This window comes from Streptosporangium sp. NPDC004631 (assembly GCF_053601935.1).
Genome location: NZ_JBSGCR010000010.1, coordinates 1 through 55,074, shown reverse-complemented (window position 1 = coordinate 55,074; position 55,074 = coordinate 1). Strand labels below are relative to the sequence as shown.

The window sequence follows — 55,074 nt, the reverse complement described above, 5'->3', positions numbered from 1 at the left end:
CGGCGACGATGCCGATCACCAGGGCGCCCTCGACGTTCACGTAGGCACACGACGGCGTGATGGCCACCAGACCGGCGACGGCTCCGGTGGCCGAACCCAGCTTGCTGAACCTGCGGGCCCGGAGCCACTCCAGGAACATCCAGGCCAGCATGCCCGCGCAGCTCGCGATCATGGTGCTCAGGAACGCCGTGACCGCGGTCGGGCCGTCGTTCAGCGCGGATCCGCCGTTGAAGCCGAACCAGCCGAACCAGAGCAGGGCCAGCCCGAGCATGACCAGCGGGATGTTGCTGGGCTGGGGTGGATCACCCCGCCGGTACCTGACGCCGGGGCCCAGCGCCACGGCCAGCGCGAGGCCGGCCATTCCCGAGTTGAGCTCGACCACCAGGCCGCCGGCGAAGTCGAGGGTGCCCATCCTGTGGATCCAGCCGCCGGTGTCGAAGACCCAGTGCGCGATCGGGAAGTAGACGAGGGTGGCCCAGACCACCGAGAAGATCATCCATGGCCCGACCCGGGTGCGTCCGGCCACCGAGCCGCTGATCAGGGCGACGGTGATGATGGCGAAGGTGAGCTGGAAGAGCGCGTAGGCGTAGGTCGGGACCGCGCCCGTCAGGTCGGTGGCCTTGACGTTGGCGAAGCGGAAGTCGCCGAAGCCGATCAGGCCGAGCCCGCCCGCGTCCGGTCCGAAGACCAGCCCGTAGCCGTAGGCGAACCAGAGAACCGTCACCAGGCTGATCGAGATGAAGCTCATGAAGAGCATGCTGAAAACGTTCTTCGAACGGACCATGCCGCCGTAGAAGAAGGCGAGTCCCGGTGTCATCAGCAGCACCATCGCGGTGCTCACCAGCACCCAGGCGGAATCGCCGGTATTCAATCCGGTAGGCATCGTCGAACCTCACTTAGCGGTGCTTCCGATCTGTCGGTTAATGATCGGAAGTGGGGGGAGTGAAACATCACATTCATGGATTTGGCGGTAATAAAACGGTGCGGGTAAAAGTAGGTGAGAAAACAGGTATTGATCCCATTAAAAGAGTGGTTCTCGGGTAGTTCGCCGCCCGGTGCCGGGAATGAGAGGTCCGGACGGCTCAACGCGGCCCCAGATAAATGAGGAAAACTCGGAGAGGCCGACGTGACATCGACGACTCCGGCGGCAGCCACCCCGCCCACGCGGTGGCTGAGGCCACTCCCCCTGCTCATCTCGGTGGTCCGCGGAGTCGGGCAGGTCGACTTCATGGCCGGCACCTGGACCGGTCTCATCTTCATCGTCGCCCTGTTCGCCGGGGGCTGGCGCTACGGCGTCTACGGTCTGCTGGGGTCGGCGGTGGCCACGCTCACCGCCTACGCCTTCGGTGCCGCGCGCGACCGGATCGAGCTGGGGCTTGAGGGCTTCAGCGGCACCCTCATCGGCGTCGCGTTCGTCCTCTACTTCGGGGTGGGCTGGATGACCACGCTCCTGACCGTGCTGGGGTGCGTCGCCGGCAGCGTGGTCACCTCCGCGCTGGTCACCCTGCTCAAGCCGTTCAACCTGCCGACCTTCACCGCGCCGTTCTGCATCGTCACCAGCGCGATGCTGCTCGCCGCCCCCGCCTTCGAACGCGTCAGGCAGGGCAAGATCGGCCCCGCGCTTCCGTCGGCGGCGACCGGCCGTACGGCGCTCACCTGGAACGACACCTGGCAGGGCATGTTCAACGGGATCGGCCAGATCTTCTTCCAGAACAAGTGGTACGTCGGCCTCATCTTCCTGATCGGCCTGGTGGTGGGCAACTGGATCGCCGCCGTCGCCGCGGTGGTCTCCAGCCTGATCGGGATGGCGACCGCCTGGGTGCTGGGCGCCCCCGCCGCCGACATCGCCGCCGGGCTGTACGGCTACAACTCCGTCCTGGTGGGGATGGCGCTCGCCGGGATCTTCGTCGTGCTGACCCCGGCCGGCGGCGTCTACGCCGCCATCGGGGCGATCACGGCCACCGGCCTGACCGCGGCCCTGACCACCTTCTTCGCCCCGTTCGGCGGCCACACCCTGACGTGGCCGTTCGTCGTGGTGGCCTGGACCTTCCTCGCCGCCGTCCCGGCGCTCTCCTGGCTCAGGCGTGCCGGGTGACCGTGCCGGACGGCTCTGCCGGACGACCCTGTCGGACAGACCAAACGAATCTTCTGAAAAGGGGGACCTTCCATGAATCTCACACCCAGGGAACTGGACAAGCTGCTGATCTACGTTGTGGCGGACCTGGCGGCCAAGCGCAGGTCACGCGGCCTGAAGCTCAACTACAGCGAGACGGTGGCGCTCGTCAGCGCGGCCGTCCTGGAGGCGGCCCGCGAGGGCAAGACGGTCGCCGACTGCATGGAGCTCGGAAAGAAGGTCGTCGGACCGGCCGACGTCATGGACGGCGTCCGGGAGATGCTCCCCCTCATGCAGGTCGAGGCGACCTTCCCGGACGGCTCCAAGCTCGTCTCCTGCCACGACCCCGTCGGCGTCTGAAAGTGCCGGCGCTCGGGTGGGCGGGGGCGCCGACGGTGGGCCGGGAGCCGGTGACGGCGCCGCGGTCGCCGGCGGCAGGTGGGACGGTGCTGGTCGGCGGGCACGAAAGCCGGTACGGCCGCGCGCTCGGCGACCTTCCCGGCGCCACGGTCACGGCCGTCGGCCGGGACCTGTACGCCCTCACCCGGCACCCGGCGGTCGTCGTCCCGATGACGCTCGGGCGGGACACGGGGCTGGCGGCCCAGATCGCGCAGATCCTCCGCTGGAACGGCCGGGGCCGCCGGCCGGGGGAGTTGCTGCTCGCCCCGCCGCTCGGCACGTCGGCCCATCTCGTCGGCTGGCTGCGGGCCGCGGCCGGTCGCGTCGCGGTACCGGCGTCCTCACCGGACGGGCCGTGGGCGGTGCTGGTGACCGCGCCCTCGGCGTCGCCGGAGGAGGACGCCGAACTGTTCCGGGTGGCGCACCTGGTGCGCCGGCACAGCGGGCTCCGCTGGGTCGAGGTCGCGCTGATGGGCGGTGATCCGGACGTCGCCGAGGGCGTGTCCCGATGCCGTCTGCTCGGCGCTCGGCAGGTCGCCGTCGTCCCGGCGTCGTTCGCCGAACCCGACCTGCCCGAGGGCGTGACCTGGGCGGGCCCGTTACTCACCCCGGCCTCGCTGGAGGAACTGGTCAGACGGCGGGTCGCGACGGCCGGGGAGCGCTGGAGAAGGCACGCGGACGACGGTCTCGCCGCCGTGTCCGGCGACCATCACCACCATCACACTCATTGATCGAGGGAGAAGTCATGGTACGCAAGTCCGTGAAGCACGAGACCCTGCCGCGTCATGAACGCTACATATACGGCGAAGGGGATATCGAGCTCAATAAGGGACGGAGAAAGACCAGTCTGACCATTCGCAACACCGGTGACAGGGCCGTCCAGATCTGTTCTCACTACCACTTCTTCGAGGTCAACCGGGCGATCTCCTTCGACCGGGACGCGGCCTTCGGAATGCACCTCGACCTCCCGGCGGGCAACGCCATCCGGATCGAGCCGGGAGACACCCACCAGGTCAACCTCGTCGAGTACGGCGGCGGCCTGCGCGTCTACGGCTTCAGCGGCCTGGTCGACGGCAGCGTCCGCGCCGGCAAGACCCACCGGGTCGCGATGGAGCGGGTGAACGACTTCGGCTTCCTCGACGTGCCCGTGGAGAAGGCCAAGAGCCCCAATGGGGCGGCCAAGAACGGCGCGGCCAAGAAGGCGCCCGCGAGGAAGGCCGCGACGGCCTCCAGGAAGAAAGGCTGACGTCCGATGGTGACCATGAGCCGTAAACAGTACGCCGACATGTTCGGCCCCACCGTCGGAGACCGGGTCAGGCTCGCCGACACCAACCTGGTGATCGAGGTGGAGAAGGACTACAACGCCGGTTTCTACGGGGACGAGTCCGTCTACGGCGGCGGCAAGACCGTCCGTGACGGTATGGGCTCGGCGCCCGGAGCCACCAACTTCAGCGGCGCCCTGGACATGGTGATCACCAACGTCGTGGTCGTCGACCCGATTCTCGGCATCGTCAAGGGGGACATCGGCATCAGGGACGGCATGATCGCCGGCATCGGCAAGTCGGGCAACCCGCACACCGAGAACGGCGTGGACCCGAGGCTGGTCATCGGCCCCGGCACCGAGGTGCTCTCCGGCGAGCACATGATCGCCACCCCGGGCGCCATCGACAGCCACGTCCACCTCATCTCCCCGCAGCAGGTGGAGGCCGCGCTGAGCAACGGGATCACCACGCTGATCGGTGGTGGCGTCGGCCCCTCCGACGGCACCCGGGGCACCACCTGCACGCCTGGGCCGTGGGGGATCGGCCGCATGCTCCAGTCGTTCGAGGGCCTGCCGATCAACATCGGCCTGATGGGCAAGGGCAACGGCAGCCGGCCGGAACCGCTGAGCGAGCAACTCCTGGCCGGGGCGTGCGCGCTGAAGGTCCACGAGGACTGGGGCTCCACCCCCGCCGTGATCGACAACTCGCTGTCGATCGCCGACGAGTACGACATCCAGATCGCCATCCACACCGACACCATGAACGAGAGCGGCTTCCTGGAGGACACGATCAGCGCCATCAACGGGCGCGCGATCCACACCTTCCACACCGAGGGCGCCGGCGGCGGTCACGCCCCCGACCTGCTCAGGGTCGCCGGTGAGCCGAACGTGATGCCCTCCTCCACCAACCCCACGCTGCCCTACACCATCAACTCCATGGACGAACTCCTGGACATGGTGATGGTCTGCCACCACCTCAGCCACGACAACCCCGAGGACGTCGCCTTCGCCGACAGCCGGGTCCGGGCCGAGACCATCTCCGCCGAGAGCGTCATGCACGACATGGGCGTGATCAGCATGATCTCCTCCGACTCGCAGGCGATGGGCCGGGTGGGAGAGTCCTTCACCCGGGCCTTCCAGATCGCCCACCACTGCAAGGACCTGCGGGGCAGGCTGCCGGAGGACTCCGACCGCAACGACAACTTCCGGGTCCTGCGCTATCTGGCCAAGCTGACGATCAACCCGGCCCGCACCACGGGTATCTCCGACGTGGTCGGCTCCCTGGAGGCGGGCAAGCTCGCCGACATCGTGCTCTGGCAGATGCACGGCTTCGGGGCCAAGCCGTACGTGGTGGTCAAGGGCGGCCAGATCAACTGGGTGCAGATGGGCGACCCGAACGCCTCGCTGCCGACACCCCAGCCGGTCTACTACCGGCCCATGTTCGGGGCGTTCGGCAAGGCGCTGCCCGCGACGAACATCACCTTCATGTCGCAGGCCGGCATCGCGGCCGGGGTGCCGGGCAAACTCGGCCTGGAACGGCTGGTCCACCCCGTGCGGGGCTGCCGCACCATCGGCAAGCACGACATGATCCGCAACGACGCGCTTCCGAGGATCACCGTGGATCCGGAGACCTACAAGGTCTCGCTCGACGGCGAGCACGCCTTCATCAAGCCGGCCGCCAAACTGCCACTGACCCAGCTCTACTTCATCGCGTGAACCTCAGTCCGCTGCTCGTCCAGCTCCAGCTGACCGACTCGGCCTTTCCGAGCGGTCTGTACACCCTGTCACACGGCCTGGAGGGCTACGTCCAGTCCGGCACGGTGGGACCGGACGACCTCCCGGTCCTGCTGGCCGACCTGCTCCGCCACTCCGTGGGGCCCGGCGACGCCACCGCCCTGGTGCTCGCGCACCGGGCGGTGACCGAGGGTGACTGGAACCGGCTGGCGGAGGCCGACCGGCGGCTGCACGCGATCAAGCTCAACCGCGAGCTGCGGGCGGCCGCCACCCGGACCGGCCGCCAGCTCCTGGACACCGCGGGCCGGGTCTTCGGCGGGCCGGTGGCCGGGAAACTGGCGGCGCTGGTCCGGGAGGGGGACATGCCGGGTAACCACGCGGTCGTGGCCGGGGCGCTGCACGCCGGTCTCGGGGTGTCGGAGAGGCACGCGGTGGCCGGGGACCTGTTCGCCTTCTGCGCCGGCTGGACCGCCGCCGCCGTACGCCTGGGCAGGGTGGACTTCCGCCGGGCCCAGGCCATGCTGTACGGCGCGCACCCGGAGATCGTGCGTGCCGCGGCGACCGCCCTGGCGGCCCGGGGCCCGTACGACATCCACGGCTCGGTGCCCCTGGCCGACACCTTCTCCGCCGCGCACGAGCGGGCACCGGCCCGACTGTTCACCACCTGACCCCGTCACCGTCACCGGAAACCGCATCGAGAGGATCCCCATGGAGATGGAGAACGTACTGAAGGTAGGCATCGGCGGCCCGGTGGGCTCCGGCAAGACGGCGCTGATCGAGGCCATGGTGCCGCTGCTGATCCAGCGCGGGCACAGCCCGGGCGTCATCACCAACGACATCTACACCCAGGAGGACGCCCAGCACGCCCGCCGCTCGCTGGCCGGCGTCCTCGACCCGCGGCGGATCGTCGGCGTCGAGACCGGGGCCTGCCCGCACACCGCGGTCCGCGACGACCCCACGATGAACCTCGCCGCCGGGGCCGAGATGCTCGAACGCTTCCCCGACATCGACATCCTGCTGTTCGAGAGCGGCGGGGACAACCTGACCCTCACCTTCAGCCCGGCCCTGGCCGACCTGTACATCTTCGTCCTGGACACCGCCGAGGGCGAGAAGATGCCGCGCAAGCGCGGCCCGGGGATCACCGACTCGGACCTGCTCGTGATCAACAAGATCGACATCGCCCCGTACGTCCGCACGGACCTGTCGGTGATGGAGCGCGACGCCCACCACGTGCGCGGAGACAGGCCGGTCATCCTCACCGACTGCCTGACCGGTGTGGGGGTGGCCGAGGTCGTCGACTTCATCGAGGCGCGTGAGGCGGTGGCGTGCTCCTCGGCGCGGTAGGGAGGCCGGAGGCGATGCGCAAGCCGGTGCCCAAGCCGACGCGTGAGCCGGTGCGTGAGCCTGTTCACGAGGCCCCCGTGAACAGGCTGGCCCCCGAGCACTACACGATCGCCGATATCCCGCAGGTCGTCTTCCGCTACGCGGGGGTCCCCGACACGCTGCCGGTGGGCAGCCCCGGCAAGGTGGGGGTGATGGAGCTGGAGTTCGCCAGGACCGACCGGCGGACCGAGTTGACCGGCCACTACCAGAAGACGCCGCTGCAGATCATGAGGCCGCTCTACTTCGACGAGCGGCGGCCGGAGATGGCCTACGTCATGCTGATGTCCGCGGGCGGCGGGATCCTCCAGGGAGACCGCTACCGCATGGACTTCACCTGTGGTGCCGGGACCGAGGTGAACCTGACCACGCAGGCCGCCACGAAGATCTACAAGATGGAGCAGGACTACGCCACCCAGATCGTCAACATCACGGCGGGGCCGGACAGCCACGTGGAGTATCTCCCGCACGCGTCGATCCCGTTCGCCCGCTCGCGCTTCTACCAGCGTCTCAGGCTGGTGGCCGACCCGTCGGCCACGGTGGTACTGGGCGAGAGCATGCTCGTCGGCCGCCTCGCCCGCGGCGAACGCAACGACTACGACGTGTTCTACAGCGACATGGAGGTGTGCCGCCCGGACGGGGAACTCGTCTTCGCCGACACCGTACGGCTGGCGCCGTCCGAGGACGGTGTGACGGGTCCCGCGGTCCTCGGCGACTTCGGGGTGATGGCCTCGCTGTTCGTGATGACCGGCAAGGCGCCCGCCTCCGTGGTGGCCGACACCCTGCACGAGGCGCTGGCCCCCCTGATCTCGGCGGGCCTGCGCGCCGGGGTCAGCGTGCTCCCGCGGGACTGCGGCGCCTGGGTCCGCGTCCTGGGAGAGGAGTCGCCGGAGGTGGAGGCCGCGCTCCGCGGCGCATGGGAGGCCGCCCGCCTCCTCCTCATCGGCATCCCCGTCCCCACCCGCCGCCGCCCCTGAGGTCAGGCCGCGTTCAGGTGCTCGCGGATCTGCCGGATGTGCTCGGGGGTGGTACGGCAGCAGCCGCCGACGAAGGCGGCACCCGCCTCCCGCCACCCGGCCGCGGCCGCGCCGAACTCGACCGGGTCCGCCAGACCGAGCCAGCGGCGATTCTGGGCGTCCCAGGTCTCTCCGGAGTTGGGATAGACCATCACGGGCTTGCTCCGGAGCCGGCCGATGAGGCTGGGGATGTGGCGGGGAGCGGTGCAGTTGACGCCGACCGCGATCACCTGCGGATCGTCGGCGAACAGTTCTGCGGCCTCGGTGAGCGGGGTGCCGTCGTTGATGTGCTCGCCGTCCCGGCAGGAGAAGCTCACCCAGGCCCGCATGCCGGGTGTCTCGGCCAGCAGCCGCTTCAGCGCCCTGGCCTCGGGGTAGGACGGGATGGTCTCGCAGGCCAGCAGGTCGGCCCCGCTGCCGGCCAGGATGTGCCAGCGGTCCCGGTGCCAGTCGGTCAGGCCGTCCTCGTCCAGGTCGTAGTCGCCGGTGTACTCGGCGCCGTTGGCCAGGTAGGCCCCGTAGGGGCCGATGCCGGCGGCCACCGTGCCCGTGCCGTACGACTCCCTGGCCTCGGTGGCCAGGCGCACCGACAGCAGGATCAGTTTCTCGGCCTCGCCGGCGGTCAGCCCCCGGCGCACGAAGGCCGGGACGCTCGCCTGGTAACTGGCCGTGGTCGCCACCTCGGCCCCCGCGGTGAAATAGTCGAGATGAGCCTGACGGATCACCGAGGGGTTCTCCATCAGGAGTTTCGCCGACCACAGCTCGTCGCGCAGGTCCGCGCCAAGCGCCTCCAGATGTGTGGCCAGCCCGCCGTCCAAAATCACCATTCAGCCACTTTATGTGGACATCGAGGGATTTGTATCCGGCTCTCCCGGTAGGAAGGCGCCCCGGCCCCCGGGGCGGACCGCCCGCGAGACTCGGTGGCGCGGACCGGGCACGGGGACCGGGAGAACGGGAAGGGGCGATGGGGAGACCCCGGGGACCGGCGAACCGGAGACCCCGGAGGGCTGGAGAACCGGAAGGACCGAGGGGCCGGGTCGGGGGCCGGAGAGCCGGGATCGGGCCGGGGTCAGGCGATTCGGCGTAGGGCCTCGGCCAGACCGGCCAGGCCGACCGGGCCGATCTCCAGGGCGGAGGTGTGCCAGCGGCGCAGGTCGAAGTCCGCGCCCAGGCGCTGCCTGGCCTCCTTTCTGGCGGCCAGCCAGGCGCGCTCGCCGAGCTTGTAGGAGATCGCCTGGGCGGGCCAGCCGAAGTAGCGGACCACCTCGGAGTGGATCCGGTGCGGCTCGCACCGGCCCCGGTCGCGCAGCACCTCGCACGCCTTCTCGAAGGTCCACCGCGAACCGTCGGGGAGCGGCAGGTCCAGATGGACGCCGATGTCGACGACCACCCTGGTGGCCCGCAGCGCCGATCCACCGAGCATGCCCAGCCGGGTGCCCGGCTCGGTGAACCAGCCCAGCTCGTCGGCCAGCCGTTCGGCGTACAGTGCCCAGCCCTCGCCGTGCCCGCTCACCCAGGAGTTCTTGCCGAATCGCGACAGGCCGTTCCCGGCCAGCCGGGTCGCGCCGAACTGGAGGTGGTGGCCGGGGACACCCTCGTGGAAGACCGTGGTCAGCTCGGGCCAGGTCTCGAACCGGTCCCGCCCGCCGCCCACCGGCCACCAGGTACGGCCCGGCCGGGACATGTCCTCGCTCGGCGAGGTGTAGTAGGCCGAGCCCGAGGTCGAGCCGAGGGCCAGGGTGACGTCCACCCGGCGCAGCGGCTCGGGGATGTCGAAGTGGGTGCCGTGGAGCTGCTCGACCGCCCAGTCGTGGCGCTCCTGCAGCCAGTGCCGGTAGGCGTCCAGCCCCTCGACGTAGCAGGTCTCGTTGAGGATCGCCGTCGCCTCGTCCACCGAGGCGCCCGGCCGCACCCGATCCGCCTCGGCGGCCAGTTCCGCCTCGATGCGGCCCAGTTCGGCCCAGCCCCACTCGTAGGCGTCCAGCAGATCGATGTCGTCGCCCAGACTCAGCCGGGCGGCCACCGCGTAGCGTTCGGCGCCCACCGCGTCGCGCTCGGCCGCCCGGGGGGCGTAGTCCTCGCGCAGGTAACGGGCGACCTCGGCGTAGGCGGCGTGCGCCGCCGCCGCGCCCCCGGCCAGCTCGCCCAGGACCGGGCCGTCGCCGTAGCCCGTCACCAGGGCCTCGTGTGTGCCGCCGCCGGCCAGGAGGTCGGCCTGGACCGCCGACTCCAGCGCCTGGCGGCGGGCCGCCCGCGTCCCCTGGGCCAGGCCGGTCTCCAGGCTGCTCCGCCAGCCGTCCAGCATCAGCGGGATGGCGGCGAGCCGGGCCGCCACATCGCGCCACTGGTCGTCGGTGCCGCGCGGCAGCAGGTCCACGCTGTCGCGCAGATCGGTGATCAGACCGAACGGCGCCTGCACCGCGCAGAGCGGTTCGCCGATCTCGTGTGAGGCCGACTCGGCCTCCAGGCGCTCGCGCAGGTGCGCCGCGGCCTGCACGTCCGCCTCGCACCGGGGTTGGAGGGAGACGAGCCGTCTCAGCGTCTCGCCGATCAGGGCGGCACGGGCGGCGTGGCCCTCCGGGCTGTAGTCGCTGGCGGCGGCGAACTCGACGGCGATGCCGGCCGCTCCGGCGGCGACCGGGTCGAGCGCCGCCGAGCGGGAGACGTATTCATCACAAAGAGCAAAAATCGGGCTGGTCACGCCGGAACTTTAACCCACTCGACCTGACATTCACTCCCTATATGACTTTTCCTTGACATCTATCGTCAGAATCTATCGTTTCCAGAACGGGCGCCGCTTACCGGCCCGGCTCAGGGACTCCAGCACCTCGACGGCCCTGCGCCACAGGGCGTCCACATCCCCGCCCACCCGCAGCTCCGCGGCCAGGAGCGCCAGCTCCGGATGGCCGCCGAGGTGGACGGCCAGCGCCGCGAGCCTGCTGCCCAGATCGTCGAGATAGCGCAGCCGGTCGGCGGCGGACAGGGACTCGGCGGCGCGCAGCCGCCGCAGCTCCTCGCCGATCTCGGCCGAGGGCACCGCTCGGGGCACCCCCGGTGCCACCGGCTCGCCACCGGGCGCCATCGGCGCGGGACGGGGCGCCATCGGGCCGCGCGGGGCGAAGGAACCGCCGCCCGCCCCCCTCGGCGCGCCACCCAGCGCGCCGCCCAGCGCGGTGGCCGCGAAGGGCGGCCCCGAGGGGGGAGGCCCTCCGGGAGCGCCCCTCGGCGCCGCCTGCGGCGAGGCCATCGAGGCGAACATCATCGGCGCCGCCGTGACGGCCGGGCTCTCCCAGCCGCTGGGTATCTCCACCGGCTGGATCACCCGGTGCCCGGGGCCGCCCTCCGCGGCCACCGCGCTGTCGACCGCGACGAACGCGGTGAACCGGCAGAGCACGCCGTACCCGAGCGAGACCCCGATGATCTCCGCCTCCAGCGAGTGGTCGCCCGCGGTGTAGCGGTCCTCCAGGGCACGCAACCGGGCGCGCGCCCAGATCGCCCGCACCGCCGGGTTGTCCACCCGCGCTCCGGTGACCCGCCGCCCCCACGGCCCCCCGGCGGAGTCCAGCCCGTGTACGGCCAGCACCCCCTGACCGGCTCCCCGATATCTCCCCTGGACGGTGAGCGGGACGCCCGGATAGATCGAGCCGAGCGGGCCGACCGTCCCGGGGATCACGTCGAGCCCGTCCCCCTTGACGGACAGGCCGGTCACCAGGGGGGCGCCGATCCTGCGGTGGATGTGCTCCATCGCCTCGTCCAGCCGGTCCTCGGACTCCACCAGCTCGCACCGGCCCGCGCCGAAGGCGGCCAGCCTGCCCAGGAACCCGGCGTTGACCGCCCGGTCGATGCCGACCGTGTGCACCCGCACCCCGGCCAGCCGGGCGCCGAGCCGGTCCAGGATCTGGTCCTCGTTGCCGACCTGCCCGTCGGTGACGAGCACCAGGACGCGGTCCCTGACGGAGCCGCCGGAGCCACCGGAGCCTCTGCCGCCGTCGGGGCCGCCGAGCAGCGTGGCAGCCCTCTCCAGCGGGTTCAGCATCTCGGTGCCGCCCCGCGCGTCCAGCCGGGCCAGGTGCTCCACCGCCCGGTAACGGTTGCGGTCGGACGCCTCCGACAGGCCCTCGCCGAGCCCCTCGGGATATTCCACCACGCCGTCGAAGGAGAGCACGGCGAACCGGTCGCCGCCGGTCAGCGTGTCCACGATGCGGGCCGCCGCGCGCCGGGCGGCGACCATCTTCCAGCCGCTCATGCTGCCCGAGCGGTCCAGTACGAGCACCACGTCCTTGGGGTGGGCCGTGGGGGCCGCCGCGTCGGGGACGACGGTGAGCGTGAACGTGCCCTCGTCCCCGTCGGGGGCCAGCGCCAGCGAGGTGGAGGCGTCGAAGGAGAGCCACAGGATGAAGTCGCGGTCCAGGCGCTCACCCGGCCGGAGGCGGACCGTGTCACCCTCCTCCCGAACCACGTGCAGGCTGGAGCGGACCTCGCGCAGCTCCAGGCCCGCGGGGTCGACCGAGACGGCCAGCGACAGCCGCACCGGGTTGGGGAAGCCGGGCAGCAGCACCGGGGGCGTGATCCTGGAGGCGTCCGGCACCGCGTCGGTGTCCAGGGCCCAGCCGGCGCCGACCTGGCCGCCGTCGAGCGGGGTGCCGGGGATGTAGCGGGGGGCGACGACCAGCGGGAAGCGGAAGGTCGCCGCGCCGTCCTCGTAGGGGAGCGGCTGGTTGAGCGAGAGGTGTACGGTGACCCGCTCGCCCGGCACGATGTTGCCGACCCTGATGGTGAAGACGTCCGGCCGCTCCTCCTCGGCGATCGCGGCCCGTCTGCCCTCGGCGATCGCCCGGTCGTAGTCGGCCCTGGCCTGGCCCCGCTCCTTGAGGATCCCCTCGATGACCCGCCCGTCCGCCTCCATCCTGAAGGCGGTCACCGCCGCCCGGTCGGGCAGCGGGAAGACGTAGGTCGCCTCAAGCGCCACGTCGTGCGGGTTGCGGAAGCCCTGGACCACCTCGACCCCGGCGATCAGCCCGGACACGGCGGCGGTCACGTCCACGCTCTCCAGCGGCAGGTTGCCCCGCTCGGTGACGAGTGTCCCCAGCCCGGCGCCCGGGACCGGCTCGCACTCCTCCGGGCGTAGCGTTGTGATCTCGGTGATCATGATCGATTCCCTTCCTGGGGGGCGAGGTCGTGTTCGCGGAGGACCGACAGGAGCGCCTCGGACGCGGCGCCGATCTCGGCGAGCTGGGCGGACGAGGGGAGACGGCCGCCGTCGAGCAGCAGCGTCACGCCGGCCGCCAGCCGTACACCGTGAACGACCACCGCGCCGGATCCGCCCCGGCCGCCGGGGGCGGCCGGTTGTGACGCCACCGCTCCGGGGAGGGCGGGGGTGGTGGTGAGGCCGGTCTCCGCCACGGTGAGCGGGTCGGCCCAGAAGCGAGGGCGTGCGGCCCGGGGCGCGGCTCTTCTCGGTCCTCCGCCTCCCTCTGCCGCGGTGCTCCTTTCGGGCACCCCGGCCCCCTTGGGCGGGAGCTCCTGGAGATCGGCGATCGACTCCAGGAGCCGATCGGTCGCTCCGGCCAGCTCGGCCTGGATCTCGGCGATGGTCCGGCCCTCGGCCTGGCGGCGTTTGACGGCGATCAGCTGGAGCAGGTGGCGCCTGCCGTACACGGCGACGCGGCCCCGGCGGGCCGACGGCGGGTCGAGCAGGCCGATCGTGGCATACCACCGGATGAGGCGCTCGTTGGGCGCGTCCCTGACCCGCCCGTTGAGCTGGGCGGTGGGGCTCAACGCCGCGGAGGCCCGCTCCGCCAGTTCACCGATGGTCCATTCCATGCCTCGATAGTGACACTGTCATTATGACACTGTCAACATAAGATGAGTGGAGCTGGGTAGGGAGATTTCACGACAAATAGGAAACTAGACCTTAAATAGGGGGAGGACGCCTTATGTCCGCGATCACCAGTCCGCTCAAGCCCGAGGACAAGAAGGTCGTCGTCGCGGTGCTCCAGGCCACGCTCGTCGACCTCATCGACCTTTCGCTGCTGGGCAAGCAGGCCCACTGGAACGTGATCGGCCAGAACTTCCGCTCACTCCACCTGCAGCTCGACAAGATCGTCGCGAAGGTCAGGGAACACGCCGACACCGTCGCCGAGCGCGCGGTGGCCCTCGGCGGCAATCCCGACGGCCGGGCGTCCACGATCGCCAACGCGAGTGAAGTGCCGCAGTTGGAGCCGGGTTACATCAACGACGGGAAGGTCGTCGCCGCGATGACGGACATCCTCGGATCCATCATCCGCCGGATGCGCGAGCGCGTCGCCGCCACCGAGAAGCCCGACCCGGTGACCCAGGACATCCTCATCCAGATCACCCAGGACCTGGAGAAGCACCACTGGATGATCGAAGCCCAGCGCTAGACCGTCCCGCCACACACCTCAGGCGCCCCGGCCCACCAGACCCGGGGCGCCTTCCCTGTTTTTGACGATTTTGTGTGCTCCGGCCGGTTACGCCTCCTCCTCTCCGAGCCAGACAAGGTCGGAGTGGAGCCGTGACGCGGCGCTGTAGGGGCTCCTCCACCGGCCGAAGCCGTGGCCGATCAGGCCCACGGTCGCCGCGGTGCCGTCCGGCAGCGCCAGCCCGTAGGCCACCACCTCCGTAACGACCTCCTCGCCTCCCTCGCCCGTCTCGTCGTCCTCGTCGAACTCCTGAACCAGCGCGAACACCCGCGGTGATCCGCCGGTCAATGCCCTCCCGCCCCTGTGCGCGCATTTCGGATCCGTGTTCTGGGGGCAATGCCCGTTGTAGATCGGATCACGGGGGATGGGGGGCTGGCCGGGGCCGATGTGGTGCTGCATGTCGAGTGCTCCCTTCCGGTGCCGAACCCTGAGCGGAGATCTGCTGGACGGCCCTGCCCTGCCCTGATTTCGCTGTGTTTTCGGGAGGATGCCGAGCGTGACCGTCGATGCTTTGGTAGCGTGACATTGAATTTACTGGTGCGCAAGCTTGCTGAATAAGCTCATTGCATTTGTCCCGATTTTTCCAATATTGAATCGGCGAAGCAGGCGGCGCGAGCCCGAAGGAGACGGCGATGGGCGCGAGGCGAGGACCGACGCTGCGGGCGCAGTGGCTCGGCAAACACCTGAAGGAGTTCCGTGAGTCGGCCAAGCTGACGCTCAAGCAGGCGGGCGACTACCTGCAGCGCGACGCCGCCACCATCAGCAGACTGGAGTCCGGCGTCATCCCGGCGAGAGTGTCCGACGTGCTGGCACTGCTCAACCTGTACGACGTCGGTGACCAGAAGGTCCGCGACGGGCTGGAGCAGCTCAGCCGCGACATCTGGCGGAAGGGCTGGTGGGACGGCTATGCCGCCGAGTCTCTTGGCGGGATGTTCGACCACGCCTGGCTCGAAACCCGCACGGAGGGGATCCGCTGCTATGCGGCGATGGTCATCCCCGGGCTCCTCCAGACCCGGGACTACGCTTTGGCGGTCATCACGGCGGGCGGCATGGACGCTCCCAGCGAGCAGATCGAGCGCTGGGTGGAGTTCCGGATGGACCGGCAGCGCGTGCTCAACGCAGAATCGGCTCCCAGCCTGGAGGTCGTCCTCGACGAGGCCGTGCTGCACCGTGTGATCGGCGGCCCGAAGGTGATGCGCGCCCAGTTGGAGCACCTGTCCGAGGTCATGATGAGAGCGAACGTGACTGTCCGGGTTCTGCCGTTCGCCGCCGGGGCGCACGCCAGTCTGGAGGGTTCTTTCACGATCTTCGACATGCCGGAGCCTTACTCCGACGCGACCTATGTGGAGACCAGGGGAGGCGCCGTCTATACCGAGGCGGAGGGCGCCGAAATCTTCGCGCGAGCGTACGCTTCCATCCGAAGCGCCGCACTTATTCCGGATGAGTCTGCGGCCGTCATCCGAGCCGCGGTCGGTCGTATCAAACGAGCGAGAGGGAGGAGCGCGTGATGGTCACCCCCGAAGAGCCGGTGGGCGTTGCCTGGCACATCAGCACCAGGAGCGCGGACAGTAATGGGCAGTGTGTCGAGGCGGGGCCGTTGGCCGATGGCAGTGGGCGGGTCGCCGTACGGCACAGCCGTCGGCCCGACGCGGAGGTGATCGTCTACACCCGGGCCGAGTGGGAGGCGTTCGTCGGCGGCGTCAAGGACGGCGAGTTCGACTTCCCCGCCAAGTGACCACCCCCATCTTTGATCGTCTGTGTCCGGTGGGGTCTTTCTCACGCGAGGTCCATGGTCCTGTTCTGTGGAGTTTCGTGGGTTGAGGGCGGTGTGGGGGTGGCCCCGGTCCGGAGCAAGTCGCCACATCTTGTTGAACCTGGCCACTGGCCGATCGGGCCGGTGTCCGTCAACCGGTTTGAGTGCTGGAACGTGGTGCGTGGTCGGCGTGGAGGGAAGTGCGAGGGGCGTAGTCCTTCGCACTCGGAGGTCGAAGGGGGACAGTAGTCCCCTGGGAAATGCCGCCCGAGCATGAACCGCGCGCAGCGCGCCGACCGCGAGGACTGTGACTTACGGCCAGACGCCCCCACTTCGGCGCGGTCCAAGAGACAGCCTTTAGAGGCCGAGTTCCTCCCTGTTCTTTGGTCCGTCGCGGTTCTATGGTGTTCTAGAGCAGGTGTGAAGCCAAAGTCTGATCTAGAGTGTACTAGAACGGAGGTTGCGTGATGGCTGAGGGCGCGCGGGCGATGGCTCCGTACAAGCGGATCGCTGCGCAGATCAAGGACAGGATCGATCGTGGAGAGATCCGGCCGGGCGATCGCGTCCCGTCCGTACGAGAGATCATGCGCGACGAGGGAGTGTCCACCGCGACCGCCACCCGAGTCGCGGCGGTGCTGAGGGCGGAAGGGTATGCGGAGTCGGTCCCGGGGATCGGAACGCTCGCCATGCTCCCGAAGAAACTCACGACGGGTCCTGATCGCCTTCAAATGCTTCGAGCAACCGGGAGCGGCTACCGTCCAGGCGAGCGGACCGAGATCGTGAGCGCCGAACTCGTTTCGGCCTCCGAGGAAGTCGCGGATGCGCTGGGGATCGAAGAGGGCGCCTCCGTTGTCCGGCGTCGCCGCACGTACTACGACGACAGGGGCGTCGTCGCGCTGTCCACGTCGTGGCTTCCTGGTGAACTGGCCGAGGCTGCGCCCGAATTGCTGATCGTGGAGCCGCTTCCCATGATGACTTTCGGTCTGGTCGAAGACAGGACCGGCCGGCGAGCCGTACGGCGACGTGACACCGTCGCCATCAGGCCGGTTCCCGAGGACGTTTCCTCAGTGCTCGGCGTGGAGAGCGGACTGCCGGTGCTCACCATGACCAACCACTATTGGGACCAGCACGGTGAGGTGACCGAGTACGCGGTGGACTTTCTCGGTTCCGGTCGTGAACTCTCGGCCGACTACGCCCTGGAGTAGATCCCCCGCCGCGACTGCGCCCGGAGTTTTCCGCTGGGCCCTCGCGGCGGGCTGCCGAGGGCTCTGCGTGAGCGGTTACTTCCATCTGAAACGCCGTGTTCACCCCCGATGAGTCCGCGGACGTCATTCGGGCCGCGATCGGTCGTATCAAACGAGCAAGAGGGAGGAGCGCGTGATGGTCACCCCCGAAGAGCTGGTGGGCGTTGCCTGGCACATCAGCATCAGGAGTGCCAATGGTGGTGGGCAGTGTGTCGAGGCGGGGCCGTTGGCCGATGGCAGTGGGCGGGTCGCCGTACGGCACAGCCGTCGGCCCGACGCGGAGGTGATCGTCTATACCCGGGCCGAGTGGGAGGCGTTCGTCGGCGGCGTCAAGGACGGCGAGTTCGACTTCCCCGCCACGTGACCACCCCCGTCGGCAAGCCGGTTCTGAGGACGTCGCCTCAGTGCTCGGTGTAGAAAGTGGGCTACCGGCACTCACTGTGATCGGCCACTATCGGGGTGTCAGTACGGCGAGGTGACCGGTTGTGCCGTGGACCGCTTCGGAGAGGCGCCGGCGAATTCCGAAAGGGGCGTGCGACATGTCGAACGATCTGCCCATGCGGCCTTGGGGCTTGGGGCGGATGAGTGAACGTCTTCCTGAGGGGCCACCGCTGTATGAGACGACTCAACTCGATCCCGTGACTCAGATCACTCACTTCTACGATACGCGCGGCACGGTTGTGGACATGGGTAAGGAGGGCAGCAGCAAGGCCTTCGTTACCGTCACCATGTCGAGGGGCGGCGGCGGAGATGGTTCAGCCGGAAGCACGCAGGTGGCAGACGACTTCGAAAACGACAACACCTCGGACTAGCGGATGCAGCTATCAGGGGTCCCCGTAGCAAACGGCGAAAATCCAACGGATATGGAGCTGACCTGCGGCTAGTGGGTTCGGCGGGGTGGGGCAAGGATGCCGGTGATCTCGGCGACGGCTTCCCCACCGGGCCGGGTGCGCATCGACCTGACCGGCGCCGTCCTCATCGCCCCTGACTTCAACCACTGCCACCCCGCCACCGCCCGGTTCGACGGGGCGTCCTTCTTCGCCAGGGGCGCCCGGTTCGACGGGGTGGTGGTCGCGGTGCCCGGCGCCCCTCACGTCTGGCCCGAGGGCTGGCGGGTGGCCGTGCAACCGGACGGCACGGCCCGCCTGGAGCGGGAGGCCAGCGTGGGAGCCGACAGTGCGCGGGCGCTGGACTTCCCTCCGATCCGTGTGAAGCTGGGGCAAACCGCCGGGTGAACTTGTGGGAATAACGAGCCAAGGCGCGCGTCATGTCCGCTGCGGCGAAGAACCCGAACAGCCCGAGGGCCCGGGACCAACTCAACCGGGAAGCGCAGTCACGAGCCGACAAGAACGAGCACCAGCGGCGCCGGAACGGTGCCTGAGCCAAGTTGCCGAATTGTTCTTATAGGGGTCGAGCTTGACACCGCCAAATGCCCAACCGCACGCCTCTGTAACAAGCTTTAGGCCTCTCGGGACAGACGCCGAGTCGACCTAGGATCCTGGCGGCGCCCAGCTCGCGGTGTCGGTGATCTGGACCAGTTCGGCGATGCGGCCTTCGCGCAGCGTGAGCGTGTGGGTGAAAGCTGCGTCGAAGGCCTGCCCTCCGGCGCGGGCCGTACCGCGGTAATGGCCGAGCACGACGCAGCGCCCGGCATCCGCCCAGAGGTACTCCTCGGGTACCGGCCTGGTGTCGTAGGCGGTGAAGATGATGCCCCAGCAGTCGCGAAAGGCCGCCTGCGGGCCGTGGTGCACGCCGCCGACCCCGAGGGGCATGCCCTCGCTGACCCGCAACACGAAGTCGGGGTGGAGGGCCGAGAGCATCAGCTCAACGTCGGCCTTCTCGAATCCCTCGTAGAACTTTTCCACCAGTTTTAGAGACATGTCGCTAAAACTACGGCAAGGGCGGCGGTTTCCGCCATCTCCGCGGCCGAATCCGGGATGGGCTTCCTTGCCTGCAGGTGCCGCCGCACCGCGGCGAGCGGCACGTCGACCAGTGCGAACACCATGCGCTCCAGGTCGCAGTCGCTGCGCCTGGCGAGCTCGGCCATCGCCCTCGTCGTCGCGTCGTTGAGCCTGGACAGCTCCTCACCGAGCTCGTCCGGCCAGCGTGCGCTCAGGTCGCGTACGTGTTGCGTAAGCAGCAGCCTCGCCTCGTCGGGGTAGGCCGCCGACCATCGCACGGTGTGCGCGGTTGCCAGCCGTACGGCCTGCTCCAGGTCTTGGGTCGCAATCGCTTGGAGGAAGCCCTCCTGGAAACGGCGCACGGTCCTGACCCACAGGTGGGCCAGCAGCAGGTCGCGCGAGCCGTACCGGTGGTAGATCGAGCCGCTGGGCGCGCCGAGGCGGGCCGCGATCGCGGTGATCGTCACCGCCTCGTGCCCGCTCTCGGCGGCGACGGCCGCCGCGACGTCGAGGATCTGGTCGGGGTCGAACTTCGCAGGGCGTGCCACCCCAGCACGGTAACGACTCGCTTCGCCCCCTGTGCGGCCCGACACGTCCGAGCGGGAACATCGCGCGGCTCAGGCTTCCCGCTACAGCGGCCCCGGGGATCAATGGAACCGTGGTTGGCGCTGAGATTGATCATGGTCTCTGAGCTGGCCCGGAGAGGTTGGCCGACTCCTTCGTGCTTCCCTGTCCCGGAAGGCCCCCAGCGGCCTGGAGGGCGGCGAAGTCGATGTGCGCAGCAGTGACGGCTTCGGGGTACGCGGCTCGCTTCTCATGTTCGGCCAGGGCTCGGTAGATGCTGGACAGGCTCGGGTTCTGCCCCTTGCGCTTGCCGGTGGGGATGATCAGGTCGGACTGGATCTGCTCGACGGCTTCGCCGCCCATGCGGCGGCGGAGCACGGTGTGCAGCATGTCGTCGGTGATGACCGGCGGCCGGCCGCCGTGCTTGCCCTTGCGGGCCGCGGTGTCGAGCCCTTCCAGTGTCGACTCCCGGATGTTCTCCCGCTCGGTCTCCGCCATCGCCGCGAAGAACGCGAACAGTAGGCGGCCGTGCCCGCTCGGGTCGTAGATCCCGGCCAGGGGCCCGGCGAGCATCTCCAGGACCAGGCCGTGGGCTGCGAGGTGGTCGGCGAGCGCGGTGAGCTCGGCTGCATCGCGTCCGAGCCGCTTCATCTCGTACACGGTGAAGATGACCCGGCAGTGCGGGGCATGCGCCTTGATCTCGCGGGCGGCGTCGAGCGCGGCCTCGAACTTCGGCCGAACCCGCACGCGGGTGCTGATCTTCTCGGCGAATACCGGTGGGTGGATGGTGTATCAGCATGGGCCGATCAAACTGTGGGACGAGGTCGAAGAGGCCATTCTGACGTGGCAGGGGGCCGGGTGTCCGCACCAGTCCGGGTTTGGGCTTACCGTGACGAGGCGGGAACAGCGCGTCTGGCTCGGTGAGCCCGGTGGGCCGAGCTGGAACCTGCCCGCATAGGGGCTCTGTACGAACAGCGGTATGGAGAGGTGCTTTCCTTACCTCCGGCCGACCTGCTGATCTTGCTGTGCCGACGGTGAGGACGTCGGGTGCGTTTATGCCCACCAGGACATGTCTTTAGTGTGAAATGTCCTAATAATGGCGGTTCTATGTATGATTCGTGAGACGGCTTTCGGAGGCGGGGCCTTCTGGAGAACGCTCCGGTTCCGGGGTGAACGGGGTGGAGGGACTCGTGGAACCCCCAGGGGCGTTTCCTGCTCCGCTGTGTAAGTATTTCCAGTATGTCAGTCGAGTTGAACCACACCATTGTTTTCGCCCGGGACCGTCAGGCGTCCGCCGAGTTCCTGGCGACCATTCTGGGGCTGGAGGTCGGGGCGGTCTGGGGGCCGTTCCTGCCGGTGTCGACCAGTAACGGCGTCACCTTGGACTTCGCGACCAGAGACCAGGACGTGATCGCCTCGCAGCACTACGCGTTCCTGGTGCCCGAGGAGGACTTCGATCCGATCTTCGAGCGGATCCAGCAGGCCGGAGTCACCTACTACGCCGATCCGGGTCTCAAGAAGCCGGGACAGATCAACCACAACGACGGCGGGCGCGGCGTGTACTTCCTGGACCCGGTCGGCCACATCATGGAGGTCATCACCCGCCCCTACGGCAGCGGCGGGTAAGCACCGCCGTACCCGTCGAGTCAGGAAAGCCTGAGGTCAGGGCGCTGTTCGTCATGGCGTGCGCTGTGGGGTGATCGTCAGATGGGCACTGTTCTCACCACCGATTCGAGGCCCTTGAAATCGGCGTGGTTACGTGTGTAGAGCGGCAGCCCCCGGGTGGACGCCACCGCGGCGATCATCAGATCCATTCTGCGGGGGCGAGGGTCCCGGTTGGCGGCCATCGTGAGAGCGACCAGGGTTCCGTAGCGGGCGGCGGCGTCGCCGTCAAAGGGCAGAGGGGCGAAGTCGGCGACCGCCGCCCCCAGTTTCTCCATACGTGCGGCTCTGGCTCCGGCGTCCCGGGCCATGGCGACGCCCTGGTGGAGTTCGGCGAGGGTGATCGCGGTGATCTCCGGGATGATCGGCAGCCGTGCCGGATCGATCAGGTCGAGATCGATGTAGGTGCAGGTGTCGAGGACCCCGGACTCGTCGCGCTCAGGCACGGCCGCGCTCCCAGGGGTCGTCGCCGCCGACGCGGTCCTCCGTGCCGAAGAATTCGTCGGCCTCCTGCCGCATGCGCGCGTGGTCCACGCGCGGTAGGCGCCGATGCCGGGAGACCAGTTCCTCCGCGGTCAGACGTCGCCTGCGAGCCAGGGGCCGCAGTTCGGCGACCTCGATGCCGTTACGGGTGATGTGGTAGACCTCGCCGGCCTCCACGGCATCCATGACGGCCGCGGAGTTGTTGCGGAACTCACGCTGGGTAATCGTCTTCACCCATCCAATGTAGCTCGATGTGTCGCAAGGTGCTACGCGTTCCCTGCTTCGATCATCGTTTGGCGTCAGAGGCGGCAGCCTGGATCCGACGGAACTCGTGCCGGGTCATCGTTTGCGCGCACTCAGCGTGTCCCGGGTCTGTTCCGGTGTGTCGTCTGCTCCGTCATCGGTCGGAGGGTTCAGAGGAGGTGGCGGGCGAGGGGGGCGATGGGGTGGGGGAAGGAGAGCAGGTCGCGCAGGGTGTTCAGGTGAGTGTCGTCCCAGGCGCCGGGGCCGGCCAGGCCCGCCTCGCGGACGGCCTGTTCCCAGGCCGGGTCGTCGCCCGCGCTCGCGGCGTTTTCGAGGCTCTGCAGCACGGTGGCCCCGTCGATCTCCACGACCAGCAGCGACAGCAGGTGCGGCCAGTGGATGGTCAGCGCCGCGAGCTTTGCGACCTCGGAGTCCGAGGCGGGCTCCGCTCCGGCGAGCGCGCGCCGGTAGGTGAGGAAGGAGTAGAAGCGGAAGACGTTCACGTAGCGCTTGATCTGGCGGGGGTTGAAGAACGTCAGGGCCGGCAGCACGAACTCGATCGCCTGGTAGGCGTTCTCGTCGCTGTAGAGGCTGTCGAAGACCCGGTCGGCGGCCTCGCGTGTCGCCGAGGACAGCCCGCCGATCGTGTCCGGGCTTTCGACGCCCAGGGCCTCCTGTGCCAGCCTCGCCGCCTCGTCCAGGGTCACGGCCGTCGGCCGTAGCGCCCGGATGGCGTCCTCCAGGCGGCTCACCTGCGCCGGATCCGGCGGCTCCACCGACCGGGGCCGGGGTACGGCCGGCGGCCCGTCGATCGGGGTGCGCGGCTCCGGGCCGATGTCGGGAGGCGGAGAGCCGAGATCGGGTGAGCCGTGTCCGGCCTCCGGCTGGGACCCGGGGCTCTGGGAGTCGTGTCCGGCGCGCGGGTGAGGGGCGGAGGCGTACGGGTGAGGTCCGGCCTCCCGGGATCGGGGAGCGGGGAGGGCCGTTCCGGGGGAGTGCGGTCCGGCGACCTCCGGGGAGGGCCCCCGCGGGCCCGGTGCGCCCGTGGTGGTGGCCGGTTCGGCGGGGACGGCGACCTCGGGCATACCCAGCAGGGCCCGTACGAAGGCGGGCAGCCGGTCGGCGTCGTCGAGCAGCGGAACGCTCAGCGGCAGTTGCACGATCTTCTCCAGGAACCGCCAGCCCAGCCCGGACCGCCCGCCGTCCGGCAGCGTCTCCATCAGCTCTCGATAGGCGGCCTCCACGTGCGCGACGACCACCTCCGGCTCCATGGCCAGCACGAACACACAGTTCGGGAACTCGCCCGCGAGGAACAGGTTGATCGCCTCGATGACCTGCGCCACCGTTCCCGGCGAGCACCGGTCCAGGTCGTCCACGAACACCACCAGCGGCCGGTCCTCGGTGGCCACCAGGTCGAGCACGTGCCGCATGTCGGTCTGCACCAGGTGCAGGAAACCGGTCCTGGACCGGTAGCCGGGACCGCCCGCGACCTCGCCCGCGAACCTCTCGGCCGCGTCGCGCGCGAGCACGTCGGGCTGCTGGACCAGGCCGGAGAAGGCGCTGTTCGCCGACTCGCCGAAGAACCTCGCCAGCCGTACGGCGCCCGTCCCGACCACGGCCACCGAGCCGGCCGAGCCGATCGCGGCGGCCGTGTTCCGCAGAAGGGCGTCGAGCGCCGGCAGCAGCGCGGCGGCGGCGAGCAGCGCCCCGGTGAGGACCAGCGTGGCCACCAGGCTGAGCGCGAGCGGGGCGAGACGGGTCATCACCAGGTGGTAGGCGCGCCGGCGCACCGCCTCCCGGTCGACCCTGGTGAGGTTGAGCTCCAGCCAGAACCGCTCCCGCTCGATGCGGGGCAGCCGTTCGGTGACCTGGCTGATGATCTCGTGGGCGAGCCCGGCCCAGACCTGCTCGCCGTTCTGGTACATCCACGGGTTGAACCAGACGGTCGGCCGCCAGTCGGCCCGCCGTACCGGCAGGGGGCCGGGCACCGCCCGCCCCGCGCTCTCCCGGGGGCGCCGTCTGGCCCTGGCCAGCACCTCCCCGTTGGTCAGGGCTCTGTCCGGGTGGGAGCCGGGCAGATGGATCTCGGCGGGCTCCTCTCCCGCGGCTCCGGGGTCCAGCAGGTCCTGGATCATCCGCATCAGGGAGGTCTTCCCGGCGCCCCACGGTCCCTTGACGCCGATGGTGAGCGGCGGGCGGGTCTCGGGGTGGCGGACGAACGCGGCGATGGCCTCGGCGTAGACCCGGTGCCCGAGCCGGTCCTCCGTGGTCCACCGGTCGGCGGTGAGCCGGGTCCTCGGCTGTACGGCCCGCAGCCCGGCCCGTCTGCGGCGCAGTACCGCGGAGATCTGGGCGCTCTCGGCGGCCGACAGCCGCGAGTAGCCGAAGGCCCGCACGTCCGGGTGGACGAACGTGGCCGTCTCGCCGAGCAGCCCCCACTCCCTGAGCTCGGAGGCGTCGCCGAAGACCTCGTCCACGGACTCGTCCTCGTCCAGGAGGGAGGCCCTGCGCAGCAGTTCCCTGGCCGGCTCGCTCAGGTGGAGCTCGTAGATCCGCTGGACGATCTCGACGCCCGACGCCGGTGGGGTGGGCTCGCCGAGCCGGGCCACGGCCTGGGCGAAGGCGGCGGGGGGCGCGGCGGACCGGTCCCCGGCCCGGGTCAGCGCGACGTCCGTGACGGCGCCGTAGGTGATCAGGATGGGGGTGCGGGCGGCTGAGGCGGTCGCGTAGTGGCGGAGCGCGTAGCCGTGCAGTTCGCCCACGGTGATCACTCCGTCGCCGTCGAGGTCGGCGGCTCGGGTCACCAGGCCCTCGGTGAGGACCTCGGTCAGGCTGCGCACCGGGCCGGGGAGCGTCTCGTCGAACCGCAGTGTCAGGGTGAGGGCCGCCGCGACCACCCGGGGCTCTCCCGCCACGGCCAGCTGCCTGACCGGCTCCGCGGATTCGTCGAGGGCGCTCCAGCCGAAGTCCACGATCAGTAGTACGGCCGCGGCCAGCGACCGGCCGACCTGCCGGCCGAACGCGCCGATCATCGATCCGAGCTGCCCGGAGGTCCAGCCGTCGTCGGCGGGCAGCCGGATCACCAGCAGGTCCCGCTCCTGCGCCGACCTGAGAAACTCCCAGACCCGTTCGCCGTCGGCCTCCGCGCCCCGGCTGTGCTCGGCGTCCACCGTGTAGCCCTCCGCGCGGAGCACGCTCGCCAGGCGCGCGTCCGGCCGTGAGACGGCCAGCGCCGGCGTTGGCGTTGGCGGTGTCGTGGCCGGTGTCACGGCCGGTGTCAGGGTGGGCGTCGTGGCAGGCGGAGGCGTCGGCGCGGTCGCCCGGGTGGTCGCCGGGACCGCCGGGGGTGCTGGAGCGGTCCGGGCCGTCTCGGCTGCCGGGGTCGTCTGGACGGTGGGCGGCGCGGCGGGCGGGGACGCCGGGGCCGGACCGGGGGAGGCGGCGGGCGGGGGGCCGGACAGGGGGCCGGACGGTGCGTCGAGGAAGATCAGAGCTCTGCGGGCACCCACCCGGGGGGCGGTCTCGAAGATCGGATTCGCGAACGCGAGTCCTTCGTTCAACGGTTCTCCCGGTCTGACGGCGATGTGATCCCACTCTGGACGCACCAGCGCCGGATAATGAGGATCTTGACGATAGGGCGACCTGTTTTGGGCAATGTTTGCCCTCTGGGGGCCGTAAAGTTTGGGCCCCGGAAGTCGCGTCGTTCACCTGAATTCAATGGATTTGTCGTGTACCGTCAACTCGCTTGTCATGCACTGTCAAGGCAGTGAGGAGACACAATGCTTCGTCGAACATTCGTGCGCGCGGGAGGTCTGGCCATCGGGACGGCCCTGGCCGGATCGCTCTGGCAGGACGCCGCCCGCGCCATCTCGCCGCAGGGGGACAGCCCCTATGGCCCGCTCGGCGCACCCGACGCCAACGGGCTCGCCCTTCCGGACGGGTTTACCGGCAGGGTCGTCGCCCGCACCGGCAACCGGGTCGGTGGGATGCTCTGGCACCCCGCTCCGGACGGTGGTGCTTGCTTCCCCGACGGAGACGGTTGGATCTACGTGTCCAACTCGGAGATCCCGTTGCACGGTGGGGCGAGCGCGATCAAGTTCGGGTCCGACGGCACCATCCGCGGCGCCTATCGCATTCTCTCGGACACCACGCTCAACTGCGCCGGTGGACGTACTCCGTGGAACACCTGGTTGTCGTGCGAGGAGACCTCGCGCGGGCGGGTCTTCGAGTGCGATCCATACGGCGTGCGCACCGCGCTGCCCCGCCTGGCCATGGGCAGGTTCAAGCACGAGGCCGCCGCCTGCGACCCGGTCCGGCAGGTGGTCTACATGACCGAGGACGAGCGGGACGGCTGCTTCTACCGCTTCCGCCCCAACCGCTGGGGCAGCCTGACGTCGGGACGGCTGGAGGTGCTCTGCGTCGACTCCGACTCCGACACCGGGCCGGTGATCTGGAAGCGGGTGTCCGACCCCGCCGCGGTGCGGGAGATGACCCGCTACCAGGTGGACGAGGCCGGTCACTTCCAGGGAGGAGAGGGCTGCTACTACGCCGACGGCGTCTGCTTCTTCACCACCAAGGTGGACAACCGGGTCTGGGGCTACGACGCCGAGCGCCAGCGTCTGGAGGTCGTCTATGACGCCGACGCCCCGCTGAAAGGCGTGGACAACCTCACCGGCACCCCCGGTGGAGATCTCTACGTCGCCGAGGACGGCGACAACATGGAGATCAACCTGATCACCCCCGACCGGACGGTCGCCCCGTTCCTCCGGCTCGACGGTCACCTCAAGTCGGAGATCACCGGTCCCGCCTTCTCACCGGACGGCAGCCGCCTGTACTTCTCCTCCCAGCGTGGTGTCCTCGGTGACCCCGCCGGGACCGACGGCTTCACCTACGAGGTCGCCGGGCCGTTCCGCCGCTGACCGGCCCGTTTCACCGACCGGCAGTCGGCGCCGGTCGGTCACAGGTCCGTCGGTCACAGGTCCAGAACCCAGATCTCCTCGACGACGCCGTCGGCGGCCTGTTCCTCGACGAGCCGGAAGCCCGCGGTGCGGTAGATCCTCCGGGCCCCGGTCAGCACGTCCCGGGTCCAGAGCATCATCCGCCGGTAGCCCGCGGTCCTGGCGAAGCGCAGACACTCCTCGACGAGCCGCCGGCCGATCCCGGTCCCCCGGACGGACGGCTCCACCAGCAGCATCCGCAGCTGGGCCGTCTCGTCGTCCTTGCGCACGCAGAAGACGCACCCCACCCGCTCGCCGTCCAACTCGGCGATCCATCCGGCCTCGCGCAGCGGGTCGTGGGCGTCCCCGTAGTCGGCCACGATCCTGGCCACCAGCGCCTCGAAGTCCTGGCCCCAGCCGTACTCCCGGCTGTAGAGCACGCCGTGCCGGTACACCGTCCAGCCGAGATCCCCCGAACGCAGCGGGCGGATGACGTACGGCTCCGCCTTCCGGGCCCGGGTGAGGATCTCCCGGATCGTGGCCATGCTCGCCGCCAGCCGCCGCCGGTCCTCCTCGGTCGCCCCTTCCAGCAGGTTCCGCACCTGCGCCGCCGAGCGCTCGTCGAGGGTGGCGAACGTGTCCCTGCCCGCCCCGGTCAGCCGGATGATCTGCCGCCGCGCGTCGGCGGCCGACCGCTCCCGCACGAGCAGGCCGTCCTTCTCGAACCGCCCGAGCATCCGGCTGAGGTATCCGGAGTCCAGTTCCAGCAGCCGCCGCAGCTCACCGGTCTCCATACGGTCCCGCAGGTGGAGCTCGAACAGCACCCTCACCTCCGTGAGGGAGAAGGGGCTGTCCAGAAGACCCTGCTGGAGCAGGCCGATGACCTCGGTGTAGAAGCGGTTGAACGCGCGGACCTCCGCGAGAAGGTTGTCCATACCTGACAGAATCAGCCGTTCCATTGACCTGGTCAATCAAAACGCCTAAGTACCATGCTCTCCGCACAGGACTGGTCTTGTCCGGCGATGAAGCCGTCCGTGGGACACCCGTGTCCAGCCTGGGGGATGACTGCGCTAGGTTCGCAGACTGGTCGAGAACGGATGACGAGTCTTCGGGCGGCGCGGACCGCCCGATCCGGCGGCGGGAGCATGATGGCTGAGCTTGCGTACATCGGCGGGTACACCCCGGACACCGGGGGATCCGGGGTGGGGATCACCGTTGTGGAGCTGGGAAGCCTCGCGCGGCTCGGCGGCACCCCGGCCTCGGGCCCGTCGTTCCTCGCCGCCCACCCCCGGCTGCCGATCCTGTACGCCGTGGGAGAGGGCGAGCGGGGCACGGTCGGCGTCTTCGCCCGCGCCGGGCGCGGCGCGCCGGTCCCCCTGGCCCAGCGGCCGAGCGGCGGCTCGTTCCCCTGTCACCTGGCCGTCGACCCGTCCGGCACGCTGCTCGCGGTGGCCAACTACGGCGACGGCACGGTGACCGTGCACCGGATCGACGGACTCGGTCTCCTGACCTGCGAGGTGCGGACCTTCCCCTACCGGGCCGGCGCCCACGCCCACCAGGCCGTCTTCGGCCCCGACGGCGTGCTGTACGTGGCCGACCTGGGCGCCGACGAGATCCGCCGCTACCTGGTCGAAGGTCAGGTGGCGCCGCACCCCGAGGGCCCGGTACCGCTGGCCCGGGGGATGGGCCCCCGGCACATGGCCCGCTCCGGGGACCACTGGTACGTGACCGGGGAGTCGGACGGCACGGTCCGCGTCTACGACGACGGCTGGCGCGAGGTCCGGGCCGTCGCCGCCACCACCTCGGGCGCCGCCTGCGGTAACCGCCCCTCGCACCTGGAGGTGTCCGACGGGCTCGTCTACGTCGCCAACCGGGGGCCCGACACGATCTCGGTGCTCTCCCCGCTCACCCTGGACCCGATCGCGGAGGTCGCCTGCGGCGGGGTCTGGCCCAGGCACTTCGCCGTCGCCGACGGCCGGATGTACGTGGCCAACCAGCGTTCCGGCGGCGTCGCCGTACTGGAGCTGAAGGACGGGATCCCCCGGCCGGGCGCGGAGGTGTTCGCGGTCGACACCCCCACCTGCGTGCTGCCGCTCTCCTGATCCCGCCCTGAGCCCATCCCGAGCCCGCATCGGGGCCGTCGTGGGGCCGTGGTGCGGCCAAGAACCGGCCAAGTCGCAGGTGAGAGGCCCTGTGGGGGGTCATGCTGGTGACCATGTTCCGAGCGTCCACGCATCTGGCGATCACACTGACGGCGACCGCGGTGGTCGTCGGCTGCGCCGTCGTCGCCGACCGCGCACCCGGCCCGCCCGCGGCGATCCCCTCGCCTGCGGGCCTGCCCTCACCGGTGCCCTCCTCCCTGGCCTCCCCGGCCTCTCCGGTGGAGAACCCCACCCCGGCGGGCGCCGGGGCCGCGGGCGCGCCCGGCGCGACCGCCGTCCCCGCCCCGACCGGCACCCCCGGCAACGCCACCGTGGCGGAGAACGCCAAGGAGGGCGATCCGCGCTGGCGGGTGACCAACCGCGGTGCCGAACACGAGATCGAGGGCTTCGCCGACCGGGTGAGCGTGCTACCGGGTGAGCCGTTCCGGCTGTACGTCTCGACCACCGCCGACCACTACACCGCCCGGGCCTTCCGGATGGGCTGGTACGGCGGAGCCGGCGCCCGGATGGTCTGGGAGTCGGCCAAGACCCCCGGGGAGAGGCAGGAGCGGTCCAGGACGATCGCCGCGACCCGGGCGGTGACCGCCGGTCACTGGCGGCCGGGTCCCGAGGTGGACACCACCGGCTGGCCCGAGGGCTCCTACCTGATCCGGCTGGACGCCGCCACCGGAGGTCAGCGCTACGTCCCGCTCACGGTCAGGTCCGCCTCGACCCAGGGGCGCGTGGTCGTCGTCAACGCGGTCACCACCTGGCAGGCGTACAACCTCTGGGGCGGTCGCAGCCTTTACCTGGGTCCCGGCGGTTTCGAGGACAGGTCCCGCGCGGTCAGCTTCGACCGTCCCTACGACACCTCGGGCGCCCGGCTCTTCCTGGACCTGGAGCGCGACGCGATCGAGGTCGCCGAGCACAGCGGCGTCCCGCTGGCCTACATCACCAACCTGGAGCTCGAAAGCGATCCGCGTGTTCTCGACGGCGCCCGGGGCCTGGTCTCCCTGGGCCACGACGAGTACTGGTCGACCCGCATGCGCCGCACCGTGGAGGCCGCCCGCGACCACGGCACCAACGTCGCCTTCCTCGGTGCCAACGCCGTCTACTGGCGGATCCGGTTCGCCGCGACGCCGATGGGCCGCGACCGCATGATCGTCTGCCACAAGGACGCGGCGGAGGACCCGACCACCGACCGGTGGCGCGAGAGCGAGCCGGAGAGCTCGCTGACCGGCCCGATGTACAACTGCTTCCCCGCCGAGGCCGCCTATGTGGTCCACCGCGCCGACAGCTGGATCTTCGAGGGGACCGGGGTCAGACGCGGTACCGCCTTCCCGGGCATGGCCGGGGTGGAGACCGACGAGGTCCTCCCGGGGGTGCCCCGCCCGATGGAGATCCTGTCGATCTCCCCGGTCGACTGCGGCGGCCGGGCCACCACCGCGCACAGCGCCTACTACACCGCGCCGAGCGGTGCCGGGGTGTTCAGCTCCGGCACGATGCGCTGGGTGTGCGCGATGCGCGGCTCCCGCTGCGGCCACGGCGTCACCGACCGGGCGGGACTCTTCGTCCGCAGGGCCACCACGAACATTCTGCGGGCCTTCGCCGCCGGTCCGGCCGCGCACGAGCACCCGGCCCGGGACAACCTCACGCCCCTGGGCCTGGCCGGCCCCCTCCGCGGGCGCGACGGCCACCGTGACCGCGACGGCCGCCCGGACGGCCGCCGCGACGGTGACCGCGACCGCCGCCGTGACGAGGGCCGCGCCCCTGACGGCCGGCCCGACCGTGACGGCCACCGGAGGCACGGATCGCACTACACCCACGAGCGGGCCCGGTCCACCGCCTTCAGCCAGCGGGCGTACGCCGTGCCGTCCTGAACGCCGGGCTCGAAACGCCGCTCCAGGCTCCAGGTCTCGCGCAGCTCGTCCGTGGAGGACCAGACGCCGGTGCCGAGCCCTGCGAGGAACGCCGCCCCCAGCGCGGTGGTCTCCCGGACCGCGGGCCGCTCGACCGGAGTGCCGAGCTGGTCGGCCTGGAGCTGCATGAGCAGGTCGTTGCCGCTGGCGCCGCCGTCCGCCTTCAGCGTGGGCACCCGCAGGCCCGCCGCGCCGGTCATGACCTCCACCACGTCGCGCACCTCGAACGCGATCGCCTCCAGCGTCGCGCGGACCAGGTGGGCGCGGGTGGTGCCCCGGGTGATGCCGAGCACGGTGCCCCGGGCGCCGGGGTCCCAGTGCGGCGCGCCGAGACCGGTCAGCGCGGGCACGAACACCACGCCGCCGCTGTCGGGGACCGTGCGCGCCAGGGCCTCGGACTCCTGCGCGGTGTCGATCAGCCCCAGCCCGTCGCGGAGCCACTGCACGGCGGCGCCGGTGACGAAGATCGAGCCCTCCAGGGCGTAGGTGATCTCGCCGGACGGGGTCTGCCAGGCCACGGTGGTCAGCAGTCCGGCGTCGGACCTGACGGGCTCGGCCCCGGTGTTGATCAGGACGAAGGATCCCGTCCCGTAGGTGCACTTCACGTCGCCGGGGGAGAAGCAGGTCTGCCCGAACAGCGCGGCCTGCTGGTCGCCGGCCATGCCGCCGATCGGCAGGTCCAGGCCGAGGAAGGCGGCGGGGTCGGTCCGGCCGATCTCACCGTGGTTCGGCACGATCTCCGGCAGAGCGCCCACAGGCACCCCGAACAGCTCGCACAGCTCCGCCGACCACCCGCCGGCCCGGAGGTCGTACAGCAGTGTGCGGGAGGCGTTGGAGGCGTCGGTGACGTGCCGGGCGCCGCCGGTCAGCCGCGCCACCAGATAGGAGTCGACCGTGCCCACGACGGCGTTTCCCGAGGTCACGGCCGACCATGACCTGGGGTCGTGCTCACCCAGCCAGGTAAGCTTGGAAGCGGTGAAATACGGGTCCAACCGCAGCCCGGTCAGCGCGGCCACCCCGGGCTCGTGCCCCGCCTCGCGCAGTCGCGCGCAGATCTCCGCCGTGCGGCGGTCCTGCCAGACGATCGCCGGGCGGGTCGCGGCGAGGGTGGCGGAGTCCCACAGGACGACGGTCTCGCGCTGGTTGGTGATCCCCACGCAGGACGGGACGGTGCTCGCCCGGTCCAGCGCGGTACGGCAGGCGGCCAGCGTGGCCTGCCAGATCTCCTCCGGAACATGTTCCACCCAGCCGGGTTCGGGAAAGTACTGGGCGAACTCCCGGTACCCCCGGGAGTCGACACGGCCGTCCTCGGTCACGACGAGCGCGGTGACCCCCGTCGTGCCGGCGTCGATGGCGAGAACGGACATAGGAGGACTCCTTCATTTTGGTCTAGACCATTGGCCTCTTCTGTGGGCAGAATGCGGTGCGTCGGCGGCCGGGACCCCCGCCGGCCGCGCTACCCCGCTTAGTCTGGCCATCTTGTCTCGCAACCACCACTTTGCCGCGGAACCACTGTCGGAGGATGTCATGCGTGTTGGAGTGCTTACCGGGGGCGGCGACTGCCCCGGCCTGAACGCCGTTATCCGCGCCGTCGTGCGCAAGGGCGCCGGCGTCTACGGTTATGAGTTCGTCGGATTCCGCGACGGCTGGCGCGGGCCGCTCGAAGGCGACACCATGCCGCTGGACATCCAGGCCGTGCGGGGCATCCTGCCGCGTGGCGGCACGATCCTCGGCTCGTCGCGGACCAACCCGATGACCATCGAGGGCGGCGTTGAGAAGATCAAGGACAATTTGGCGGCGAACGGGGTCGACGCGCTGATCGCCATCGGCGGCGAGGACACGCTCGGCGTCGCCAAGCAGCTCTTCGACAAGGGCGTGCGGGTCGTCGGCGTGCCGAAGACGATCGACAACGATCTCAACGCCACCGACTACACCTTCGGCTTCGACACCGCGGTCAACATCGCCACCGAGGCCATCGACCGGCTCCACACCACCGCCGAGTCCCACCATCGCGCCCTGATCTGCGAGGTCATGGGCCGCCACGCGGGCTGGATCGCCCTGCACGCGGGCATGGCCGGCGGCGCCAACGTCATCCTCATCCCGGAGAAGCCCTTCGACATCGACCGGGTCTGCGCCTACGTGGAGTCCCGGTTCAAGACCCGCTACGCGCCGATCATCGTGGTGGCCGAGGGCGCCCACCCGATCGAGGGGCAGACCGCCCTGCAGGCGGGCGAGCTCGACTCCTTCGGCCACGTCCGGCTCGGCGGCATCGGGGAGAGGCTCGCCAAGGAGATCGAGAAGCGGACCGGCAAGGAGGCCCGCACCACCGTGCTCGGTCACATCCAGCGCGGCGGCACGCCCACGGCCTTCGACCGGGTGCTCGCCACCCGGTTCGGCCTGCACGCCATCGACGCCGTGCACGAGGGCCGCTTCGGCGCCATGGTCGCGCTGCACGGCACCGACGTGGTCACGGTAGGCCTCGACGAGGCCACCAAGGAGCTGAAGACCGTGCCGGTCAGCCGATACGAGGAGGCCGAGGTCTTCTTCGGCTGACACCCGGGGCCTCCGGGCGTGACGAGGGGAGTCCCCCCGGTCGAAGGCCGCGGCGGCCCCCTATCGCCTTGCAAACGTTCTGCAAGCGCCCGGCCCTAGCTTCGTGTCATGGGCGGCTGGCCGCCTGTAACCCCCTCCGTGTACGGCTTGCGTCTCGGCTGAGCGGCCCGCGATGACGCAAGCCGTACATCAACCCCTCGTCCTCCCGTCAATCGCCGGTGGAGTCGAACAGCGAGGGGCGCCTCGGCGTCTCGGCGGGGGCCGCCGGTGCGCCCGGCCGCCCGTCGCGCAGGTGCTCCAGCTGGGCGATCAGCTCGGCGTCGTCGCGCATCTCCTGCTCCGAGGGCGACAGGATGACGGCCAGCAGCAGGCCGAGCGTGAGCAGGCTCACCACGGACAGCACGGGCAGCAGGAAGTCGACGCCGCGCGCGCCGGTGACCGGCACGGTGGAGACGCGGGGCTGCACCTCCAGCGCGAACATGCCGACGTAGTGCATACCGGAGATCGCGACCGCCATGATCAGTGCCGCGCCGCCGGTGGCGGGCGCGCCGTTGACCCGCAGGGTGAACCAGAGCGCCACGGTGGAGGCGACGATCGCGATCACCACCGAGAGCGCGACCAGCGCCGGGTCGTAGGAGACGTGTGCCGACATGTTCATCGCGAACATGCCGAGGTAGTGCATCCCGGCCACACCGAGACCGGCGAGCACCCCGCCGAGCAGGAGCGCGCCGAACCCCGCGTTTCCCCGGGAGACCAGGAACAGGCCGGCGCCGACGACGATCATCGCCAGGACCGCCGAGCCGATCGTCAGGGGCACGTCGTAGCGGATCCGGCCGCCGCCCACGGCGAAGCCCATCATGGCGATGAAGTGCATGACCCAGACGCCGGTGCCTCCGATGGACAGGGCTCCGCCGATCAGCCAGCGCGCCCGGGCCGACCCCGTGGCCGTCCTGGCCTTGGCGGTGAGCAAAAGGCCGAGCATGCACCCGACGGCCGACATGAGATATGCCAGTACGGGGGTGAGCAGGCCGTATGAGAAGTGGTCTACATGGGACATGTTCTAGTTCTCCATCAGCGGGAAATCGGTGCATTATTACAGGTAGGCACCGTCCAGCACGACGGTAGGGTCGGGGCCGTGACGGGAATAGAGGGTCCGTTCTGGCGGACCGTCGCGGTCTTCCGTGTCGCCTCTCTCGGATACGCGGCGGTTCTGCTCATCCGCGCCGGGGGGTACGCCCACCCGGCGACCGGCTGGCTGGTCATCGCTTTCATGGCCCTCTGGACCGTGGCGACGGTCTTCGCCTACTCGGTCGAGGAGCTCCGCGGCCGGCCGCTGCTCGTCGCCGACATGCTCGTCACGCTGGGCTGTCTGCTCGCCACCCCGCTGGTGCAGGGCGTCTACCGGGCGGGCAGCCTGCCGATCACCGGTACCTGGATGGGTGGCGCCGTGCTGGCCTGGGGCGTGTACGGCGGGCGGCGGGCGGGAGCCGTGGCCGCCCTGATCGTCTCACTGGCCGACCTCTGGCTCCGCGGCGTGCGCGGGCCGGACTTCGAGACCCTGCCGATCAACGGGACCGTGCTGCTCTTCCTCGCGGGAGTGCTGGTGGGGCACGTCGCCCGGCTGGCGAGGCGGGCGGAGGAGCGCCTTCAGCGGGCGATCGAGATCGAGGTCGCCGGGCGGGAGCGTGAGCGGATCGCCCGGGGCATCCACGACTCGGTGCTCCAGGTGCTCGCCCTGGTCCAGCGCCGGGGGCAGGAGATCGGCGGAGAGGCGGCCGAGCTGGGCAGGCTCGCCGGGGAGCAGGAGACGGCGCTGCGCGAGCTGGTCAGGCTCCGCCCGGAGCCGTCCGCCGCCGGAACCGCCGACCTGCGCGCCCTGCTCCAGGTGTACGGCTCCGCCTCGGTCACCGTCTCGGCCCCGGCGACGCCGCTGACCCTGCCCGCGGCCGCGGCCGGGGAGCTGGCCGCGGCCGTCGGCGCCGCCCTGGACAACGTCACCAGGCACTGTGGCCCGCAGGCCCCCGCCTGGGTCTTCGCCGAGGGCGAGGGGAGCGTGGTCACCGTGACCGTCAGGGACGAGGGGCCGGGCATTCCCCCGGGGCGCCTGGAGGAGGCCGCCGCCGGTGGGCGGCTCGGCGTCGCCCAGTCCATCAGGGGCCGGATCGCCGATCTGGGCGGCACGGTCACCGTGTTCTCCGTCCCCGGCGAGGGAACCGAGGTCGAGATGTCCGTTCCGGTGGCCGGGCGGCCTCAATAGGCTTGTCGGATGCGTGTGATGGTGGTGGACGACCACCCGATGTGGCGGGACGGCGTGGCCAGGGATCTGACCGAGGCCGGATACGAGGTCGTGGCGGCCGTCGGCGAGGGCCGCCAGGCGCTCCGCGTGCTCGCCGCGGCCCGGCCCGAACTGGTCGTCCTGGACCTGCGGCTGCCCGATCTGCCCGGGGTGGAGGTGGCCAGGCGGCTGGCCGCCGCCGAGCCGCAGCCCCGGGTGCTGGTGCTGTCGGCCAGTGGCGAGCAGGAGGACGTGCTGGAGGCCGTCAAGGCAGGCGCATCCGGATATTTGCTGAAATCGGCGAGCAAGGAGGAGTTCCTCGACGCGGTCCGGCGCACCGCCGAGGGCGATGTGGTGTTCACCCCGGGGCTCGCCGGGCTCGTGCTGGGGGAGTACCGCAGGCTGGCCGCCCAGCCCGTCCCCGCCGCCGGGCCGCGCCTGACCGAGCGGGAGACCGAGGTGCTCCGCCTGGTCGCCAAGGGCCTGTCGTACAGACGGATCGCCGAGCGTCTCGTGCTCTCCCATCGGACCGTGCAGAACCACGTCCAGAACACGCTGAACAAGCTGCAGCTCCACAACCGCGTCGAGCTGGTCCGCTACGCCATAGAGCAAGGACTTGACGAGTCGTAGGGCCGACTAAAGTTACAGGCGCGGGCATTGCCTTTACCCGATCGCGCGCGACACTTGGCGATAGCCCCACATTCCCCTCAGAGCTCCACCGGAGGTTGCACCATGACCATGTCCGCCTTGGGCGAGCCCTGCGTTCTGCTCAAACTGGGCGAGGTCGTCCTCAAGGGAAACAACCGCGAGATCTTCGAGCGCACCCTGCAGGCCAACATCAAGGCGGCCCTCAAGGACCTCGACTTCAAGGTGGACGTACGGCAGCGGCACGGTGTCATCGCCCTCTTCCTCCCCGAGGGCTCCGGCGTCGAGCGTGCCGACGCGGTCGCCGAGCGCGTCGGCTACGTTCCCGGTCTGGTCTGGATCCACCGGGCCTGGCGGGTCGCCAAGGACCCCTCGGCGGTCACCAAGGCCGCGATCGAGCTGCTGGCCGACCGGGAGGACGTCAGACGCGGTGTCTCCTTCGCGGTCCGCTCCCGCCGCCGCGACAAGCGTTTCCCGCTCACCTCGATGGAGCTCGACCGCTCGGTCGGCGGGGAGCTCAACGACATCTACGGTCTGCCGGTCGACCTGAAGAACCCCGGCCTGGTGGTCTCCGTCGAGGTGGACCGCGACGAGGTGTTCGTCTTCACCGGCGGGCAGCCCGGTCAGGGCGGCCTTCCGGTCGGCACCAGCGGCCGCGGCCTGGTGCTGATGTCCGGCGGCATCGACTCCCCGGTGGCGGCCTACCGGATGATGCGCCGCGGCCTGCGGGTCGACTTCCTGCACTTCTCCGGCATCCCGTTCACCACGTCGGAGTCCATCTACAAGGCGTACGCGCTGGTCCGGGCGCTGGACAGGTTCCAGGGCAGGTCCCGCCTGTGGGTCGTCCCCTTCGGTAAGGCCCAGCAGTCCATCAAGGCCTCCGGTCAGGAGCGGCTCGCCGTCATCTCCCAGCGCCGTCTGATGCTCAAGACCGCCGAGGAGGTCGCCCGCCGGCTCAGGGCCAGAGCGCTGATCACCGGTGACTCCCTGGGCCAGGTCTCCTCCCAGACCCTGCAGAACATCACCGCCCAGGACGACGCGGTCGACCTGCCGATCCTGCGCCCGCTCATCGGCCTCGACAAGACCGAGATCATGGCCGAGGCCCGCCGCATCGGGACCCTGGAGATCTCCGAGCTCCCCGACGAGGACTGCTGCACCCTCCTGGCCCCCCGCCGGGCCGAGACCGCCGCGAAGATCGCCGATCTGAAGCAGATCGAGCGCCGCCTCGACGCCGAGGAGCTCGCCGTCCAGCTGGCCGGTTCCCTCCAGGAATACAAACTCGACCGTTGACCCGCCCCGGGCCGAGAGAGATCAGTCGACTTTGAAGGGGTCGTGCTCGGTGAGGAGTTTCTCCAGGCGGGCCTGGTCGACGCGGGTGGTGACGTCGGTGAGCTCCTGGCGGTCGCGGACGCACTTGGCCAGGGTGAAGGTCGAGGTGACGACGTACAGCACGCCGATGGCCAGGAAGGCCCGGACCCAGGTCTCGACCGGGAGGTAGACGAGCCCGACGGCGACCGCCGAGACGGAGACGCCGAAGGACAGGACCGACTGGAGGTAGAAGGCGTTGGTGTGCCTCACCTGAATCGCTTTGGTCATGGAATCAAGGGTTCACGCCGGGCCCGGTGTCGCGCGTGGGGGGAAATACTTAGTTACCCATGAGTATGGTTACTGGTGAGTACGGCCGGCGGCCTGTGGCGCCGGCCGTACCCGCGAACACGGACGCCCGTGACGGGGGCGTGGACGGAGGTCGGGCGGAGGGGCGGATGAGGCGGAGGGGGATCAGGCGGAGGTGAGGGCGTCGCCGGTCGCGGTCTTGCCGAGCAGCGGCGGGAAGTCGCGCATCACCTCGGCGAGCTCGGCCAGGTCGCCGTCGACCAGGGCCTGGGGGCCGTCGCAGAGAGCCTGCTCGGGGTGGGGGTGGACGTCGATGATCACACCGTCGGCGCCGACCGCGATGGCGGCGCGGGTGAGCGGGAGGACCAGGGTCCGGTGGCCGCCGGAGTGGGACGGGTCGACGATGACCGGCAGGTGGGACAGGCGCTGGGCGAGCGGGACCGCGGAGATGTCGAGGGTGTTGCGGGTCGCGGTCTCGAAGGTGCGGATGCCGCGTTCGCACAGCACGATGTCGAGGTTGCCGCGCTGGGCGATGTACTCGGCGGCCATCAGCCACTCCTCGATGGTGGCGTTCATACCGCGCTTGAGCATGACCGGCTTGCCGATCCCGCCGACCGCCTGCAGCAGCGCGAAGTTCTGCGCGTTGCGGGTGCCGATCTGCAGCATGTCCGCGTAGGAGGCGACCAGTTCGACGTCGTGGGCGTCCACGACCTCGGTCACCACGGGCAGCCCGGTCTGCTCGCGCACGTCGGCGAGGATGCGCAGCCCCGCCTCGCCCAGCCCCTGGAAGGCGTAGGGAGAGGTGCGCGGCTTGTAGGCGCCGCCACGGAGCAGGGTGGCCCCGGCGGCCTTTGCCATCTCGGCGGCCTGCAGGGTCTGCTGCGGAGTCTCCACCGCGCACGGGCCGGCGATCAGGGTGACCGTGCCGGGGCCGATCGGCACGCCGCCGACCCGGACCGTGGACCGCTCGGGATGGTTGTCCCGGCTCACCAGCTTGTACGGGGTCGTCACCCGCATCACGTCGGCCACCCCGCGCATCCCGCCCAGGTCGAGCGCGCTGAACTGGTCGACGTCGCCCACCAGGCCGATGATCGTACGGCTCACCCCCCGGCTGACGAACGCGTCGCCGCCCGCCGTGCCGATGACCTCGACGATCGCCTCGACGTCATTCTGCGTGGCGTCGGGGCCCATGACGATGACCATGTCTCTCCTCCGATTGTTCGACCAAGGGGTCCGTGAAAGCAGAAGGCCCCGGGTCCGTAATCCGGACCCGGGGCCTTCCGTTCGCCTGGCTGTCAGCGCAGCATCTGGCGGCGAACGGTCCGACCCACGGGTCCGTCGCCATACCAAAACCAGAACGCAGTACGCATCGCGGGCAATAGTAGCGCACGGCCGGGACCGCCTCGGCGGTCCGGGGCCGCTACCAGGTGGCCGCCGCCGACGAGCTGGAGGCGCGATGGCAGGATTGCCCCCTGTAGTCGGAACCGGTGAACCGGCGAGGGGAGTGGTGGTGGAGCAGTCCGAACCTTCAGGGGAGGAGACCCGCCTGCCTCCCGGTCAGTACGTCCCCCGGGGACACCCGGTGATCCACTACGGGCGGGTGCCCACCTTCCGGCCGGCGACGTGGGAGTTCCAGGTCATGGGGGCGACCGCCTCGGGCGGGGCGCACCGGTTCGACTGGCAGCGGTTCTCCGAACTGCCGCGCACCACGGTCATCGCGGACTTCCACTGCGTCACGAAGTTCTCGATCATGGGAAACGAGTGGCGGGGGGTGTCCGCGGAGACCCTGATGAAGCTGGCTCCGCCCGCCCCGGAGGTGAGGCACGTGATGATCTGGGCCGAGTACGGCTACAGCGCCAACGTGCGGATGAGCGACTTCGCCGGCCCCCACACGCTGTTCGCCCTGGAGCTGGACGGCAGGCCCATCTCCCCGGAGCGCGGTTTCCCCGTCCGGGTGGTCGTCCCGCACCTGTACGCCTGGAAGAGCGTCAAGTGGGTGCGCGCCGTGGAGTATCTCCTGGAGGACAGGCGCGGCTTCTGGGAGGAGCGCGGCTATCACAACGTCGCCGACCCCTGGCGGGAGCAGCGTTACTCCTATCAGGAGGAACCGGGTGAAGGGCCACCGTGATCGGTATTCTCCCCTGATTGACAGCCGGGGTTGACTACGGTTTTCCGCATGTCGACCAGTGTCTGGGCGCTGCTCTGCGCCGTCAGCACTCTCCTGGGATTCATCCTGCCCCGCCGGCGACAGGCCTCTCCACGCCATTCGGGGGGAGGCGGCCTGCCGGACGAGACCACCTTCGCCACCCTCCACGTCGCCGCGCTGGCGGCTCCGTCACTGCGCGCCGGCCTGACGCGCGACTCCGCCCGCAAGGCGATCCGCCACCTGCGCACGCTCCTGGGCACCAGCGCGATCGCTGTCACGGACGCCGACGGAGTGCTCGCCTGGGACGGCGAGGCGGACTGCCACCGCGATCACGCGCCGGAGCACGCCCGCACCGTGCTCTCCTCGGGCCGCTCGCGGGTGGTGACCGGGGGCGCGCTCACCTGCGGCACGCCGGGGTGCGCGATCCGGGCCGCGGCCATCGTGCCGCTCACCGTGGACGGCCGGGTGGTCGGCGCGCTGGCCGCCTACGACGCCGAGGTGGGCCCCGCGCTGGTCCGCACCGTCACCGAGGTGGCCCGCTGGGTCTCCTGCCAGCTGGAACTGGCCGAACTCGACTCCTCGCGGCAGCGGGCGATGGAGGCCGAGACGCGGGCGCTGCGCGCGCAGATCTCCCCGCACTTCATCTACAACTCGCTGACCACCATCGCCTCGTTCGTCCGCACCGATCCCGAACGGGCCCGCGAGCTGCTGATGGACTTCGCCGACTTCACCCGGTACGCGTTCCGCCGCGAGCGGGACTTCACCACCCTGGCCGACGAGTTGCACTGCGTCGACCGCTACCTGCTGCTGGAACGGGCCAGGTTCGGTGAGCGGCTCCGCTTCACCGTCCGGGTGGCGCCCGAGGTGCTGTCGGTGCCGGTCCCGTTCCTCTGCCTGCAGCCGCTCGTGGAGAACGCCATCAAACACGGCATGGCCGCCACCGGTGGTTCCGGCGAGGTGCGGGTGCTGGCCTGGGACGCCGGTCGCGAGGCCCACGTCACCGTCGAGGACGACGGGCTGGGCATGGACCCCGAACGGGCCAGGCTGTTGCTCGACGGCGCGCGCCAGGAGCGTGGCGAGGGCGGCATCGGCCTGGCCAACGTGGACGTGCGGCTCCGGCACATCTACGGCAAGGACTACGGCCTGGTGGTGGAGACCGCGCTCGGCGCGGGCACCACGGTCCGACTGCGCTTACCCAAGTCTCCCCGCCGGAAATAGCTATTTGTAGTCAAAATATTACCTAAAGTTAGCGCGTCCCTTGCGGCGGGCGTGGTTTGCGGGCAGCGTGGGGCCATGTTGCGAGTCCTGACCGTTGACGACGAAGTCCCCGCGCTGGAGGAGCTGGCCTACCTCCTCCGCCGGGACTCCCGCATCGAGCACGTCTCGACCGCCTCCGGCGGCGTGGCCGCGCTCCAGGTCATGGTCCAGATGATCGGCGCGGGCGAGCGGCTCGACGGGGTCTTCCTCGACATCCGGATGCCCGGCCTGGACGGCCTCGACCTGGCCCGGCTCATCGCCGGCTTCCCCAACCCTCCCCGGCTGGTGTTCGTCACCGCCCACGAGGACTGCGCGGTCCGGGCCTTCGAGCTGGAGGCGGTCGACTACCTCCTCAAGCCCGTCCGGCCCGACCGGCTGGCGGAGGCCGTACGGCGTCTGGAGTGCGCGGCGGCGACGACCGGCGAGCCGGACCCCGACGACGTCATCCCGGTCGAGCTGGGCGGCCGTACCCGGTTCGTGGCCCAGCAGGCGGTCCGATTCGCCAAGGCCAAGGGCGACTACGTACGGCTGCACACCGTGGACGGCAACTACCTGGTGCGCATGTCCCTGGCCGCGCTGGAGCGCCGCTGGGCCGGGGCGGGCTTCATCCGCGTGCACCGCAGCACGCTGGTCTCGACCCGGCACGTGAGCGAGATGAACTTCGACGGCGGCCGGGTGACGCTGCGGGTGGGCACGGAGACGCTCCCGGTCAGCCGCCGCCACACCCGGCGGGTGCGCGAGCAACTCGTCCGCCAGATCCAGGACCGCCACCCACCCCCCGGCTCGCCCCGGTAGCCGCCGGTCCGCCGGTCCGGGGTGGTGGAGGCCCGCCGGTCCGGAAGCCGACCGCTCGTCGTCCGGTCCGGGCCGCTCATCGCGCCGTCGCCCCCCGTACGTCGATGACTACTGACCGTTAATCGCGCCGGTGGTGAAGGAGGGGTCGCCCCCCCGGGCGTCCCTCTAGTGTTCCCTTCATCGGAGAGCCAAACCCGCCGCATCGGGGAGTCGGAGCCGCGAGGCTCGGACAGGACCTGGAGCGCGGAACCCTCCGGGTGGCAGTGGACACGGTCACCCGCTGCCGGGCCCTGAACCGGGGGAGGGGCCCGGCGACCTCCGGTGGGACGGACCGCCCGCGTTAGCCCGCGGGCCGGACCGTGATCCGGCCACACGGGGGCGGCCGGATCGCGAACGGCGGGCGGTCCGTCCCACCTTCGAGGCCGCCGACCTCAGCCGGTCGGCGGCCGGACGCCGTCGCGGAGCTTCTTCAGCGTCTCGATGTCCTCGCGGTGCTTCTCGGCGCCGCCCGGAGTCTCGATGCAGAGCGGCACCCCGGCGGCCACCGGGTGGCTCATCAGGAGGGCGAAGGGCAGGGCTCCGATGTGGCCCGCGCCGATGTTCTCGTGCCGGTCCCTCCTGGAGCCGCACGCGTCCTTGGAGTCGTTGGCGTGGATCAGCCTGAGCCGCCCGGGGGCGAGCGCGTGCAGGGCGTCGAGGGTCTCGCGGACCCCCTCGGGGGTCGACAGGTCGTGACCGGCGGCGAAGGCGTGACAGGTGTCCAGGCAGACGCCCGCCTTCGGGTGCCACTCAAGGGCCGCCAGATAGGGTTCGAGGTCCTGGACGGTCGCGCAGAGCATCGCGCCCTGGCCGGCCATCGGCTCCAGCAGCAGATCCGGGCCATCCTCGGGGATCTCCTCCAGCAGGGGCAGCAGGTGCTCGCGCAGTTGGCGCATCGCGGCGTCGCGGGACTGGCTCACCGCCGACCCGGTGTGGACCACCACGCCCCTGGCCCCGATCGCGTGGGCGCGCAACAGGCTGTGCCGTACGGTGACCACCGACCTCTCCAGCGTCTCCGGAGAGGGGGAACCCATGTTGACGAGGTACGGCGCGTGTGTGAAGGACAGCATGCCCGAGTCGCGCAGCGCGGCGTCCTGGACGGGATCGCCCGCGGCGAGCGCCCAGCCCCGGGGGTTGGTGACGAACACCTGGATCATCTCGGCGCCGATGTCCGAGGCGCACCGCAGGCCGCCTCTGGCAAGTCCACCGGTCACGGAGACGTGTCCGCCGATGAGAGAAAGAGAAGTCATGGTGGTGCCAGTTTAGGTGTCGCCATCAGCGTTCCCCCGGCCGCCGTCACCGCCGCCGTCAGCGGCCAGGGCTCCGCCGCCAAGTCCGGGAGACTGTCCGGATCGTCCTGCTTTGTGGCTGGATACGGAAACCTGGGAGAGGCCTCTGCCGCACTTGGGGGTTCTCGGTGCTGGACCCGGCGTGGCAGCGGTGTGTGTACTGCTCACATGTCCCAGACGAATTCCACCCCGGGGGGCCCGGCGACCATGGAGTTCCTGCAGCCCGCCACGTGGGCGGAGGCCCTGGCGGCCAAGGCCGGACTGCCCGAGGCGGTTCCCATCCAGGGCGGCACCGACGTCATGGTCGAGCTCAACTTCGACGTCCGCCGCCCGCCCGCGCTGCTTGACCTGAACCGGGTCGCCGAGCTCGCCCGGTGGACCCGTGAGGCGGACGGACGGCTGCGGGTCGGAGCGGGCGTGCCGTACGCGCGGCTGATCACCGAGCTCGGGGACCTGCTCCCCGGCCTGGCGCAGGCCGCGCGGACGGTCGGTTCACCGCAGATCCGCAACCGGGGCACCGTGGGAGGCAACCTCGGCGCCGCCTCGCCCGCGGGGGACGCTCACCCGCCGCTGCTCGCCGGGGACGCCGTCGTCGAGGTCGAGTCCGCGGCCCGGGGCGTGCGGATGATCCCCGCGGCCGGGTTCTACCTCGGTGTCAAGCACAGCGCCCTGGAGGCCGACGAGCTGATCCGGGCGTTCTGGATGAGCCCGGCGAGCGGCCCCCAGTACTTCTCCAAGGTCGGCGCCCGCAACGCCATGGTGATCGCCGTCTGCTCCTTCGCGCTCGCGCTCCACCCCGGTGAGCGGCGGGTCGGCACCGGCGTCGGCTCGGCCGCCCCGACCCCCCGCCGGGCCGTCGCGGCCGAGGAGTTCCTCGCCGCGGAGCTCGACTGGGACGCCGGGCTCACCCCCGCGCTGCTCACCCGCTTCGGTGAGCTGGCCGCGCGGGCCACCTCGCCGATCGACGACGTCCGAGGCACCGCCGCCTACCGCAGGCACGCCGTCGCCGTGATGGCACGGCGTACCCTGACCTGGGCCTGGCACGACCTGCGATCGGGGAGCTTCGACAGGAGGGCCGGCTGATGCGAGTCGGTTTCACCGTCAACGGCCGTGAGGAGACGGCCGACGACGTCTGGGAGGGCGAGAGCCTGCTGTACGTCCTGCGCGAGCGGATGGGCCTGCCCGGCTCCAAGAACGCCTGCGAGCAGGGCGAGTGCGGCTCCTGCACGGTCTACCTCGACGGTCTCCCCGTCTGCGCCTGCCTGGTCGCGGCCGGTCAGGCGCGGGGACGTGAGATCCGCACGGTCGAGGGGCTGGCCGAGGGGGGCCGGCTCGACCCGGTCCAGGAGGCCTTCATCGAGTGCGGGGCCGTGCAGTGCGGCTTCTGCACCCCAGGCCTCGTCGTACAGGCCCACGATCTCATCGCCCGGATCGCGCGGCCCTCCGACGCCGAGATCCGCGAGGCACTGGCGGGCAACCTGTGCCGGTGCACCGGCTACGAGAAGATCCTCGACGCCGTACGGCTCGCCGCGGCACGGAAGGCGGCGTCCCCGTGACCACCGCCGCCCGCCGCGCCCGACCGTGGCGTGAGTCCCGGCCGTCCGGGTGTGATGATGGTCGTTCGGTGTGCCGGGCTCCCCCCCGCGTCGGCGGGGTCGCCTGCCCGGCCTTTTCCTATCAAGGGAGCAGGGTTGTCTCACTCGTCGGGACACGTCGTCATCGCCCCGGACAAGTTCAGGGGGTCACTGACCGCGGTCGAGGTCGCGGCCCATGTGGCCGCGGGCCTCGGCCCGGACGTCGCCACGGTCACGCTGCCGGTGGCCGACGGCGGTGACGGCACCGTGGACGCGGTCGTGGCCTGCGGGTTCACCCGCGTCGAGGTCGAGGTCACCGGTCCCGTCGGCAACCCGGTCCGCGCCGCCTACGCCTGGCGCGACAGCGGAGCCTCCGGCCTCCCCGGGGACACCGGGGCTCCCGGAACCGCCCCCGTCGGCGGAGATGTGCCGACGGCGGTCGTGGAACTGGCCGAGGCGTCCGGCCTGCGGCGGTTGCCGACCGTCCGGGAGGGGCTTTCCGGGGCCGGTGAGGTCGAGCGGGCGCCGCTGACCGCGACGAGTCACGGCACCGGTGAGCTGATCGCCCATGCCGTACGGCGGGGCGCGCGGCGGATCGTGCTCGGGCTCGGCGGCAGCGCCTCCACCGACGGCGGCGCGGGCATGATGCGGGCGCTGGGCGTCCGTTTCCTGGACGCCGCCGGGCGGGAGCTGCCACCCGGCGGTGCCGCCCTGCTCAACCTGGAAAAAATTGATAAATCAGGACTTGTCGCTATGGACGGTGTCGAGTTCGTCGTCGCCGCCGACGTGGACAACCCCCTCCTGGGCCCGTACGGCGCCGCCGCCGTCTACGGGCCGCAGAAGGGGGCAGGCCCCGGGGACGTGGAACTGCTGGAGCGGGCCCTCGCCAGGCTCGCCGCCGTCGCCGCGCACACCCACGGGCTGGTGGGCGCCATCGAGCACGACGGTGTGGTCCGCCCCATGGGCGTGGCCGCCCAGCCGGGCGCGGGTGCCGCCGGAGGGACGGGCTTCGCCGCCCTGGCCTTCCTGGGGGCCGAGTTCCGGCCCGGGATCGACCACCTGCTCGACCTGCTCGGTTTCCACGACCGGCTCAGGGGCGCCCGCCTGGTCGTCACCGGTGAGGGCTCGCTGGACGAGCAGACGCTGCGGGGCAAGGCCCCCGCGGGGGTCGCGGCCGCGGCCGCCAAGGCGGGCGTCCCCGTCGTCGCGGTCTGCGGCCGCCGCGCCCTCGGCGACGAGGAGCTGAACGCGGCGGGCATAACCGCCGCCTACGCGCTCACCGACATCGAACCCGACCCGGCCCGATGCGTCTCCGACGCGGGCCCGCTGCTCGAACGGCTCGCCCGCAGGGTCGCGGAGAGGCATCTCTGACGCGAGTCCGGACGCCCGCCGCGGCCGGGAGGCCGCCCTTCCGGCGGCCGGCCGTGCCGGGCGGACCGGGAGACGCCGCCGTCGCGGGTCTCGGCCGCGGGGGGACACGGTGGGCGGAGCACGGGCGGCTCGGTGCCATCAGTGCCAGAGGGTCACCTCGGTCCCCGGTGGGACCTGCTGACCGCCCGGCGGGCGCTGGGCCAGGACCCGGCCCCTGCCCAGCCCCTTGCGCACCCGCACCTTCACCCCCGAGGCGCGCAACTCGTCGCGGGCCGCCTTGACGTCCTTGAACATCACGTTCGGGACGACGATGAGGCTGCCGTCGGTGACGTTCTCACCGTTGTTCTCCCACGGCCAGTGCCACTCGCCGTTGTCGCACTGGGACAGGGTGAGCCGGATGACGGCGCCCTTGTCGATCTCCGCGTTGGGCTGCGGATCCTGGGCGATGACCGTGCAGGGCTGGGCGGAGTCGGTCTGCTCCACGAACTCGGGCACGAAGCCGGCGCCGCGCAGGAAGGAGTCGGCCTGGTCGCGGAGCATGCCCTGGAGGTCGGGGGCGACCAGACCGGCGCTCATCGCCAGATCGATCTTGCTGCCCTCCCTGACCTGGTTTCCCACGGCGGGACTGGTCCGCATCACCTGGCCACGCGGTACGGTCTCGCTGGGCAGCTTCCTGACCTTGTCGACGACCAGCCCGGCCTCGGCCAGCTTCGACCTGGCCTCGGCCTCGCTGATGCCCACGACGTTGGGCACGGCGATCCGCTTGGGGCCCGCCGAGGTGATGAGGAGGAGTCTGGACTTCTCGTCCGTCTCGGTGCCCGCCACCGGGTCGGTCCGTATCACGTTGCCCTTGGGCACCTTCTCGTCGTACTCCGGCTTGCCAACCTCGACGACGAAGCCGAGCCGCCGGGCCTCGCCCTCGGCGAGCGTGACGTTCTTGCCGATGAGGAGGGGCACCGTGATGAAGGTGTTCTGGGAGAACAGCCAGCCGGTCACCCCGACCGCGATCACCATCACCACGGCCAGCGCGATCACGAACCGGTTCGGGGTGAACCTCTCGGTCCGCGCCGGGGGAAGGGGCGGGGACGCCAGGTCGGAGGCGGGGCCGGTGGGCATCTCGCCGCGCGGCTGAATCAGGGTGTGGTTGGCCTGCGGCGGTGCCGCGGCCGGGCTCCGCGCGGGACCGCCGGGGACGGACGGCACGGGGCCGCTCTCCCTGGGCAGCATCCGGTGCGCCTCCACCGCGGCGACCAGTAGCGCGGTGGCGTCCACCGGGCGGTTCGCGGGGTCGCGGGCCGTCGCCTGGGCCACCAGCGTGTCCAGCAGCGGAGAGGTGCCCGGCAGCAGCGCCGAGGGCACGGGCACGGTGTCGTGCACGTGCCGGTAGGCCACCGACATCGGCGTGTCGCCCTCGTACGGCTGGCGGCCCGTGAGGAGCTCGAACAGCATGATCCCGGCCGCGTAGACGTCGCTGCGGGCGTCCGCGGACCCGGCGGTCACCTGCTCGGGTGACATGTAGCCGATGGTGCCGATCATGACGCCGGTCCGCGTCTGGTTCGTCGCCTCGATCGCACGGGCCAGGCCGAAGTCCACGACCTTGATCCGCCCGTCGTCGGCGAGCAGTACGTTCTCCGGTTTGACGTCCCGGTGGATCAGCCCCGCCTGGTGCGCGGCGCCCAGCGCGGCGAGCACCGGGATCATGACCTCAAGGGCCTCGCGGGCGGGCAGCCTGCCCCGGGTGCGGAGCACGTCGCGCAGGGTGCGCCCGGGGACGTACTCCATCGACAGGTAGACGTTGTCCCCGTCGGTCCCCTGATCGAAGACGTGCACCACGTTGGGGTGCGACAGGCTTGCCACCGACTTGGCCTCGCCGATGAACCGCCGCACGAACGAGGGGTCCTCGGCGAGGGAGCGGTGCATCACCTTCACGGCGACCGTACGGTCGAGCCGGACGTCCAGAGCCAGGTAGACGGTTGCCATACCGCCCCGGGCGATCCGGGACTCAACGCGGTAACGCCCGTCCAGGAGTTTCCCGACCAGGGGGTCCGTAAGCGTCGTGTCCACCCGGCAGAGTTTACGGGCGATTTGGCGCTCGCAGGGTCCAGCTGTTCCAAACCGATGCGGAGAAGTTGACTGTTTCCTACGGAACCATGGGGGAGGACGCCTCCGCGTAGCGGCGGCGCGGGATCCGCCCCGCCAGCCGGGCCAGCCGGCCCGCGACGACCGCCGAGCGCATGGCCTGGGCCATCAGGTCCGGCCGCTGTGCCCTGGTCACCGCGGTGGCCAGCAGGACCGCGTCGCAGCCCAGCTCCATCGCCAGGGCCGCGTCGCTCGCCGTGCCGATCCCGGCGTCGAGGATCACCGGCACCTTCGCGGACTCCACGATGAGCTCGATGTTATGCGGGTTGCGGATGCCCAATCCCGAGCCGATCGGCGCGCCCAGCGGCATCACCGCCGCGCAGCCCGCCTGCTCCAGACGGCGGGCCAGGGCGGGATCGTCGCCGATGTAGGGCAGCACGACGAACCCGTCGGCGACCAGCCGCTCGGCGGCGTCGAAGGTCTCGATGGGATCCGGCAGCAGGGTGCGCTCGTCGGAGATGACCTCCAGCTTGACCCAGTCGGTCTCCAGCGCCTCCCTGGCCAGCCTCGCGGTCAGCACCGCCTCCCCGGCGGTGAAGCATCCGGCGGTGTTCGGCAGGACCTTGATGCCGCGCCCGCGCAGCACGTCGAGCACGGACCCCCGCGCGGTGGGGTCCAGCCGCCGCATGGCGACCGTGGTCAGCTCGGTGCCCGAGGCGGCGAGCGCCTGGTCCAGCACCTCAAGTGAGGGGGTGCCGCCGGTGCCCATGATGAGCCGGGAGGAGAACTTCTCCCCGCCGATGGTCAGATCGTCACCCATGTCGTTCAACGTCCCTCAACCTCCCTGTACCGCGGTGAGCACCTCGACCCGGTCCGCCTCCGCGAGCGGGGTGAAGTCCCACGCGCCGCGCGAGACCACCTCGCCGTTCACGGCCACGGCCACGCCGCTCCTGACCCCGGTCAGCCTCTGTACGGCCTGCGTCACGGTGGCCCCGGAGGGCAGTTCGTGGATCGCGCCGTTGATCGTCACGTTCAATGGTGCTCCTGGAGTGTGGAGAGCCCGGGCTTCAGCCCCGGAGAGCCTGGAGAGGAGGTCGGCGGTGCTCCTGGAAACGGAGGGGAGAGCAGATCGCCGACAGTTCGCCGTCCGTCTCGCCGGAGCCGGAGCCGGAGCCGGAGCCGGGACCGGCGGGGCCGACGGGGCGGAGATCGGCCAGGCAGAGATCGGCGGTGAGCGGGGCGAGCAGCACCCCGCCCCGATGGTGCCCCGTGGCCAGTGAGAGCCCGGGCAGCAGGGTGGGGCCGACCAGCGGCAGGTTGTCCGGGGTGCCGGGGCGCAGCCCGGCGACCACGTCGGAGAGTTCCAGCTCGGTGACGCCGGGGACGAGCTCCCTCGCGTCGCGCAGCAGCTCCCAGAGCCCTCCGGCCGTCACCCGGGTGTCGAAGCCCATCTCCTCCTGGGTGGCCCCGACCACGAGCTCCCCGTCGCCGCGCGGCACCAGGTAGACGTGCGAGCCGTGCACGACGCCGCGCACGCACCGCCCCAGGAGGGGCGCCGGGGAGCGCAGCCGTACGATCTGGCCCTTGATCGGCCGCACCGGCGGCACCACCTCGGGCGGCAGCCCCTCCAGCGTCGGGGACCAGGCCCCGGCCGCCAGGATCACCCGGTCGGCGCCGACGGTCTCGCCGGTCGCCAGCCGTACCCCGGAGACCGCCCCGGAGGCCGTCTCCAGTCCGGTCACCCGGGAACGCATCAGCACGCCCCCCAGCCGCTCCCAGGCGGCCAGGAGCGCCCTGGTGACCCTTCTGGGATCCACCCAGGCGTCGCCGCCCGCCAGCAGGCCGCCGCGGACGGACGGCGCGAGCATCGGCTCCAGGCGGCGGCACTCGCGGCCGGTAAGGCGCTCGGCGGGCAGCCCGAGTTTGTCGATGAACGCGGCGAGGTCGTCCAGCGCGGCCAGGTCGTCGGCGCCGAAGGCGACGTCCAGGGTTCCGTCGGCGCGGTAGTCGAGGTCGAGGCCCCCCTCGGCGGCCAGCTCGGCGGCGAAGGACGGCCATCTGGCCAGGGAGGCCAGGCCCAGCCGCAGGAGGGGCTCCTCGGTGTAGGTGACCTCGCTGACCGGCGCCAGCATGCCCGCCGCCGCGTGCGAGGCCCCCGAGGCGGGGGCGGGGTCGGCCACCGCGGTCCTCAGGCCTCTTCCGGCCGCGCGCCACGCCACCGACAGCCCGATCACGCCCCCGCCGACGATGAGCAGGTCGAATGTGTCGCGGTGATGTGCCATGCGTGCTCCGCTCCCTTCGCCGGCATGACCCGGATCAGGTTCGTGGCGGTCGAGGGCCCGCTTACGGTCGCGCCCGGACCGTCGCTCGCCGGTTCCGTGCCGATCCGCGCCTGCCCGGCGCGGTCTTCTCCGCACGTCATCGGCTCGCGGCGCTCTCCGCCGCTCCGTAGCCCTCCTCTCAGCCCGGTGCGTTCCGGACTCCCGCGCGTCTTGTTCGCTTCCACCCTAAGGGTTGGTACAACACACTCACTGCGGCGGATGCGAGCTAAATACCGTTTTCGTTATCAAACAGCCAATGGCAGAGGGTCGGCCTGGGCGTTTAGGCTCGTGAGTTGTGAATCATGTCGTGGTGGTTGGCGCCGGCCTGGCCGGCGTGCGCAGTGTCGAGGCGTTACGGGCCCGAGGGTTCGCCGGCACGATCACGTTGATTGGCGAGGAGGCACACCGTCCCTACGACCGCCCGCCGCTGTCGAAGTCCGTCCTGCTGGGCGGGACCGACTCCACGATCGTGGACTCGGACCTGGACGCCCTGGAGGTCGACTTCCGCCCCCGGGTGGCGGCCAAGGGACTGCGCCCCGGCGTGGTGGAGACCACCGAGGGAGAGCTGTCCTACCAGGGGCTGGTCATCGCCACGGGGGCGCGCCCGATCCGGCTGCGCGGCGAGGGGCCGCAGCACGTGCTGCGCACCATCGACGACGCGCTCGCGCTGCGCGCCCTGCTCACCGCGGGCAGGCGGGTCGTCGTCATCGGCGCCGGCTGGATCGGCGCCGAGGTGGCCACCGCGGCCCGCCGGGCCGGCTGCGAGGTGACCGTCGTCGAGGCCGGAGCCGGCCCGCTGGCCGCGGCCCTCGGTCCCGTCGGCGCGCACACCGCCTCCTGGTACGCCCAGGCGGGCATGGACCTGCGCCTGGGAACCGCGGTCGCCTCCGTCGACCTCGGCGGGCCGACCCTGGCCGACGGTTCCAGGATCGAGGCCGACGTGGTCGTCACCGGCGTGGGCGTGCGGCCCTCGGTCGAGTGGCTGGCCGGCTCCGGCATCGAGCTCGACGACGGGGTCGTCACCGACGAGCACCTGCGCACCTCGCTGCCGGGGGTGGTCGCGGTGGGCGACTGCGCGGCCTGGTGGTCGCGCCGCTACGGCCGCCGCCTCCGGGTCGAGCACTGGGACACCGCGCTGAGCGCCCCCGAGGTGGCCGCGGCCGCGCTGCTCGGCGGCGACGCGGTCTACGACCCGGTGCCCTACTTCTGGTCCGAGCAGTTCGGCCACATGGTGCAGTACGCCGGTCACCACGGCGGCGGCCGTCCGGTGCTGCGCGGCGACCCGGCCGCCGACGTCAGGTGGGGGGTCTGCTGGATGGCCGAGGACGACAGGCTCGCCGCGGTGCTCGCGGTGAACCGCCCCCGCGACCTGCTCCAGGGACGCCGTCTCATCGAGGGCGGGCAGCGGCTCGACGTCGATCGCCTGGCCGACCCTGCGGTAGCGTTGCGCGACTGCACGGTGGCGTAACCTCGCCGCCCGGGGTTTGGCGAAGGGCTCGATGTGGTAGTGGTGGATTCGTGACGCTTTCTGTTGCGCAGATCGACCGGGAGACCGACCAGCTGGTGGGCGAGTGGCTCACCTTGACCGAGGTGGCCAGAAGGCTCAACCTCAGCGCCGGTCGCGCGAAGCAACTTCTCAAGGACCGCAAGCTCATCGGAGTGCGAAGGGGCGGTGGCGAACCACAGGTTCCGGCCGTGTTCCTCGCCGACGACGACGTCGTGAAGGGGCTGCCGGGCACGCTCACCGTGCTGCTGGACGCCGGATACGACGACGTCGAGTCGCTCCGCTGGCTCTTCACCCCCGACGAGACCCTTCCGGGGTCCCCGGTGGACGCGATCGTCGCGGGCCGCCATACCGAGGTCAAGAGACGTGCCCAGGCCCTCGGTTTCTGACGCCCGCCTCTACCTCTGCACGGACGGGCGCCGCGACCGGGGGGACCTGGCCGACTTCCTCGACGCCGCCCTGGCGGGCGGCGTCGACATCGTTCAGCTGCGCGAGAAGGGCCTTGAGGCGCGCGAGGAGCTCGCGCTCCTTGAGGTCTTCCGCGAGGCGTGCGACCGGCACGGCCGGCTGCTGGCGGTCAACGACCGGGCGGACATCGCCTACGCGGCCCGGCCCGACGTGCTCCACCTCGGCCAGGGCGACCTGCCGGTGCCGGTGGCGCGCGACCTGCTCGGCGACGACATCCTCATCGGGCGTTCCACTCACGCCCCCGAGGAGGTGTCGGCGGCGGCCGTCGAGCCCGGGGTCGACTACTTCTGCTGCGGCCCGATCTGGCCGACGCCCACCAAACCGGGCCGGTCCGCACCCGGCCCCGGCCTGCTGCGGCACGCCGCGGCCCTGGGCACGGAGCGGCCCTGGTTCGGCATCGGCGGCATCGACCTCGGCAACCTGGACGAGGTCATGTCGTACGGCGTGCGCCGGGTCGTGGTCGTGCGGGCCATCACCGAGGCCGACGACCCGAAGGCGGTCGCGGGGGAGTTCCGCCGGCGGCTGACCGGCGGCTGACCACCCCCGCCCCCCGTCTCCGGTGTCCCCGGCCGGGACGTCCCTCAGGTGCGCCGGGATGTCGCGGCCACCGCCAGAGCGGTCAGGGCCGTACGGGCCTCCGCGGTGATCGGGGCGTCCTCCAGCGAGACCAGGGCGTTCTCCAGATAGCTTTTGATCATGTCTTCGCAGGCGGCGAGCGCGCCGGTCTCCTCGATGATCCGGCGCAGACGGCCGACCCCGGCCCCGTCCAGCTCCGGGTCGCCGAGCGTGGTCCGCACCGTCTCCGCCTGGGCCGGGGAGGCGGTGGCGAGCGCGCGGGCGATGAGCATCGTCCGCTTGCCCTCCCGCAGGTCGTCCCCGGCGGGCTTGCCGGTCTCCGCCGGGTCGCCGAACACCCCCAGGATGTCGTCGCGGAGCTGGAAGGCGATGCCGACGCGCTGGCCGTACCCCTCGCAGAGCCGGTCGATCCACGGCTCACGCCCCTCGGCGGCCAGCACCAGGCCGAGCCGGAGCGGTTGCTCCACCGAGTACTTGCCGCTCTTGAAGAGGGCGACCCGGAGCGCGCTGTCGAAGGTGTTCTCGCAGTGGGCCTGCTCCAGCAGGTCCAGGTACTGGCCGCACATGATCTCGGTGCGCATGTGGTCGTGGACCTTCTGGGCCGCGGCCAGGGAGTCCGGCGGCAGGCCGCTGCCGCGCCACATCTCGCCGGACCAGACGAGCATCAGGTTGCCCAGCAGGATCGCCGCGCCCTCCCCGAACTGCTCGGCCGAGCCGCGCCAGCGCTCCTTCTCGTGCAGCGCCTGGAACCTGCGGTGCGCCGACGGCATGCCCCGGCGCAGGTCGCTGGCGTCCATCACGTCGTCGTGCACCAGGGCGCTGGCCTGGAGCAGTTCGAGTGACGCGGCGGCGGTGAAGAGGGCGGGGTCGTCGCCGCCGCCCGCGGCGCGCCAGCCCCAGTAGCAGAACGCGGGCCGCAGCCGTTTGCCGCCGGACACGAACTCCTCGACGGCGGTGATCAACGGAGCCAGCTCCGGGGCGCTGACCTGAGGCCGCTGCCGGTCGACGAATTCCTTGAGGGACCGGTCCACTTCGTAACGGATGGTGTCGAGCGCGGCTGCGGAAGTGGTCATGCGTCGAGATTATCGGCCTGGTGCGAAACCTCCTATATGTGGAGCCGTGTGAAGACATATACGACATTGCGGTATACGTGAGGTTTAAGGGGGTGGGCGGGGTGCCGGTGCGATCACGATTGTGGCGGGCGGTATGCGGGCCAGTACTCTAGGCGTGTGACTCCTCCGCTCCCTGAAGGGGGCGGCTTCTCGCTAAGCCGCTTCCGTAGCCCGGCGAAGGGCAAGCCCTGCCCTGAGGATGTTGATCGCCGCGTTCACGTCGGCGTGCGCGGTGTGCCCGCACGCCGTGCAGGCGAACCCGG

At 71.0% G+C, this 55,074-nt stretch carries 56 protein-coding genes (1 of these 56 only partly in view); 32 read left to right on the top strand and 24 right to left on the bottom strand.

Features of this window, described 5'->3' with window-relative positions; genetic code table 11:
- On the bottom strand, positions 1–883 hold the 5' portion of the coding sequence (locus ACWEF2_RS12855) for an ammonium transporter (protein WP_453814711.1). 326 nt of this gene lie to the left of the window's left edge; only the first 883 of its 1,209 coding nucleotides appear in the window; the start codon lies at positions 881–883; the stop codon falls past the left edge of the window.
- 243 nt (positions 884–1,126) lie between these two features.
- On the opposite strand from ACWEF2_RS12855, the gene ACWEF2_RS12850 reads away from it, so the two are divergent.
- From ACWEF2_RS12850 to ACWEF2_RS12815, 8 genes are all read left to right on the top strand, one after another.
- A complete protein-coding gene (locus ACWEF2_RS12850; protein ID WP_453814709.1) occupies positions 1,127–2,095 on the top strand; it encodes an urea transporter in 969 nt (322 codons plus the stop codon).
- A 72-nt stretch (positions 2,096–2,167) separates the two neighbouring features.
- A complete protein-coding gene (locus tag ACWEF2_RS12845; protein ID WP_453814707.1) occupies positions 2,168–2,473 on the top strand; it encodes an urease subunit gamma in 306 nt (101 codons plus the stop codon).
- An 86-nt stretch (positions 2,474–2,559) separates the two neighbouring features.
- On the top strand, positions 2,560–3,243 hold the full coding sequence (locus ACWEF2_RS12840) for a sirohydrochlorin chelatase (RefSeq protein ID WP_453814705.1): 684 nt from the start codon (positions 2,560–2,562) through the stop codon (positions 3,241–3,243).
- Positions 3,244–3,257: 14 nt separating this feature from the next.
- Positions 3,258–3,758: an urease subunit beta gene (gene ureB, locus ACWEF2_RS12835; RefSeq protein ID WP_453814703.1), complete on the top strand. Its 501-nt coding sequence runs from the start codon at positions 3,258–3,260 to the stop codon at positions 3,756–3,758.
- A 6-nt stretch (positions 3,759–3,764) separates the two neighbouring features.
- Positions 3,765–5,489: an urease subunit alpha gene (gene ureC, locus ACWEF2_RS12830; RefSeq protein WP_453814701.1), complete on the top strand. Its 1,725-nt coding sequence runs from the start codon at positions 3,765–3,767 to the stop codon at positions 5,487–5,489.
- Positions 5,486–6,175 (top strand): urease accessory protein UreF, encoded by a 690-nt coding sequence (locus ACWEF2_RS12825; RefSeq protein WP_453814699.1) that lies wholly within the window; start codon positions 5,486–5,488, stop codon positions 6,173–6,175. The genes ureC and ACWEF2_RS12825 overlap by 4 nt, the downstream gene beginning before the upstream one ends.
- Positions 6,176–6,221: 46 nt before the next feature.
- The gene (gene ureG, locus ACWEF2_RS12820) at positions 6,222–6,851 is read left to right on the top strand and encodes an urease accessory protein UreG (RefSeq protein ID WP_453814697.1); all 630 of its coding nucleotides are present in this window, start codon (positions 6,222–6,224) and stop codon (positions 6,849–6,851) included.
- Between the two features lie 14 nt (positions 6,852–6,865).
- Positions 6,866–7,864: an urease accessory protein UreD gene (locus ACWEF2_RS12815; protein ID WP_453814695.1), complete on the top strand. Its 999-nt coding sequence runs from the start codon at positions 6,866–6,868 to the stop codon at positions 7,862–7,864.
- Between the two features lie 2 nt (positions 7,865–7,866).
- Here the strand turns inward: ACWEF2_RS12815 and mmuM are convergent, their stop codons facing one another.
- From mmuM to ACWEF2_RS12795, 4 genes are all read right to left on the bottom strand, one after another.
- A complete protein-coding gene (gene mmuM, locus ACWEF2_RS12810; protein WP_453814693.1) occupies positions 7,867–8,730 on the bottom strand; it encodes a homocysteine S-methyltransferase in 864 nt (287 codons plus the stop codon).
- 242 nt (positions 8,731–8,972) lie between these two features.
- Positions 8,973–10,604 (bottom strand): DUF885 domain-containing protein, encoded by a 1,632-nt coding sequence (locus ACWEF2_RS12805; protein WP_453814691.1) that lies wholly within the window; start codon positions 10,602–10,604, stop codon positions 8,973–8,975.
- 72 nt (positions 10,605–10,676) lie between these two features.
- Complete coding sequence (locus tag ACWEF2_RS12800; RefSeq protein WP_453814689.1) at positions 10,677–13,052, bottom strand: VIT domain-containing protein; 2,376 nt, start codon at positions 13,050–13,052, stop codon at positions 10,677–10,679.
- A complete protein-coding gene (locus ACWEF2_RS12795) occupies positions 13,049–13,726 on the bottom strand; it encodes a helix-turn-helix domain-containing protein (RefSeq protein ID WP_453814687.1) in 678 nt (225 codons plus the stop codon). Before ACWEF2_RS12795 ends, ACWEF2_RS12800 begins: the two co-directional genes overlap by 4 nt.
- Positions 13,727–13,839: 113 nt before the next feature.
- Here ACWEF2_RS12795 and dps point away from each other — a divergent pair, with 113 nt between their 5' ends.
- A complete protein-coding gene (dps, locus tag ACWEF2_RS12790; RefSeq protein ID WP_453814685.1) occupies positions 13,840–14,307 on the top strand; it encodes a DNA starvation/stationary phase protection protein Dps in 468 nt (155 codons plus the stop codon).
- An 87-nt stretch (positions 14,308–14,394) separates the two neighbouring features.
- Here dps and ACWEF2_RS12785 read toward each other — a convergent pair whose 3' ends face one another.
- Positions 14,395–14,613: a hypothetical protein gene (locus ACWEF2_RS12785; RefSeq protein ID WP_453814683.1), complete on the bottom strand. Its 219-nt coding sequence runs from the start codon at positions 14,611–14,613 to the stop codon at positions 14,395–14,397.
- A gap of 365 nt (positions 14,614–14,978) precedes the next feature.
- On the opposite strand from ACWEF2_RS12785, the gene ACWEF2_RS12780 reads away from it, so the two are divergent.
- From ACWEF2_RS12780 to ACWEF2_RS12755, 6 genes are all read left to right on the top strand, one after another.
- Positions 14,979–15,854 (top strand): helix-turn-helix domain-containing protein, encoded by an 876-nt coding sequence (locus ACWEF2_RS12780; protein WP_453814682.1) that lies wholly within the window; start codon positions 14,979–14,981, stop codon positions 15,852–15,854.
- On the top strand, positions 15,854–16,081 hold the full coding sequence (locus ACWEF2_RS12775; protein ID WP_453814680.1) for a DUF397 domain-containing protein: 228 nt from the start codon (positions 15,854–15,856) through the stop codon (positions 16,079–16,081). The genes ACWEF2_RS12780 and ACWEF2_RS12775 overlap by 1 nt, the downstream gene beginning before the upstream one ends.
- Before the next feature lie 485 nt (positions 16,082–16,566).
- Complete coding sequence (locus ACWEF2_RS12770) at positions 16,567–17,304, top strand: GntR family transcriptional regulator (protein ID WP_453814678.1); 738 nt, start codon at positions 16,567–16,569, stop codon at positions 17,302–17,304.
- A gap of 175 nt (positions 17,305–17,479) precedes the next feature.
- A complete protein-coding gene (locus tag ACWEF2_RS12765; protein WP_453814676.1) occupies positions 17,480–17,707 on the top strand; it encodes a DUF397 domain-containing protein in 228 nt (75 codons plus the stop codon).
- Between the two features lie 175 nt (positions 17,708–17,882).
- The gene (locus ACWEF2_RS12760) at positions 17,883–18,155 is read left to right on the top strand and encodes a putative ATP-grasp-modified RiPP (RefSeq protein ID WP_453814674.1); all 273 of its coding nucleotides are present in this window, start codon (positions 17,883–17,885) and stop codon (positions 18,153–18,155) included.
- A gap of 102 nt (positions 18,156–18,257) precedes the next feature.
- The gene (locus tag ACWEF2_RS12755) at positions 18,258–18,578 is read left to right on the top strand and encodes a hypothetical protein (RefSeq protein ID WP_453814672.1); all 321 of its coding nucleotides are present in this window, start codon (positions 18,258–18,260) and stop codon (positions 18,576–18,578) included.
- A 255-nt stretch (positions 18,579–18,833) separates the two neighbouring features.
- Here ACWEF2_RS12755 and ACWEF2_RS12750 read toward each other — a convergent pair whose 3' ends face one another.
- The 3 genes from ACWEF2_RS12750 to ACWEF2_RS12740 all read right to left on the bottom strand — a co-directional run bounded on the left by ACWEF2_RS12750 (position 18,834) and on the right by ACWEF2_RS12740 (position 20,594).
- The gene (locus ACWEF2_RS12750; RefSeq protein ID WP_355595453.1) at positions 18,834–19,223 is read right to left on the bottom strand and encodes a nuclear transport factor 2 family protein; all 390 of its coding nucleotides are present in this window, start codon (positions 19,221–19,223) and stop codon (positions 18,834–18,836) included.
- Entirely contained in the window at positions 19,214–19,792 is a 579-nt protein-coding gene (locus ACWEF2_RS12745; RefSeq protein WP_453814670.1) for a TetR/AcrR family transcriptional regulator, read from the bottom strand. Before ACWEF2_RS12745 ends, ACWEF2_RS12750 begins: the two co-directional genes overlap by 10 nt.
- Positions 19,793–19,922: 130 nt before the next feature.
- Positions 19,923–20,594, bottom strand: a complete 672-nt coding sequence (locus tag ACWEF2_RS12740) for a recombinase family protein (protein WP_453814958.1) — start codon at positions 20,592–20,594, stop codon at positions 19,923–19,925.
- Between the two features lie 453 nt (positions 20,595–21,047).
- Between ACWEF2_RS12740 and ACWEF2_RS12735 the strand changes: the two genes are divergently transcribed.
- On the top strand, positions 21,048–21,434 hold the full coding sequence (locus ACWEF2_RS12735; protein WP_355600379.1) for a VOC family protein: 387 nt from the start codon (positions 21,048–21,050) through the stop codon (positions 21,432–21,434).
- Positions 21,435–21,511: 77 nt separating this feature from the next.
- Here the strand turns inward: ACWEF2_RS12735 and ACWEF2_RS12730 are convergent, their stop codons facing one another.
- The 3 genes from ACWEF2_RS12730 to ACWEF2_RS12720 form a co-directional block, all read right to left on the bottom strand.
- Positions 21,512–21,916 carry a type II toxin-antitoxin system VapC family toxin gene (locus tag ACWEF2_RS12730; RefSeq protein ID WP_453814667.1) on the bottom strand — a complete coding sequence of 135 codons (405 nt, stop codon included), beginning with the start codon at positions 21,914–21,916 and terminating at the stop codon, positions 21,512–21,514.
- Positions 21,909–22,187, bottom strand: a complete 279-nt coding sequence (locus tag ACWEF2_RS12725) for a type II toxin-antitoxin system Phd/YefM family antitoxin (protein ID WP_453814665.1) — start codon at positions 22,185–22,187, stop codon at positions 21,909–21,911. The genes ACWEF2_RS12730 and ACWEF2_RS12725 overlap by 8 nt, the downstream gene beginning before the upstream one ends.
- Positions 22,188–22,366: 179 nt before the next feature.
- Entirely contained in the window at positions 22,367–25,756 is a 3,390-nt protein-coding gene (locus ACWEF2_RS12720; protein ID WP_453814663.1) for a P-loop NTPase fold protein, read from the bottom strand.
- Between the two features lie 219 nt (positions 25,757–25,975).
- On the opposite strand from ACWEF2_RS12720, the gene ACWEF2_RS12715 reads away from it, so the two are divergent.
- Positions 25,976–27,115, top strand: coding sequence for an alkaline phosphatase PhoX (locus ACWEF2_RS12715; protein ID WP_453814661.1), 1,140 nt, complete (start codon positions 25,976–25,978; stop codon positions 27,113–27,115).
- A gap of 53 nt (positions 27,116–27,168) precedes the next feature.
- On the opposite strand, the gene ACWEF2_RS12710 is transcribed toward ACWEF2_RS12715, so the two are convergent.
- On the bottom strand, positions 27,169–28,068 hold the full coding sequence (locus ACWEF2_RS12710) for a bifunctional helix-turn-helix transcriptional regulator/GNAT family N-acetyltransferase (protein WP_453814659.1): 900 nt from the start codon (positions 28,066–28,068) through the stop codon (positions 27,169–27,171).
- A gap of 213 nt (positions 28,069–28,281) precedes the next feature.
- On the opposite strand from ACWEF2_RS12710, the gene ACWEF2_RS12705 reads away from it, so the two are divergent.
- Both ACWEF2_RS12705 and ACWEF2_RS12700 read left to right on the top strand, forming a co-directional pair.
- A complete protein-coding gene (locus ACWEF2_RS12705; RefSeq protein WP_453814657.1) occupies positions 28,282–29,235 on the top strand; it encodes a lactonase family protein in 954 nt (317 codons plus the stop codon).
- Between the two features lie 113 nt (positions 29,236–29,348).
- Positions 29,349–31,154 (top strand): N,N-dimethylformamidase beta subunit family domain-containing protein, encoded by a 1,806-nt coding sequence (locus ACWEF2_RS12700; RefSeq protein WP_453814956.1) that lies wholly within the window; start codon positions 29,349–29,351, stop codon positions 31,152–31,154.
- Here ACWEF2_RS12700 and glpK read toward each other — a convergent pair.
- A complete protein-coding gene (gene glpK / locus ACWEF2_RS12695; RefSeq protein ID WP_453814656.1) occupies positions 31,091–32,560 on the bottom strand; it encodes a glycerol kinase GlpK in 1,470 nt (489 codons plus the stop codon). The genes ACWEF2_RS12700 and glpK overlap by 64 nt on opposite strands.
- Positions 32,561–32,720: 160 nt before the next feature.
- On the opposite strand from glpK, the gene ACWEF2_RS12690 reads away from it, so the two are divergent.
- Positions 32,721–33,746: a 6-phosphofructokinase gene (locus ACWEF2_RS12690; RefSeq protein WP_453814654.1), complete on the top strand. Its 1,026-nt coding sequence runs from the start codon at positions 32,721–32,723 to the stop codon at positions 33,744–33,746.
- A 208-nt stretch (positions 33,747–33,954) separates the two neighbouring features.
- Here the strand turns inward: ACWEF2_RS12690 and ACWEF2_RS12685 are convergent, their stop codons facing one another.
- Complete coding sequence (locus tag ACWEF2_RS12685) at positions 33,955–34,803, bottom strand: MHYT domain-containing protein (protein ID WP_453814652.1); 849 nt, start codon at positions 34,801–34,803, stop codon at positions 33,955–33,957.
- Between the two features lie 78 nt (positions 34,804–34,881).
- Here ACWEF2_RS12685 and macS point away from each other — a divergent pair, with 78 nt between their 5' ends.
- The 3 genes from macS (at position 34,882) to thiI (ending at position 37,956) form a co-directional block, all read left to right on the top strand.
- A complete protein-coding gene (gene macS / locus ACWEF2_RS12680) occupies positions 34,882–36,003 on the top strand; it encodes a MacS family sensor histidine kinase (RefSeq protein ID WP_453814650.1) in 1,122 nt (373 codons plus the stop codon).
- Positions 36,004–36,021: 18 nt separating this feature from the next.
- A complete protein-coding gene (locus ACWEF2_RS12675; RefSeq protein WP_453814955.1) occupies positions 36,022–36,651 on the top strand; it encodes a response regulator in 630 nt (209 codons plus the stop codon).
- A gap of 102 nt (positions 36,652–36,753) precedes the next feature.
- Positions 36,754–37,956, top strand: coding sequence for a tRNA uracil 4-sulfurtransferase ThiI (gene thiI, locus ACWEF2_RS12670; RefSeq protein ID WP_355589799.1), 1,203 nt, complete (start codon positions 36,754–36,756; stop codon positions 37,954–37,956).
- Positions 37,957–37,977: 21 nt separating this feature from the next.
- Here thiI and ACWEF2_RS12665 read toward each other — a convergent pair whose 3' ends face one another.
- Positions 37,978–38,262, bottom strand: a complete 285-nt coding sequence (locus tag ACWEF2_RS12665) for a YiaA/YiaB family inner membrane protein (RefSeq protein ID WP_453814648.1) — start codon at positions 38,260–38,262, stop codon at positions 37,978–37,980.
- Positions 38,263–38,445: 183 nt separating this feature from the next.
- Positions 38,446–39,483, bottom strand: coding sequence for a 3-deoxy-7-phosphoheptulonate synthase (gene aroF, locus ACWEF2_RS12660; RefSeq protein WP_453814646.1), 1,038 nt, complete (start codon positions 39,481–39,483; stop codon positions 38,446–38,448).
- 304 nt (positions 39,484–39,787) lie between these two features.
- On the opposite strand from aroF, the gene ACWEF2_RS12655 reads away from it, so the two are divergent.
- From ACWEF2_RS12655 to ACWEF2_RS12645, 3 genes are all read left to right on the top strand, one after another.
- Positions 39,788–40,408 (top strand): molybdopterin-dependent oxidoreductase, encoded by a 621-nt coding sequence (locus tag ACWEF2_RS12655; protein WP_453814953.1) that lies wholly within the window; start codon positions 39,788–39,790, stop codon positions 40,406–40,408.
- A 48-nt stretch (positions 40,409–40,456) separates the two neighbouring features.
- Positions 40,457–41,644, top strand: coding sequence for a histidine kinase (locus ACWEF2_RS12650; protein WP_453814644.1), 1,188 nt, complete (start codon positions 40,457–40,459; stop codon positions 41,642–41,644).
- Positions 41,645–41,719: 75 nt separating this feature from the next.
- Positions 41,720–42,478, top strand: a complete 759-nt coding sequence (locus ACWEF2_RS12645) for a LytR/AlgR family response regulator transcription factor (protein WP_453814642.1) — start codon at positions 41,720–41,722, stop codon at positions 42,476–42,478.
- 431 nt (positions 42,479–42,909) lie between these two features.
- Here the strand turns inward: ACWEF2_RS12645 and ACWEF2_RS12640 are convergent, their stop codons facing one another.
- Positions 42,910–43,767: a deoxyribonuclease IV gene (locus tag ACWEF2_RS12640; RefSeq protein WP_453814640.1), complete on the bottom strand. Its 858-nt coding sequence runs from the start codon at positions 43,765–43,767 to the stop codon at positions 42,910–42,912.
- Between the two features lie 246 nt (positions 43,768–44,013).
- On the opposite strand from ACWEF2_RS12640, the gene ACWEF2_RS12635 reads away from it, so the two are divergent.
- From ACWEF2_RS12635 to ACWEF2_RS12625, 3 genes are all read left to right on the top strand, one after another.
- Positions 44,014–44,889 carry an FAD binding domain-containing protein gene (locus ACWEF2_RS12635; RefSeq protein ID WP_453814951.1) on the top strand — a complete coding sequence of 292 codons (876 nt, stop codon included), beginning with the start codon at positions 44,014–44,016 and terminating at the stop codon, positions 44,887–44,889.
- The gene (locus ACWEF2_RS12630) at positions 44,889–45,362 is read left to right on the top strand and encodes a (2Fe-2S)-binding protein (protein WP_453814638.1); all 474 of its coding nucleotides are present in this window, start codon (positions 44,889–44,891) and stop codon (positions 45,360–45,362) included. The genes ACWEF2_RS12635 and ACWEF2_RS12630 overlap by 1 nt, the downstream gene beginning before the upstream one ends.
- 135 nt (positions 45,363–45,497) lie before the next feature.
- Entirely contained in the window at positions 45,498–46,751 is a 1,254-nt protein-coding gene (locus ACWEF2_RS12625; protein ID WP_453814636.1) for a glycerate kinase, read from the top strand.
- Between the two features lie 138 nt (positions 46,752–46,889).
- Here the strand turns inward: ACWEF2_RS12625 and pknB are convergent, their stop codons facing one another.
- From pknB to thiO, 4 genes are all read right to left on the bottom strand, one after another.
- A complete protein-coding gene (gene pknB / locus ACWEF2_RS12620) occupies positions 46,890–48,815 on the bottom strand; it encodes a Stk1 family PASTA domain-containing Ser/Thr kinase (protein WP_453814634.1) in 1,926 nt (641 codons plus the stop codon).
- 76 nt (positions 48,816–48,891) lie between these two features.
- The gene (locus tag ACWEF2_RS12615) at positions 48,892–49,650 is read right to left on the bottom strand and encodes a thiazole synthase (protein WP_355589835.1); all 759 of its coding nucleotides are present in this window, start codon (positions 49,648–49,650) and stop codon (positions 48,892–48,894) included.
- Between the two features lie 15 nt (positions 49,651–49,665).
- A complete protein-coding gene (gene thiS / locus ACWEF2_RS12610; RefSeq protein WP_453814949.1) occupies positions 49,666–49,860 on the bottom strand; it encodes a sulfur carrier protein ThiS in 195 nt (64 codons plus the stop codon).
- 37 nt (positions 49,861–49,897) lie between these two features.
- Positions 49,898–51,112 carry a glycine oxidase ThiO gene (thiO, locus tag ACWEF2_RS12605; protein WP_453814632.1) on the bottom strand — a complete coding sequence of 405 codons (1,215 nt, stop codon included), beginning with the start codon at positions 51,110–51,112 and terminating at the stop codon, positions 49,898–49,900.
- A gap of 346 nt (positions 51,113–51,458) precedes the next feature.
- On the opposite strand from thiO, the gene ACWEF2_RS12600 reads away from it, so the two are divergent.
- From ACWEF2_RS12600 to thiE, 3 genes are read left to right on the top strand one after another with little or no spacing between them, the layout of a single operon-like run.
- Positions 51,459–52,619: an NAD(P)/FAD-dependent oxidoreductase gene (locus tag ACWEF2_RS12600; protein ID WP_453814630.1), complete on the top strand. Its 1,161-nt coding sequence runs from the start codon at positions 51,459–51,461 to the stop codon at positions 52,617–52,619.
- 50 nt (positions 52,620–52,669) lie between these two features.
- A complete protein-coding gene (locus tag ACWEF2_RS12595) occupies positions 52,670–53,044 on the top strand; it encodes an Rv2175c family DNA-binding protein (protein WP_453814628.1) in 375 nt (124 codons plus the stop codon).
- On the top strand, positions 53,022–53,660 hold the full coding sequence (thiE, locus tag ACWEF2_RS12590; RefSeq protein WP_355589850.1) for a thiamine phosphate synthase: 639 nt from the start codon (positions 53,022–53,024) through the stop codon (positions 53,658–53,660). The genes ACWEF2_RS12595 and thiE overlap by 23 nt, the downstream gene beginning before the upstream one ends.
- 44 nt (positions 53,661–53,704) lie before the next feature.
- Here the strand turns inward: thiE and ACWEF2_RS12585 are convergent, their stop codons facing one another.
- Together ACWEF2_RS12585 and ACWEF2_RS12580 are read right to left on the bottom strand one after the other, a co-directional pair.
- Complete coding sequence (locus ACWEF2_RS12585; RefSeq protein WP_453814626.1) at positions 53,705–54,772, bottom strand: polyprenyl synthetase family protein; 1,068 nt, start codon at positions 54,770–54,772, stop codon at positions 53,705–53,707.
- 192 nt (positions 54,773–54,964) lie between these two features.
- On the bottom strand, positions 54,965–55,074 hold a 110-nt coding region (locus ACWEF2_RS12580; protein ID WP_453814947.1), incomplete at its 5' end, for a zinc ribbon domain-containing protein.

Coding starts and splice junctions, on each gene's coding strand:
- ACWEF2_RS12770 (WP_453814678.1), top strand. CDS start 16,567: ATGGCTGAGGGCGCGCGGGCGATGGCTCCGTACAAGCGGATCGCTGCG.
- ACWEF2_RS12585 (WP_453814626.1), bottom strand. CDS start 54,772: ATGACCACTTCCGCAGCCGCGCTCGACACCATCCGTTACGAAGTGGAC.
- thiO (WP_453814632.1), bottom strand. CDS start 51,112: ATGGCACATCACCGCGACACATTCGACCTGCTCATCGTCGGCGGGGGC.
- thiI (WP_355589799.1), top strand. CDS start 36,754: ATGACCATGTCCGCCTTGGGCGAGCCCTGCGTTCTGCTCAAACTGGGC.
- ACWEF2_RS12635 (WP_453814951.1), top strand. CDS start 44,014: ATGGAGTTCCTGCAGCCCGCCACGTGGGCGGAGGCCCTGGCGGCCAAG.
- ureG (WP_453814697.1), top strand. CDS start 6,222: ATGGAGAACGTACTGAAGGTAGGCATCGGCGGCCCGGTGGGCTCCGGC.
- ACWEF2_RS12715 (WP_453814661.1), top strand. CDS start 25,976: ATGCTTCGTCGAACATTCGTGCGCGCGGGAGGTCTGGCCATCGGGACG.
- ACWEF2_RS12710 (WP_453814659.1), bottom strand. CDS start 28,068: ATGGACAACCTTCTCGCGGAGGTCCGCGCGTTCAACCGCTTCTACACC.
- ACWEF2_RS12675 (WP_453814955.1), top strand. CDS start 36,022: ATGGTGGTGGACGACCACCCGATGTGGCGGGACGGCGTGGCCAGGGAT.
- ACWEF2_RS12800 (WP_453814689.1), bottom strand. CDS start 13,052: ATGATCACCGAGATCACAACGCTACGCCCGGAGGAGTGCGAGCCGGTC.
- ACWEF2_RS12705 (WP_453814657.1), top strand. CDS start 28,282: ATGGCTGAGCTTGCGTACATCGGCGGGTACACCCCGGACACCGGGGGA.
- ACWEF2_RS12735 (WP_355600379.1), top strand. CDS start 21,048: ATGTCAGTCGAGTTGAACCACACCATTGTTTTCGCCCGGGACCGTCAG.
- ACWEF2_RS12845 (WP_453814707.1), top strand. CDS start 2,168: ATGAATCTCACACCCAGGGAACTGGACAAGCTGCTGATCTACGTTGTG.
- ACWEF2_RS12645 (WP_453814642.1), top strand. CDS start 41,720: ATGTTGCGAGTCCTGACCGTTGACGACGAAGTCCCCGCGCTGGAGGAG.
- ACWEF2_RS12640 (WP_453814640.1), bottom strand. CDS start 43,767: ATGACTTCTCTTTCTCTCATCGGCGGACACGTCTCCGTGACCGGTGGA.
- ACWEF2_RS12665 (WP_453814648.1), bottom strand. CDS start 38,262: ATGACCAAAGCGATTCAGGTGAGGCACACCAACGCCTTCTACCTCCAG.
- mmuM (WP_453814693.1), bottom strand. CDS start 8,730: ATGGTGATTTTGGACGGCGGGCTGGCCACACATCTGGAGGCGCTTGGC.
- ACWEF2_RS12685 (WP_453814652.1), bottom strand. CDS start 34,803: ATGTCCCATGTAGACCACTTCTCATACGGCCTGCTCACCCCCGTACTG.
- glpK (WP_453814656.1), bottom strand. CDS start 32,560: ATGTCCGTTCTCGCCATCGACGCCGGCACGACGGGGGTCACCGCGCTC.
- ACWEF2_RS12815 (WP_453814695.1), top strand. CDS start 6,866: ATGCGCAAGCCGGTGCCCAAGCCGACGCGTGAGCCGGTGCGTGAGCCT.
- ACWEF2_RS12630 (WP_453814638.1), top strand. CDS start 44,889: ATGCGAGTCGGTTTCACCGTCAACGGCCGTGAGGAGACGGCCGACGAC.
- ACWEF2_RS12795 (WP_453814687.1), bottom strand. CDS start 13,726: ATGGAATGGACCATCGGTGAACTGGCGGAGCGGGCCTCCGCGGCGTTG.
- ureB (WP_453814703.1), top strand. CDS start 3,258: ATGGTACGCAAGTCCGTGAAGCACGAGACCCTGCCGCGTCATGAACGC.
- ACWEF2_RS12700 (WP_453814956.1), top strand. CDS start 29,349: ATGTTCCGAGCGTCCACGCATCTGGCGATCACACTGACGGCGACCGCG.
- ACWEF2_RS12780 (WP_453814682.1), top strand. CDS start 14,979: ATGGGCGCGAGGCGAGGACCGACGCTGCGGGCGCAGTGGCTCGGCAAA.
- ACWEF2_RS12760 (WP_453814674.1), top strand. CDS start 17,883: ATGTCGAACGATCTGCCCATGCGGCCTTGGGGCTTGGGGCGGATGAGT.
- ACWEF2_RS12690 (WP_453814654.1), top strand. CDS start 32,721: ATGCGTGTTGGAGTGCTTACCGGGGGCGGCGACTGCCCCGGCCTGAAC.
- ACWEF2_RS12750 (WP_355595453.1), bottom strand. CDS start 19,223: ATGTCTCTAAAACTGGTGGAAAAGTTCTACGAGGGATTCGAGAAGGCC.
- ureC (WP_453814701.1), top strand. CDS start 3,765: ATGGTGACCATGAGCCGTAAACAGTACGCCGACATGTTCGGCCCCACC.
- ACWEF2_RS12650 (WP_453814644.1), top strand. CDS start 40,457: ATGTCGACCAGTGTCTGGGCGCTGCTCTGCGCCGTCAGCACTCTCCTG.
- dps (WP_453814685.1), top strand. CDS start 13,840: ATGTCCGCGATCACCAGTCCGCTCAAGCCCGAGGACAAGAAGGTCGTC.
- ACWEF2_RS12615 (WP_355589835.1), bottom strand. CDS start 49,650: ATGGGTGACGATCTGACCATCGGCGGGGAGAAGTTCTCCTCCCGGCTC.
- ACWEF2_RS12765 (WP_453814676.1), top strand. CDS start 17,480: ATGGTCACCCCCGAAGAGCTGGTGGGCGTTGCCTGGCACATCAGCATC.
- aroF (WP_453814646.1), bottom strand. CDS start 39,483: ATGGTCATCGTCATGGGCCCCGACGCCACGCAGAATGACGTCGAGGCG.
- ACWEF2_RS12775 (WP_453814680.1), top strand. CDS start 15,854: ATGGTCACCCCCGAAGAGCCGGTGGGCGTTGCCTGGCACATCAGCACC.